Annotated in this window: 51 protein-coding genes and 3 tRNA genes (2 of these 54 running past the window's edge); 16 read left to right on the forward strand and 38 right to left on the reverse strand. The window is 33.7% G+C overall.

Translation table 11 applies throughout. From position 1 onward, the window contains the following. From V6246_RS09445 to V6246_RS09470, 6 genes are all read right to left on the reverse strand, one after another. A protein-coding gene (locus V6246_RS09445) for a site-specific integrase (protein WP_341560151.1) crosses the window boundary here: on the reverse strand, window positions 1–41 show its beginning. It extends 1,198 nt beyond the left edge of the window; only the first 41 of its 1,239 coding nucleotides appear in the window; its start codon is at window positions 39–41; the stop codon falls past the left edge of the window. Between the two features lie 271 nt (window positions 42–312). Further along, window positions 313–762, reverse strand: a complete 450-nt coding sequence (locus V6246_RS09450; RefSeq protein WP_341560153.1) for a DUF3157 family protein — start codon at window positions 760–762, stop codon at window positions 313–315. 72 nt (window positions 763–834) lie between these two features. Then, complete coding sequence (locus V6246_RS09455) at window positions 835–1,041, reverse strand: helix-turn-helix domain-containing protein (RefSeq protein WP_341560154.1); 207 nt, start codon at window positions 1,039–1,041, stop codon at window positions 835–837. A gap of 3 nt (window positions 1,042–1,044) precedes the next feature. Continuing rightward, a complete protein-coding gene (locus V6246_RS09460) occupies window positions 1,045–1,614 on the reverse strand; it encodes a DUF2975 domain-containing protein (RefSeq protein WP_341560155.1) in 570 nt (189 codons plus the stop codon). Window positions 1,615–1,868: 254 nt separating this feature from the next. Next, complete coding sequence (gene bioB, locus V6246_RS09465; protein ID WP_341560157.1) at window positions 1,869–2,963, reverse strand: biotin synthase BioB; 1,095 nt, start codon at window positions 2,961–2,963, stop codon at window positions 1,869–1,871. Window positions 2,964–3,002: 39 nt separating this feature from the next. Continuing rightward, window positions 3,003–4,823, reverse strand: coding sequence for a TonB-dependent receptor plug domain-containing protein (locus tag V6246_RS09470; protein ID WP_341560158.1), 1,821 nt, complete (start codon window positions 4,821–4,823; stop codon window positions 3,003–3,005). A gap of 70 nt (window positions 4,824–4,893) precedes the next feature. On the opposite strand from V6246_RS09470, the gene V6246_RS09475 reads away from it, so the two are divergent. Then, window positions 4,894–6,402: an aminotransferase-like domain-containing protein gene (locus V6246_RS09475; protein ID WP_341560160.1), complete on the forward strand. Its 1,509-nt coding sequence runs from the start codon at window positions 4,894–4,896 to the stop codon at window positions 6,400–6,402. Here V6246_RS09475 and V6246_RS09480 read toward each other — a convergent pair. The 3 genes from V6246_RS09480 to V6246_RS09490 form a co-directional block, all read right to left on the reverse strand. Then, window positions 6,366–6,839 (reverse strand): DUF2007 domain-containing protein, encoded by a 474-nt coding sequence (locus tag V6246_RS09480; RefSeq protein WP_341560162.1) that lies wholly within the window; start codon window positions 6,837–6,839, stop codon window positions 6,366–6,368. The two genes, V6246_RS09475 and V6246_RS09480, sit on opposite strands and share 37 nt — an antisense overlap. Window positions 6,840–7,074: 235 nt before the next feature. After that, entirely contained in the window at window positions 7,075–8,493 is a 1,419-nt protein-coding gene (locus V6246_RS09485) for a flotillin family protein (RefSeq protein WP_159018670.1), read from the reverse strand. A 3-nt stretch (window positions 8,494–8,496) separates the two neighbouring features. After that, window positions 8,497–9,066, reverse strand: coding sequence for a hypothetical protein (locus V6246_RS09490; protein ID WP_317164218.1), 570 nt, complete (start codon window positions 9,064–9,066; stop codon window positions 8,497–8,499). A 471-nt stretch (window positions 9,067–9,537) separates the two neighbouring features. Here V6246_RS09490 and V6246_RS09495 point away from each other — a divergent pair, with 471 nt between their 5' ends. Together V6246_RS09495 and pheS are read left to right on the forward strand one after the other, a co-directional pair. After that, window positions 9,538–9,942: a lipocalin-like domain-containing protein gene (locus tag V6246_RS09495; protein ID WP_341560163.1), complete on the forward strand. Its 405-nt coding sequence runs from the start codon at window positions 9,538–9,540 to the stop codon at window positions 9,940–9,942. Window positions 9,943–10,032: 90 nt separating this feature from the next. Next, entirely contained in the window at window positions 10,033–11,052 is a 1,020-nt protein-coding gene (gene pheS, locus V6246_RS09500; RefSeq protein WP_341560164.1) for a phenylalanine--tRNA ligase subunit alpha, read from the forward strand. Window positions 11,053–11,125: 73 nt separating this feature from the next. On the opposite strand, the gene V6246_RS09505 is transcribed toward pheS, so the two are convergent. From V6246_RS09505 to V6246_RS09535, 7 genes are all read right to left on the reverse strand, one after another. Continuing rightward, window positions 11,126–11,449: a DUF4286 family protein gene (locus V6246_RS09505; protein ID WP_074936715.1), complete on the reverse strand. Its 324-nt coding sequence runs from the start codon at window positions 11,447–11,449 to the stop codon at window positions 11,126–11,128. 95 nt (window positions 11,450–11,544) lie between these two features. Then, a complete protein-coding gene (locus V6246_RS09510; RefSeq protein ID WP_341560165.1) occupies window positions 11,545–13,320 on the reverse strand; it encodes a tetratricopeptide repeat protein in 1,776 nt (591 codons plus the stop codon). 85 nt (window positions 13,321–13,405) lie between these two features. After that, complete coding sequence (locus V6246_RS09515; RefSeq protein WP_341560166.1) at window positions 13,406–14,800, reverse strand: RtcB family protein; 1,395 nt, start codon at window positions 14,798–14,800, stop codon at window positions 13,406–13,408. A 163-nt stretch (window positions 14,801–14,963) separates the two neighbouring features. Continuing rightward, window positions 14,964–16,064: a slipin family protein gene (locus tag V6246_RS09520; RefSeq protein ID WP_341560167.1), complete on the reverse strand. Its 1,101-nt coding sequence runs from the start codon at window positions 16,062–16,064 to the stop codon at window positions 14,964–14,966. A gap of 677 nt (window positions 16,065–16,741) precedes the next feature. Continuing rightward, a tRNA-Tyr gene (locus V6246_RS09525) sits at window positions 16,742–16,826 on the reverse strand. 157 nt (window positions 16,827–16,983) lie between these two features. Continuing rightward, complete coding sequence (locus V6246_RS09530; RefSeq protein WP_341560168.1) at window positions 16,984–17,529, reverse strand: hypothetical protein; 546 nt, start codon at window positions 17,527–17,529, stop codon at window positions 16,984–16,986. A gap of 347 nt (window positions 17,530–17,876) precedes the next feature. Then, entirely contained in the window at window positions 17,877–18,458 is a 582-nt protein-coding gene (locus V6246_RS09535; RefSeq protein WP_341560169.1) for a hypothetical protein, read from the reverse strand. A 94-nt stretch (window positions 18,459–18,552) separates the two neighbouring features. Here V6246_RS09535 and V6246_RS09540 point away from each other — a divergent pair, with 94 nt between their 5' ends. After that, on the forward strand, window positions 18,553–20,274 hold the full coding sequence (locus tag V6246_RS09540; protein WP_341560170.1) for a phytanoyl-CoA dioxygenase family protein: 1,722 nt from the start codon (window positions 18,553–18,555) through the stop codon (window positions 20,272–20,274). 56 nt (window positions 20,275–20,330) lie between these two features. Here the strand turns inward: V6246_RS09540 and V6246_RS09545 are convergent, their stop codons facing one another. The 4 genes from V6246_RS09545 to V6246_RS09560 form a co-directional block, all read right to left on the reverse strand. Further along, window positions 20,331–20,762, reverse strand: coding sequence for a TerB family tellurite resistance protein (locus V6246_RS09545; protein ID WP_341560171.1), 432 nt, complete (start codon window positions 20,760–20,762; stop codon window positions 20,331–20,333). A gap of 221 nt (window positions 20,763–20,983) precedes the next feature. Further along, window positions 20,984–22,780 carry a YfiR/HmsC family protein gene (locus V6246_RS09550; protein WP_341560172.1) on the reverse strand — a complete coding sequence of 599 codons (1,797 nt, stop codon included), beginning with the start codon at window positions 22,778–22,780 and terminating at the stop codon, window positions 20,984–20,986. Window positions 22,781–22,784: 4 nt separating this feature from the next. Continuing rightward, complete coding sequence (locus tag V6246_RS09555) at window positions 22,785–25,481, reverse strand: TonB-dependent receptor (protein WP_341560174.1); 2,697 nt, start codon at window positions 25,479–25,481, stop codon at window positions 22,785–22,787. A gap of 5 nt (window positions 25,482–25,486) precedes the next feature. Then, window positions 25,487–25,888 (reverse strand): response regulator, encoded by a 402-nt coding sequence (locus tag V6246_RS09560; RefSeq protein WP_341560175.1) that lies wholly within the window; start codon window positions 25,886–25,888, stop codon window positions 25,487–25,489. 168 nt (window positions 25,889–26,056) lie between these two features. On the opposite strand from V6246_RS09560, the gene mfd reads away from it, so the two are divergent. Then, the gene (mfd, locus tag V6246_RS09565; protein ID WP_341560176.1) at window positions 26,057–29,407 is read left to right on the forward strand and encodes a transcription-repair coupling factor; all 3,351 of its coding nucleotides are present in this window, start codon (window positions 26,057–26,059) and stop codon (window positions 29,405–29,407) included. A gap of 67 nt (window positions 29,408–29,474) precedes the next feature. Then, a complete protein-coding gene (locus V6246_RS09570; RefSeq protein ID WP_341560177.1) occupies window positions 29,475–30,818 on the forward strand; it encodes a TlpA family protein disulfide reductase in 1,344 nt (447 codons plus the stop codon). Window positions 30,819–30,826: 8 nt separating this feature from the next. On the opposite strand, the gene V6246_RS09575 is transcribed toward V6246_RS09570, so the two are convergent. From V6246_RS09575 to V6246_RS09605, 7 genes are all read right to left on the reverse strand, one after another. Next, window positions 30,827–31,186 (reverse strand): YraN family protein, encoded by a 360-nt coding sequence (locus V6246_RS09575; RefSeq protein WP_074936693.1) that lies wholly within the window; start codon window positions 31,184–31,186, stop codon window positions 30,827–30,829. A gap of 15 nt (window positions 31,187–31,201) precedes the next feature. After that, entirely contained in the window at window positions 31,202–32,362 is a 1,161-nt protein-coding gene (locus tag V6246_RS09580) for a metal ABC transporter permease (protein ID WP_042502364.1), read from the reverse strand. After that, window positions 32,355–33,482 carry a metal ABC transporter permease gene (locus V6246_RS09585; protein WP_042502361.1) on the reverse strand — a complete coding sequence of 376 codons (1,128 nt, stop codon included), beginning with the start codon at window positions 33,480–33,482 and terminating at the stop codon, window positions 32,355–32,357. Before V6246_RS09585 ends, V6246_RS09580 begins: the two co-directional genes overlap by 8 nt. 54 nt (window positions 33,483–33,536) lie before the next feature. Beyond that, window positions 33,537–34,274: a metal ABC transporter ATP-binding protein gene (locus V6246_RS09590; RefSeq protein ID WP_159018682.1), complete on the reverse strand. Its 738-nt coding sequence runs from the start codon at window positions 34,272–34,274 to the stop codon at window positions 33,537–33,539. Then, the gene (locus V6246_RS09595; protein ID WP_341560180.1) at window positions 34,271–35,245 is read right to left on the reverse strand and encodes a phosphotransferase; all 975 of its coding nucleotides are present in this window, start codon (window positions 35,243–35,245) and stop codon (window positions 34,271–34,273) included. The genes V6246_RS09590 and V6246_RS09595 overlap by 4 nt, the downstream gene beginning before the upstream one ends. Window positions 35,246–35,481: 236 nt before the next feature. Further along, window positions 35,482–36,387 carry a metal ABC transporter solute-binding protein, Zn/Mn family gene (locus V6246_RS09600; RefSeq protein WP_341560181.1) on the reverse strand — a complete coding sequence of 302 codons (906 nt, stop codon included), beginning with the start codon at window positions 36,385–36,387 and terminating at the stop codon, window positions 35,482–35,484. A gap of 38 nt (window positions 36,388–36,425) precedes the next feature. Further along, window positions 36,426–38,675: a TonB-dependent receptor gene (locus tag V6246_RS09605; protein ID WP_341560183.1), complete on the reverse strand. Its 2,250-nt coding sequence runs from the start codon at window positions 38,673–38,675 to the stop codon at window positions 36,426–36,428. A gap of 102 nt (window positions 38,676–38,777) precedes the next feature. On the opposite strand from V6246_RS09605, the gene V6246_RS09610 reads away from it, so the two are divergent. Continuing rightward, the gene (locus V6246_RS09610) at window positions 38,778–39,434 is read left to right on the forward strand and encodes a metal-dependent transcriptional regulator (protein ID WP_341560184.1); all 657 of its coding nucleotides are present in this window, start codon (window positions 38,778–38,780) and stop codon (window positions 39,432–39,434) included. A gap of 81 nt (window positions 39,435–39,515) precedes the next feature. Beyond that, complete coding sequence (locus V6246_RS09615) at window positions 39,516–40,055, forward strand: hypothetical protein (RefSeq protein ID WP_341560186.1); 540 nt, start codon at window positions 39,516–39,518, stop codon at window positions 40,053–40,055. 1 nt (window position 40,056) lies between these two features. Here V6246_RS09615 and V6246_RS09620 read toward each other — a convergent pair whose 3' ends face one another. The 5 genes from V6246_RS09620 to V6246_RS09640 all read right to left on the reverse strand — a co-directional run bounded on the left by V6246_RS09620 (window position 40,057) and on the right by V6246_RS09640 (window position 44,300). Beyond that, complete coding sequence (locus V6246_RS09620; protein WP_341560187.1) at window positions 40,057–40,935, reverse strand: 3-keto-disaccharide hydrolase; 879 nt, start codon at window positions 40,933–40,935, stop codon at window positions 40,057–40,059. Between the two features lie 74 nt (window positions 40,936–41,009). Continuing rightward, entirely contained in the window at window positions 41,010–41,147 is a 138-nt protein-coding gene (locus tag V6246_RS09625) for a FeoB-associated Cys-rich membrane protein (protein WP_159018689.1), read from the reverse strand. Between the two features lie 11 nt (window positions 41,148–41,158). Then, the gene (feoB, locus tag V6246_RS09630) at window positions 41,159–43,258 is read right to left on the reverse strand and encodes a ferrous iron transport protein B (protein WP_341560188.1); all 2,100 of its coding nucleotides are present in this window, start codon (window positions 43,256–43,258) and stop codon (window positions 41,159–41,161) included. Beyond that, window positions 43,251–43,487, reverse strand: a complete 237-nt coding sequence (locus V6246_RS09635; RefSeq protein ID WP_341560189.1) for a FeoA family protein — start codon at window positions 43,485–43,487, stop codon at window positions 43,251–43,253. The genes feoB and V6246_RS09635 overlap by 8 nt, the downstream gene beginning before the upstream one ends. A gap of 144 nt (window positions 43,488–43,631) precedes the next feature. Then, the gene (locus tag V6246_RS09640; RefSeq protein ID WP_042496138.1) at window positions 43,632–44,300 is read right to left on the reverse strand and encodes an SCO family protein; all 669 of its coding nucleotides are present in this window, start codon (window positions 44,298–44,300) and stop codon (window positions 43,632–43,634) included. Window positions 44,301–44,461: 161 nt separating this feature from the next. Here V6246_RS09640 and rseP point away from each other — a divergent pair, with 161 nt between their 5' ends. Then, window positions 44,462–45,808 carry an RIP metalloprotease RseP gene (gene rseP, locus V6246_RS09645; RefSeq protein ID WP_074936678.1) on the forward strand — a complete coding sequence of 449 codons (1,347 nt, stop codon included), beginning with the start codon at window positions 44,462–44,464 and terminating at the stop codon, window positions 45,806–45,808. An 81-nt stretch (window positions 45,809–45,889) separates the two neighbouring features. Then, window positions 45,890–45,963: transfer RNA gene (locus V6246_RS09650), tRNA-Asn, on the forward strand. A gap of 488 nt (window positions 45,964–46,451) precedes the next feature. On the opposite strand, the gene V6246_RS09655 is transcribed toward V6246_RS09650, so the two are convergent. Continuing rightward, a tRNA-Ile gene (locus tag V6246_RS09655) sits at window positions 46,452–46,525 on the reverse strand. A 51-nt stretch (window positions 46,526–46,576) separates the two neighbouring features. After that, window positions 46,577–46,978, reverse strand: a complete 402-nt coding sequence (mce, locus tag V6246_RS09660) for a methylmalonyl-CoA epimerase (RefSeq protein WP_341560191.1) — start codon at window positions 46,976–46,978, stop codon at window positions 46,577–46,579. A gap of 259 nt (window positions 46,979–47,237) precedes the next feature. Here mce and rbfA point away from each other — a divergent pair, with 259 nt between their 5' ends. From rbfA to V6246_RS09685, 5 genes are all read left to right on the forward strand, one after another. Further along, entirely contained in the window at window positions 47,238–47,675 is a 438-nt protein-coding gene (rbfA, locus tag V6246_RS09665) for a 30S ribosome-binding factor RbfA (RefSeq protein WP_042502346.1), read from the forward strand. A gap of 1 nt (window position 47,676) precedes the next feature. Continuing rightward, window positions 47,677–48,882, forward strand: coding sequence for an ABC transporter permease (locus V6246_RS09670; RefSeq protein ID WP_341560193.1), 1,206 nt, complete (start codon window positions 47,677–47,679; stop codon window positions 48,880–48,882). A gap of 289 nt (window positions 48,883–49,171) precedes the next feature. Beyond that, the gene (locus V6246_RS09675; RefSeq protein ID WP_341560195.1) at window positions 49,172–49,774 is read left to right on the forward strand and encodes a TetR/AcrR family transcriptional regulator; all 603 of its coding nucleotides are present in this window, start codon (window positions 49,172–49,174) and stop codon (window positions 49,772–49,774) included. 56 nt (window positions 49,775–49,830) lie between these two features. Then, on the forward strand, window positions 49,831–50,628 hold the full coding sequence (locus tag V6246_RS09680; protein WP_341560197.1) for a haloacid dehalogenase type II: 798 nt from the start codon (window positions 49,831–49,833) through the stop codon (window positions 50,626–50,628). 8 nt (window positions 50,629–50,636) lie between these two features. Further along, entirely contained in the window at window positions 50,637–51,371 is a 735-nt protein-coding gene (locus tag V6246_RS09685; RefSeq protein ID WP_341560198.1) for an SDR family oxidoreductase, read from the forward strand. A gap of 597 nt (window positions 51,372–51,968) precedes the next feature. Here the strand turns inward: V6246_RS09685 and dusB are convergent. From dusB to V6246_RS09705, 4 genes are all read right to left on the reverse strand, one after another. After that, on the reverse strand, window positions 51,969–52,964 hold the full coding sequence (gene dusB, locus V6246_RS09690) for a tRNA dihydrouridine synthase DusB (RefSeq protein ID WP_341560199.1): 996 nt from the start codon (window positions 52,962–52,964) through the stop codon (window positions 51,969–51,971). A gap of 91 nt (window positions 52,965–53,055) precedes the next feature. Continuing rightward, on the reverse strand, window positions 53,056–53,709 hold the full coding sequence (locus V6246_RS09695; RefSeq protein ID WP_042496155.1) for a hypothetical protein: 654 nt from the start codon (window positions 53,707–53,709) through the stop codon (window positions 53,056–53,058). A gap of 36 nt (window positions 53,710–53,745) precedes the next feature. Further along, a complete protein-coding gene (locus V6246_RS09700; RefSeq protein WP_341560200.1) occupies window positions 53,746–54,861 on the reverse strand; it encodes a T9SS type A sorting domain-containing protein in 1,116 nt (371 codons plus the stop codon). A gap of 63 nt (window positions 54,862–54,924) precedes the next feature. Beyond that, window positions 54,925–57,390, reverse strand: coding sequence for a hypothetical protein (locus V6246_RS09705; RefSeq protein ID WP_341560202.1), 2,466 nt, complete (start codon window positions 57,388–57,390; stop codon window positions 54,925–54,927). 195 nt (window positions 57,391–57,585) lie between these two features. Here V6246_RS09705 and V6246_RS09710 point away from each other — a divergent pair, with 195 nt between their 5' ends. Further along, on the forward strand, window positions 57,586–57,671 hold the start of the coding sequence (locus tag V6246_RS09710; protein ID WP_341560204.1) for a prolipoprotein diacylglyceryl transferase. The gene runs 664 nt beyond the window's last position; only the first 86 of its 750 coding nucleotides appear in the window; its start codon is at window positions 57,586–57,588; the stop codon falls past the right edge of the window.

Below are 57,671 nucleotides of genomic sequence, written 5' to 3' on the forward strand. Positions count from 1 at the left end.
TTATTAACCTTATCCTTTCTTAAATGAAATGAAACTCTCATAAATATACAATTTGATACAAATATATAAAAGAGGGCAATTAAAAGGGCTACCTATTTAAATAAAATTTGATGAAAATTGATTTCATATAAATTAATTAAGCTCTACTATATATTATTTAAAGGGTTTAAAAGAGATTAAATACGTTTAAAAAATAAGGTACTCCCGCCTTGAGTACTTTTTAAGACCGTAAACAACTTAATTTTAGTTTTTTACGGTTTTTTTATGTCGATATTTTGCCGAAAAAACAAGAAAAATTTCAATTACCTAAAATTAAAAAAGTTTAGACGCCTTTATAATAGAATTCCCTAAGCGTTTATAAGTTACCTCAGCTCCATTTGCACAAAAATGATAAACCGCTTTCTTTTTTTGCTCAGAAAAAGACAATAAAAAAACATCGTCTACCGAGCAGTTTTGATCTTTAGCAACTTTCTTTTTTACATATCCCATAGAGGAACGACCGCGTTTTAATTGCGATTGAATTTTACCATCTAACCTAGGCTCTAAGTAACCTGTATCAAGATTACATGCGTTTTCATCTGCCGGTTTAAGCGATTCGATTAAAGCGGTTTGCGATTCTGAATCTACAGCATCAAGATACTCCCAAGTATAATCGTTTTTAAGAAACACACGGCGTCCGTCTTCGGTTTTTACAATTTGACCAGTTTGCGAGAAACTAAAAGATGATACAAGTAAAAATAAGAGGAGAGTAAAGGTTTTCATAATAGAATCTTTATGTTGCAATATTTATCAAAAATACATTTTTAAACTAGTAACATCAATTGGTAAACAATATTAATCTTCAACATATTCCAAAATATCTGCTGGTTGGCAATCTAGAGCTTTACAAATGGCCTCCAAAGTAGAGAAACGAACAGCTTTGGCTTTTCCAGATTTTAGTATCGATAAATTAGCTGTAGTGATCCCAATAATTTCGGCTAAGTCTTTACTCTTAATATTACGTTTGACAAGTACGACATCTAAGTTTACAATAATTGGCATCCGTTATATAGTTAAGTCGTTTTCTTGTTTTAAGGCATATCCTTCTTTAAAAATCTCACCCATAATAAATGCAAATAAAATTAAAAACAAAGGCGTTAATGAAATTCCAAAGCCATGAAAATACCCTTTATTAAAATTCATTACTTGGAAACTGGTTAGCAAAGTATAAATAAAAATAAATTTACCAATGCGTCTAAAAGATTTTATATTATCCTCTTCAAAAGACTTCACTTTTTTTACTGATTTCAAAATCTTTTGAAACTCTTTTATACTTAAAAATAAAACCAATAATATTCCTGATAGCTGAAAATAGCCTAAATATAAAGAAAAGGTCTTTATGTTATCTAAAGTATAAATATTAGTATTCGTAATTTCAGATTTCAATATAGAACGGGATGATATAAAAAAATCCTTACTATCAGAATTAATCGTCACCTCCTTGTCTTTATAATAATCTCTATCCATCTGTACATGAACAAAAACAAAAGTTAAACCTATAAAAAATACAATGTAACCAAGTTTTATAAATTTACAAAGCACAATCGAAATGTTTAAAAGTCTATTTTTAGTCATGATAAAATTATTGTTATTCGATAACAAATATATAAAAATTATCGATTAACAATAATATTTTTATTAAAAAATAAATTATCAATCTTTGGGCGTTACCCAAAAAGGGTCGGGCTTTCCGCTAAAAGTTTTGGCTCGATGCGCGCCTCGCCAAAAGCTACCGCTGCAATCCCTAACGCGAAAAAAGCCCGCTAACAACACCTTCAACATGCTATCAACAGACTTTATTTACAAAATTTATCCTTTAAAAAAGAACACTACTTAATCAATTTTCCTTTTTCTTTAGCCAATTCGTTACGTTCAATTTTATGCTCTGGGCGTGTCCATTTTGGTTTTTCACCTAAAGATTGAAATTCAGAATCGGTTGCTTCGACAGTTTGTGGTTGTACCTTTTTTGTAAAAGGTTTTTGCGGATTCAATCCTAAAAGTTCAAACATTTTTATGTCTTCATTAACATCAGGGTTTGGCGTAGTTAATAATTTATCGCCAGCAAAAATAGAGTTTGCACCAGCAAAAAAGCACATGGCTTGTCCTTCTCTACTCATTTGCGTTCTACCCGCACTTAAACGCACTTGAGTTTCTGGCATAACAATCCTAGTAGTTGCTACCATTCTAATCATTTCCCAAATAGAAACTGGTTTCTCATCCTCAAGCGGTGTGCCTTCCACAGCAACAAGTGCATTAATTGGTGTAGATTCTGGTTGCGGATTTAATGTAGAAAGCGCAACAAGCATACCTGCTCGATCTTCAATATTTTCGCCCATACCAATAATACCACCACTACAAACGGTAACATTAGTTTTGCGCACATTATCAATAGTATCCAATCGATCTTGATAACCACGCGTAGAAATGACTTCTTTATAATATTCTTCCGAAGAATCTAAATTATGGTTATACGCATACAAACCTGCTTCTGCCAAACGTTGCGCTTGGTTTTCGGTAATCATACCTAAAGTACAACAAACCTCCATGTCGAGTTTATTAATGGTACGCACCATTTCTAAAACAGCATCAAACTCTTCACCATCTTTTACATTTCGCCATGCCGCTCCCATACAAACCCGAGAACTTCCGCTTGCCTTAGCCCGTAGAGCTTGCGCTTTAACTTGTGGCACAGACATTAAATCGTTTCCTTCAACATTGGTATGATATCGTGCTGCTTGCGGACAATACCCACAATCTTCACTACAACCACCGGTTTTTATAGAAAGTAAAGTTGATACTTGCACCACATTAGGATCATGATTTACTCGATGTACTGTTGCTGCTTCGTAAAGCAACTCCATTAATGGCTTGTTGTAAATATCTAGAATTTCTTCTTTGGTCCAATTGTGTTTTGTATCGCTCATAGATTCCATTTTTTTTACTCTATCACAGAAAACGTTTAATTAATTTAAACTATATCGCATACCAAATAAGATGTTTTTTGGTGGCATAGGTACAAAACCAGCTTCAATATAATCGGCATTAAATATATTACTCGCTGTAACGGCAAACTCTAATTGCTTTACATTAACAACTAAAGATGCATCCCATACATTATAGCTATCACCAGTGGTACGTTGTGCATGTTTGTAAATAATATTATGACTTACATTTTTAAATAATTGCGTGCTTAAACGTGTTGTAAAATGATGCTTTAAGGTATTTAAAGAATAACGCGATAATTCTTTATTCTGATTTAAAATGTCATCTTCTAAAAAATTATAACCCACAGCCAATGTTTGATTAAACGTATTTAGTTTAAAATTATAAGCGGCATCAACCTCAAAACCTTTAGTGTTTACATCTGTAATATTGGTTGCTGTATAAACAGCTTCTGTAGTGTTTGGACGAATAAAATCAATTAGATTTTGTGCGTCTCTATTATAAATTGCCACAGAACCAGAAAACCTTGGTGAAAAATATTTAATTCCAATTTCTTGCGCAAAAGCTTCTTCAACCTCCAAATCTGGATTTCCAGCTGTACTTGGGTCATTGTAAAACAAATCGGTATACGTTGGTATTCTATAAGTATAACCAATGTTACCATAAGCTTTTACAGCATCACTTATTTTGTAGCCAACATCTAAACCAGGGAAGGCATAAAAATCGAAATCAGAAAAATAAGTAACAGCAACACCAGGCGTAATATCTAATTTATCATCAAGAACTTTGAATTTGTGTTCCAAAAACAAGGTCGTCATAAATCTATCGCGATCTCCTAAATTATTACTTGTAATAAAATCTTCAGACATATCGATTCCAAAACCTGTAATACCTGCTTTTGATCTATAAGATCCGTTAACCTCAGCTCCTATTTTATTGGAAATATGTAAATTTCTATAAACCGTTGGATCATTACGTAAATACACATATTCATCCTGGTTTCGTTTCCAGTAAATACGTGGTTTAATTGTTAAACTTTCAGTTTTAAACTGTGTAGAAAATGCAATTAAGCTGTTTTGAGTTTCTTCATATTGATCAGTTCCGCTTTCTCTTGCATAAAAACCATTGGCACCAAACTTTCTCTCTTGAAAAGTAGCGATCATTTCAATAGCTTTTTTGTCTTTGTTGAATACACTTTTTACAAAAAAGTTACTATTATCGTAATCAGTATTATATCGATAACCAGCCGAAGACATTTTGTCGACATGCACAATATGCGATGAATTCTCTAAATCTGTAGCAATAGTAACACCAGCGTTTAACTGGCCAAACGAACCTGTTTCCGCTTTAACAGAAACCGTATTGTTTAATTCTTTTTTAGTAACAATATTAATAGCACCGTTAAAAGCATTTTGCCCAAATATACGAGCAGCAGGACCTTTAATAATTTCAATACGCTCAATAACCTCTATTGGTAAAGCCGCATTCATGGTGTGATGCCCTGTTTGTACATCATTCATTTTAACACCATCTATAAGTAAAAGCGTTTGATCAAAACTTCCGCCTCTAATGTATAAATCGGCCTGACTTCCAGCAGTTCCTCGTCTTCTAATATCTACACCTGCAACTTGTTGTAATAAATCGGCTATATTATTGGCAGCACTATTTTTAATAGCTTCCGCAGAAATAATATTTATAGTTCTTGAGTTTTCCTTAAAAGGAAGATTTATTCTTGTCGACGCTACAACTATAGTATCTAAGTCTTGTTTTTGTTGCTCTTTTTGTGCATGCGACATAAATGTGCACATAATAAAAGCAGTTAAAGCGAATGTAGTTTTCATAAAAGTTTTGTTTATAACGCTGCAAAAGTCGTAACTTTCCGGACGAGTTAAGTAGTCCAGTTTTAAAACAATGAATAGTCCGGTTAGTAATCTCTTACAGCAATTAATACAATTTGAAAAAAACACGTCTCAACCCGTATACATTCAAATAGCTCAGCAAATTATAAATGCTATTCAACGCGGTTATTTATCCATAGGAACAGCATTACCGGGAACTCGTGTTTTAAGTCAGAAATTAAAAATACACAGAAACACCGCTGTTGCTGTTTATGATGAGTTAGCCTCGCAAGGTTGGGTAGAAATAATACCCAACAAAGGCACATTTATTTTGGTTCCGGAGCAAACAACAGCACCTATAAAAGCTACAGCACACCAAATAGACCAAGTATATCAATACCCAAAAACTACAGGTTTTCCTTTTCAAACATCATTTAATTTAGCATCTACATTACAAACTACAAAGGCAGAATATAGCATAAACGATGGCAACCCAGATTTAACGCTACATCCGGTTCACGAATTTTCTAGATGGTATAGTGCCGCCATGAAACGGAAATCTTTAATTTCAAAATGGAACCAAACCACAGCAGTATCCTATTCAAAATTTGAAACCCAACTCTGTAATTATTTAAACGCAACTCGAGGGTTTCATATAAAACCAAACAACCTTATAAGTACGCGAAGTACAGAAATGAGCTTGTATATTGTTTCTCAACTTTTAATTAAAACTAACGATGTTGTTTTGGTGGGCCACTTAAGTAACTATGCTTCAAATATGATTTTTCAGCAAGCTGGAGCAGACATAAAAACAATTCCGGTAGATGAACATGGGTTAGATGTTGATTACATAAGAACTCATTTTATAAAAGGGAGCATTCGCTTTATATACATCTGTGCACATAGGCATTACCCAACTACAGTAACGCTTAGTGCCGAGCGCCGATTAAAACTATTAGAACTAGCAAAAACCTACAAATTTGCTATTATTGAAGACGATTATGATTATGATTTTCAATACAACGGTTCTGCCATGTTACCTATGGCAAGTGCCGATGGTAATGGTGTGGTGGTTTATTTAGGAAAGCTTGGCCAATCACTATTCCCTAGTTTTCAAACGGGATTTGTAGTGGCTCCTGAAAGTTTAATTTCTGAAGCAAAAAACTATTTGCAATTATTAGATAAGCAAGGCGACATGATACAGGAGCAAATACTCGCCGAGTTAATTCATGAAGGTGAAATATACCGACTCCTCAAAAAGAATATTATAATTTACAAAGAAAGGCGCGATTGTTTATGCGAACACTTAGCCTTCTATTTTAAAAATATTATTACATGGGAAAAACCATCGGGAGGCTTAGCGATATGGTTACGATTTAATAATAAAATCTCTTTGGTAAAATTGGCTGAAGAATCAGAAAAACTCAACTTATTTCTTCCAAAAACAATACTTTATCAAGACAAAGATACTTGTGCTATCCGTTTTGGTTTTGGACAGCTCAATGAAGAAGAATTAGAGACTGCAATTAAAACTTTAAAAACTGCTTATGATATTGTGGGTCCTGCATCTGGCACAACATAAATAGGGGATACTTTCTCTATATCAAATTCCGTTTTACAAGCTTCACATCTGTATTTATGTTTTGTATAAATTGGTAAAGCAGATATGATAATATTAGTTATGAAAGCAAAAATAAAAGCAAAAAGCGCTTTAATATCCTTTATTGTGGAGTAAAGTTCAATTTTATCACTTTTACAATTCGGACATTTTATAGCATTACCTTGGTTATCTAAAGAGAATTTGTTTATCGATTTTAAAATATGTTCGGCTTCTTCAGCTTGATACGATAATACTTTCAGTTTTACACCACCAATAGCATTACTAACTAAAGGATCGGTATCTATAGTAAGGTTATCGAATAAAAACACCCGAATGCCATCGGCTTCCAAACGACCTTTTATAATTTGTGCTTCGGTAGAATATTGAAATCTCGCTATGGTTTTAAAAGTATCGTTCACATTAATAATTCATTCAAGTTAAAAAAAGCTTAAACACTAACAACATGTAAGATACAACTAAAAAAGTCAACTTTTACACCTTGAATAATTTCATCTAAAACATCGCTTCCATAATAAGTTTTAGAGGATAGTTTCTCTTTTAAAAACAGCTAAAACTATAAATAGTCTTAAAAAAAAAGCCCAAAAATCAAAATAGATTATTGGGCTTTTTAGTTTTATAAAGATTAATCGTTAATTACTTCTCTGAGGTATTATTTTTTTCAGAAACTACCTCAGCAGCTTCAACATCTTTCCCCTTTAAATACTCTGGCAATTGCATACCAGCCATATCGAACATTTCTTGTAAAGGTGGTACAGATTTGTACATACCAGAAAGGAAATTAGCTGTTGACGATTTCCCGTCTTTTCCGCCACCATTTTCCCAAACAGTAACCTTATCAATTTTAATATTTTTAATGGCTTCCGATTGCATTCTTACTAGTTCTGGTAACTTATCAGCAACTAAAAGTAATACAGCGTCTTTAGAGTTATTTCCGGCAGCCTTCACAATTTGATCTAAACCAGCTGCTTGTTTCGTTAATACTTCATATAAACCTTGTGCTTCTGCTTGTGCTTTAAAAAGAATACCATCAGCCTCACCTTTGGCGCGACGTCTTGTTCTTTCAGCTTCCGCTTCAGCGTCAATTTCAACTTTCTTTTTATCAATTTCCGCAGGTACAATAATATCTGCCATTTGAGAAGAACGCTCACGTTCAGCTCTCGCAGTTTCCGCTAATTGTTCCGCAGCATAAGATTCCTCTAAAGCTTTTGCACTTTGTACTTTTTCTGAAGCATTTGCTACACGTTCTGCTTCTGCTTCACGTTGACGACGTAAAGAATCGGAATTTGCAACAGCAATTTTCGCCTTATTTTCCCCCTCAACCGCTTGTGCATTTGCAGCAGCAACCTGAGTTCTTTCATCTTGTACCGCATTCGCTTCACCAATAGAACCATCTCTAGTTTTTTCGGCAACCGATTTACGTGCTGCATTTATTGCGTGTGCTGCAGCTTCCTTACCTAAAGCTTCAATATAACCAGACTCATCAACGATATCGGTGATATTTACGTTAATTAGTTTTAAACCCACTTTCTTTAATTCTGTTTCTACAGATTGAGAAATGTTGGTTAAAAACTTATCACGGTCATTATTAATTTCTTCAATATCCATAGAAGCCACTACTAAACGTAACTGACCGAATATAATTTCTTGTGCTAAATCTTGAATTTCATTTTGACCTAAACCTAAAAGACGTTCCGCAGCATTTTGCATAACTCCAGGCTCGGTAGAAACACCAATTGTAAAACGTGATGGCACGTTTACACGAATATTTTGTTTAGAAAGGGCGTTTACTAAATTCACCTCAATAGAAATAGGTGTTAAATCTAGAAACTCGTAATCTTGAATTACAGGTACAATAAAGGCTGCACCACCATGGATACATTTTGCCGATTGCCCACCGCCAACTTTACCATAAACTACTAAAATTCTATCTGAAGGACAGCGTTTATAGCGCCTAACTAATACGATAAAAAATAAAAATACGAATAAAATAGCTGCAATTACAGCGATTGGAAAACCCAATTGAAGGTTCTCCTGTACAAAAAGTGATAGCATGTGTTATTTATTTAGTTGTTCTACAATTAATATTCCGTTTGTGGTAACTTCTCTTACCGATATTACTGATCCAGATTTAAGGTCTGTTTCAGAATCTGTTAAAGCTTCTAGTTCTCTTAAAGCACCTTGCACTCTTACATGAGCCTTACCTATAGTTGAGCGTTTAGCACCAATGGTTAAATACACTTCGCCAACACTACCAATAGCATTTTTCATTTTTAAAGTCCCGCTATGGTTTAGTTTTTGCATAAAATAAAACATGGCAGCCATTACCGCCATCATGGCTAAACCACAAAGAATAGACACCATTACGGTTATTGGTTTAGAGAAGCCTGCATCAATACACGCAATACCACTCCAACCAAAAAGGGTAAAAAAGCCAACAAGGTTTTTAAAGGTTATAAACTGAAACCCAATACCAGTATCAGCTTCAATTTCGGCATCGGTATCTAAATCTCCCGAATCGCCACCAATAAAAGTGGTTACAATGGTGATTACAAAAATAAAAGAGCCAATTAATGCAATGCCCCAATAAATTTGTGTAAAAAGCGCCAAGCTGTAAAACCACTCCATAATTTTAGATTTAAAAAAATTAATAATTAAATGTAATACCTTTTTTACGATCGAACAATTTATTTTGAAAGTATAATAAAAACTGCATTCCCTCTAAACACTACAACGATAATAAGTCTGTTTTTCCATCCGTTTCGAGGTTTTTTATTTCAAAAAACAAACTATTGATCTTTAAAGAGCCTATTCGACATTTAGAATCTCACACATTCAAAAAGCAAGACCAAACTTCTCCATATAAGTAGCTCATATTGATGTTTTGTTACAACAACATTCTAAATAAAGTATTATTTTTAAAATACAACCACTTATAAAGCATTGGCTCTACTTTATTATTTGCACTAAAAAACACCTATCAAGATAAACTTGCTTTTTGATGAAAATTATTAAAAAACACATTTAAACAGAAAAAACAGACAGATTATCGGTCTTTTTTATATATTCGCTTCTTAAATTTAAAAACCCAAATCAAAAATGAAAAAATTAATTTTACTTTTAAGCGTTATTACATTAACCTTTAGCTCATGCAGTAGTGACGACGATTCTCAAGATTCAATTATTGGAATATGGAATTATTACCAAAGTTTTGAAAATGATGAAGAATATGAACTTGATACTTGTGAGAAACAAGATGAAATAATCTTTAATGCTGACGGAACCTTCTCTACAAAAGGTTATTACGAAAATGAAGATGGCGTTTGTTCTCTTGACTACGAATCGACTGGAACCTGGGTAAACCTAGGCGACAATATTTACGAGTTTACAGATGATGAAGATGACTACACTAGTACAGCAACCATTATTTTCTCTGGTAATACATTTTACTTTATTGATGAAGATGGAGAGGACACATACAAAGATGTATATATCAAAAATTAATTTTCTTATCGTTAAATAATACAAACGCCTTCAATTGAAGGCGTTTTTTATTTATAAAATCATTAAATTTGCGCACATTTTGAACAGGTCATGATAGATAAAATTAAAGAACTTATTAGCGAAGCCGAATCTTTTAAAGCACAATCGAAAGACGAGGTAGAAGCATTTAGAATAAAATATTTAGGTAAAAAAGGGTTATTAAACGACTTTTTTGCAGAGTTTAAAAATGTGGCAAACGACCAAAAAAAAGAATTTGGTCAAACCATAAATAAACTTAAAAAAACAGCTGAGGATAAAGTAAACGCTCTAAAAGCAGAACTTGAAAGTACCGAAGAAGTAAAAGGTATTTACGGCGATTTATCTAGACCGGGAGAACCAGTTCAAATAGGTGCACGACACCCTATTCCTATCGTAAAAAATCAAATTATAGATATCTTTTCTCGTATTGGATTTAATGTAAGTGAAGGTCCAGAAATAGAAGACGATTGGCACAACTTTACAGCATTAAACTTGCCAGAATACCATCCGGCTCGCGATATGCAGGATACATTTTTTATCCAAACCGATCCGGATATTTTATTACGCACGCACACCAGTTCGGTACAAGTACGTTATATGGAAAACAATACACCACCAATTAGAACTATTTCTCCTGGTCGTGTATACAGAAACGAAGCTATTTCTGCGCGTTCTCACTGTTTTTTCCACCAATTAGAAGGTTTATATATTGATAAAGATGTAAGCTTTGCCGATTTAAAACAAACACTACAACATTTTACAAGTGAAATGTTTGGGAAAAGCGAAATTCGTTTACGTCCATCATACTTTCCGTTTACAGAACCAAGTGCAGAAATTGACGTGTACTGGGGTTTAGAAACAGAAACAGATTATAAAATAACAAAAGGAACAGGTTGGTTAGAAATTGGAGGTTGCGGTATGGTAGATCCAAACGTTTTAGAAAACTGTAAAATTGATTCTACTGAATATTCTGGTTTTGCTTTTGGTGTTGGAATAGACCGAATTGCAATGCTACTGCACCAAATTGGCGATATTCGTTTATTAAGTGAAAATGATGTACGTTTCTTAGAGCAATTTAAGAGCGCATTATAATAAATAAGATATTTTAAAACATAAAAAAGCCTATAAATTTAAATTTATAGGCTTTTTTTATGTTCGGTTTTTATTACTTAAAATTAACCGTATACTCATCTACTATTTCTAGTTCAGTACGAAATGAAAGCACTTTATCGGCAAATTTCTTAAGCCCTTCCATTCTAAATTTATCGGCATCGTCTCGGTAATAAGCATCTAAAGCTTCACGAGAATACGATCGGTATTGCACAGAGTAAGTCACACCCTCAATATCTTCTTCTACCAAAACCTTACTAAGCGTTGCCTTTTCAAACTTACCTGTTCCTAAAACTTGCGGAATATGCTCTTTTATCCAAATTAACCATTCAGCTTCTATAGACTCGTCGATGTTTGAAGTTACGTTATATATTATCATAGTTTCTATTTAAAGCCGCAAAATTAAAGCTCCTAATTACAATACCCAAATTACTCTCGGTTTATTGTTAAAATCGCGTAGATTTAGCTTTGAGATTAGTTTATAGCATCGCCACGTAAAGCTCTAAATTTCTTTCGTGCTTCAACAAAATAAATACTATCAGGATGGCTAAAAATAATCTCTTCGTAAAGCGGTTTGGCTTTATCTGGCTGCTCTAAGTAATTCATGTACAATTCAGCCAATTTAAATAAGGCATTATCAATTAAAATACCTTCTCCATAATTTTCAATTATAGATTTATAGTTACTCTCAGCTTTTTCAAATTGTTGTTTTCCTTCAAATAATTCTGCTTGCTTGTACAAAGCCTGAGCAATAATAGGCTCCGTTTTATGCGCAGCCAAAACCTCACTTAACAAACTAATGGCTTCATCATTTCTATTCTGAAAAGCCAATAAATCGGCTTTAGCATATAGTTTTAAAGCGGTTTGTAGAGAATCTTCATATTTATTGTCTGTTATTAACAACTTCAAGTATAATGCATCATTAGCGATTAATTGCGATGTTGATGCTTTTAAAATTTTTAATTGAGATTCGGCCCACTTAAAATCACCTTTATAATAACTTGTTTTTGCAACTTTGTACCTGGCTTCTTGAGATATTTCACTGTTTTTTAAGCTTCGCTGAATTTGCGTATAATAAATTAAAGCTTGATTAAATTTTTCTTGAAGCACCAATATATCACCCAGTTCCAACTTCACCTCAGCCTTCTGAAATTCTGTTAAAGATAGTTTTAAAGACTTTTCTAAAAAGGAAGTCGCCTTAGCTGTTTCATTCTTATAAAACGCTAAAAAATGTGCGTAAGCAATTTGAAGTTTTAAGGTTTGAGAAACCGAACCAAACTCTTCAAACAACTCTAAATACTTAGCCTCAATAGCTTCGTAATTTTCTTTAGAACTTACTTTCTCTTCTAGTTGTAATAAATGGTAATTTGCCAGCACCTGTGTGCCAGCATCTTGAGCTTTTTCTATAAGGTATGTGTAAATTTCTTTAGCCGTTTCGTATGCTTTTTCATTGGTTGCAATTACCGCCAAATCGGCTATTCTGTTTAAACTTTCTGGCTGACGATTAAAAATGGCCTTTTCTTGAACAAATGCTTTTTTAATATCTTTTTGCTGCACAAACAACCAACTTAATAGCTCGTTCCATAGCAAATCTGGAGTTTGCTGTGCTTTTTTTAATAAAATTTTTCGGAATAATATATTGTTCTCATTATCACTATTTTCACTTATAAAATCGCTGATAGACCGTTTGATATTATTTACAGTAAACGGATTAGCCTCAACATAATCTATATAACTGGTAAACATTTTTTCAACTTTACCTTGCTCTCCATACAACTGAGCCAATTGTAAATCGAAATTATATTTAGGGTTTGAAGCCGTACCTTTTTCATAAGCCAAAATAGCTTCATCCAGCAAACTATGATTTTGAAATACCTTTGCTACAGAAAACACATTACTAGCCCGTAAATCGATACTTTCTAAAGCTTTATTATACTGAAGCCTTGCATTTACGGTATCTTTTTGCAACTGAAAATTATAGCCTAAATCGACTAAAAACCCAGAATACGCAATATCTTTCATCACCTCTAACAAAAAAGCTTCTGCTTCTGCATATTGCTCTAATTGCTGATGCGTTTCTACAATAGCATTTATATTTGTTAAGCTTGTTGACGGCCCTTCGTAGATTTTTTTATACTCAGCTAAAGCCTTTTTAAAGTCACCGTTTTTAAAATACTCCCTCGCTAAAATATCAGATTGCGAAAAAATATTCGTGCTTATAAACAAACAAAATATTAAAAAAATTCTCATGTTGTAAATATAACAAATGTGCTTTTGTGTTATTGTTATCCTGGGTGTTTTTTATGTTAGGTTTAAAATTTATTAAATGATAAACCTAACGTTTGTTTTTATTGCGCTTATTTCTTTTAATTTTCCAAGGTGCATTTTTCTGCCAATCTCCAGCCATAATACAACCATAAGGTAAAACCTCATCAATGACTTTACCTAAGCCATATTCGTCCATTTGTGCTCTTACCGTATTTGCATTTTTGTAAGCAGAAGGTAACTCGGTAATATCGATTTCCTTTGAAAAAAATCGAACATCTAAACCTCTAGTTTCTTCTTTAAAAATTTGCATAGTGGTTCCTGTTTTGCTTTTTCTATGTTGCGTTCTACTTACGTTTCGACCAGCACCATGAGGTGCAAATCCTAAATTGTTTGCTGTTGTATCTCCTTCAACAATTAAAACCGGTTCGCTCATGTTTAAAGGGATTAACCTTGGGCCTGTAATATCTGGCATAAACTTAGCATCTAGAGGTGTTGCACCTTTAGCATGGTAAAACAAATCACCATCTTTAAAAACGAAGTTATGCTCGTTCCAGTATCTGTTCTCAATAGTTATCTCTAGTGTTTCTGCTACAGCATTATGTAACACCTCATGGTTTAATTTTGTCCAATCTCTTATGGTTTGTAAGGCATTCCAATAATCTTGACCTTCTTCTGTTTTAAACGGAATCCACGCATTTTGTTTCATTGTTTCTGGCGATAATTCTTTTCTAAAACGTTCGGCAACCTTCATGCCTTTATCATATAATCTCGCTCCTAGACCTCTTGATCCGTGGTGCGTAATCATCATTGTATTTCCTGTTTTTTTAGATTTCCCTACAAACAAAAAATGGTTACCATCACCTTGCGTACCTAAATGAGTTCTTGCTATTTGAATCATTTGCTTATCTTTTAAGAACACGTTAGACTCAAAAGCATCCAATAATTCCTTTGGAAATCTAAATTGAGAATCTCTATCACGTCCTCCAGGACCAAAGTGTGTGTTTGCATGAGCTGCATCCAAAATAACTTTTGGATCTGCTTTACCAAAATCGGTTAGCATTACAGAACAGCAAATATCTGCACTATGCATTCCGGGGTGAATTGCATTTTTAGCAACTGCAACACCGCCAACTGGAATTATTCCATCTGGTCCCGTCGGGCAAGCATCTGGCATAATAGCGCCTCCAACTAAAGTAGGTGTTTTCATTAAGGTTTGCATAGAGTTAACCACTTTAAAAACGTTCTCTTTTTCTAATTCGTTTTCGGCTTTAATATTGATTGCAAAATCAACTGGTTTTGCATGTAACCCGATTGGATCGGGAGATTTGAATTGCTCTAAATAATTAGATAGTTCAACCTCAGATAATGTATTGGTGTTAATATATTGAATAGCGTCTTTCATCCATTTTCCTTGTCTGAATCCTAAGGCTATTAAATCGTTTCCTGTTATTTGTGTTTTCATTGTTTCTTTAATTTTATGATTCTAAAACCAGTTTAGAATTAAATAAATACTTAGCAAGTACACCCGCGTAAGCGATTGATGCGATATCCTTTTGCTTTTTCTGCAAAAGATTTAGCGGAAAGCGCGACCCAAACTTTTTTCTGGTTTGGGTTACGCCATAATTTTACTTATTTACAGAGAAAATATCTTTTAATTGTTCGATTACGTTACCGTTTCCAGCCACTGTAATTTCGCCAATTTTATCAGCAATTTTCTCTACATATTCCATCTCTTTTAATTTAAACAACATGCTGTTGTCTTCCATTAATTTTGCAGTGTTCAACAAGCTGCGTGTAGATGCGGTTTCTTCCCGTCTTGTTACTACATTGGCTTGCGCTTTTTTCTGAGCAATTAATACTTGATTCATGATTTCTTTCATGTCTCCTGGCAAAATCACATCTCTTAAGCCTGCATGTAAAACGGTTACACCTAACTTTTGTGCTTGTGTTTGCACATCCTCTACTACTGCTTTTGCAATGTTGTCTTTTTGATCTAACAACTCGTCTAAAGTGTAAGCTCCAATAAAAGACCTTAATGCTAATTGCAAGTTGGTGTACAATTGTTTTTCGTAATCTTTGTTGCGCAATAAAGCAGTTTCGATATCTGTAACTTTGTACTGTGCGTAAAAATTAATGCGCACAGTGGCTTTGTCTTTGGTTAACAATTCTTGACCTCCAACTTCTAATTGTAATTGACGTAAATCTGCTTTCGCAATTTTAATAGTTTGATTATTTCTCCAGTAGTGGTATGTACCATGATCTAAAATTTTATCAAACGTATCATCAATAATTAGAACTGCTTTTTCATGTGCTGCAACTTCAAACGTGCGAATATGTAGACGCAAAGCATTGTTGGTATACAAAGCTTTATTTATTGTTTCTGGAATAGTAATATCGCTTAAATCTACGGTGATAAATCTATAGCTTACTAGGTCTCTCCAAAAAGTGTGTCGTCCTGCTGTTAATACGTTTTTAAAGTTATTATTGCTATACACTAATACCATTTGATTGTCTTCTACATTAATAACGTGCAACATATCTGCCAACGTTTGATCTTTAAGTAAAATCTCCAATGCTGTTGGTGTATTAAAGGCTAGGTCTAAGCTATAAACTATTACATGTTCATTAAACTTTAACCAATGCGACCCTTGGGTAATAACACATTTGTAATTACCATTTTTAAATACTAACCCTACTTTTCCTGCATGAATTCTTACTCTTTTCATCTTATTTTGTTTTTAATGTTCTGTTATTTTTGTTTTTTGTTCAGAACTATTAATTATTTATAATAGAATTTCAGTCAAGCTGAAATGACTATTCTTTATTAAAACAAAGCAAAAGCAAACCATCTTTTTAAATACGGAAAGACAATTGATTTGAAGCGATTTAGGTAGCGTTTTATTGAAGATTAATTAATTGCAATTTGAATAATTTTCAAACTGAATTTTAACTAATAATTCTTTAAAAGAATACCTAAGGCATCTAAAAATACATTTGTATTTCAAGGTATTTTCCGGACTGCTGCAACAACAAGTTGTTTTAGCGAGTTTACCTTTACTTTGTTTTTTGCCTTTTTAAGTGAGACACACTTGGTGGTCGATTTTTATAAGTGACCTTCTTCGTGAAATAATGGATTTTGAGTCCATTGTCTTTGACCGCTCGACCACAAGATCATTTCGATCTTGGCAGGATTCGAACCTGCGATTGTTTCTATTGCTTAACCGGACTTAGCTACTTCAAATTAATGAAGGCAGGATTCGAACCTGCGTACATAGAGGAGATTATTTATTTGGCTAAATAACCGAAAGCCTTCAAGTCAAGTTGAATATAAAAACCTGATGCGAAACCGCAAGGATTTATACAATAGTGCTATACTGAAACACAGAACAAGACTTGCTTGATGTGGAAGTAGTAGGACTCGAACCTACATGTTCATTTAAGAAACGAGAGTTACAGTCTCGCGAGCCAACCAATTGCTCAATACTTCCAATTTTAATATTTTAAAGAACTTTTAATAAACTCCACCAGCGTCCTTGTCTGGTGGAGCAACTTCTTTTTAAAGTCTGATTCCAAAAGACTTCCTTTTAATTACCCTGCAAATATTACAGGTTGTTGCGCAATCTTTTTGCGTAGTAATAATTAATTTCATTTATTTTTCTTCTTTTTACACTTTTTCTTCTTCGCTTTGCTTTTAGACGGTTTTTTTTTAGGCTTTATTTTGCTTTTGTTTCTAGATATTTCTAAATCTATATAGCTTATAAAATCGTTATTAAATCCAAATTGCTTCGCTGTTTTAAGCGCTTTAATTGCCTTTTTGTTCTCTTGCTTTATTTCAAAAAGCCGACCTTGTTTCTCCCAAATACAACCTTTATCAACACCTTTTATGGTTAAGGCAAAATCGATTAGTTTTTGGGCTTCTTCTAAATCTTCATTATCTAGTAACACTTGAATGTACCTTGGATATACTTTTTGAAAATCCATATTGTTAGCTAAAGCTTCGGCATAATATTGCTTTGCTTTGTCGTAGTCGCCTAATTGCTCTGCCTGTAAACGTGCCATTAAGTATAAAGCATAAGCATTATCACTTTGGTAAGACAAGGCGTAATTTAGATTTTCTACAGTTTCTTCTAACTCATACGGATACGCATCTATAGCTTTAAGCACGTAGTTGTTTAACAAATTCGTGTCCATTGTTTTATTTTTGTTTTTTGATTTTAGACAATTATTAGAGCCACTCAAGATTGTGTCTTGAGCAACAAATAATATCTACTTATAACTGTTTTTGGAAATATGTTTAGCAGGCTTGCTAATGATTGGAAATAAAAAATCCGAAACAGTTTTTAACTTGCTTCGGATCTTTCATTTATAAAATTGAAAAGTTTATCTAACGATAATCACGAAGCATCACAAAAAGCATAATGCCTTTAGGATCGATTTGATATGTTATAAATAAACTCATAGTTTCTAATTTTTAATTCAACTTGATTTTGGTTGAAATGCGTTGCAAATATCTAAATTTATTTTCGACTTCTCCAAATTTATTTTTCTAAGCAGCTAAAATTTAGCTTCATAATACGAAGTATTATATTTTTTTGTTCCGTACTGTTCTCTTCAATTTGTTTCAACAGCTCTATGCTTTCTTCTATGCTTTTTGCAGATTCAAACGTAGTAATCACAGAAATAGCAATCCCTTTTAGCTTAATATCAATATCTTTTCTGCTAGTATATTCATCTTCAAAATATTCATATGAGTTATAAGAACAATAGACATCATAAAATTCCCAAAAAGGATTTAAGTCAGTGCAATAATCAAAATCGGAAATAATACCTACAACAGATTTTTTAATATTCTTAGAAGCTTCAGCGTTTTTTATTTTTATACAATTTTGTAGTAACTTAACAACTAACAGCTCTTCATCTGTGAAAATACTAGCCGTTATTTCTTTTAGCTCCTTTATCGATTTCGCTTCTCTATAATTGATATTGATTATGTTAAAAAATAAAGAATCTGCTTTTATTTTTTGATTTATATATTCAGAAGAATACAACCAATTTTCAAATTCAGAAACAGATATTTTCTCAGTTAACACATCAAATATTTTTAGTTTTAAAGCTTCCATAATTTTAATATTTGATACAAATTACTCACATGTATACGCAATCTTTTTGCGCACTAGATATTTTCTCATAAATTAGAAGAAATTTTTTTAGAAAATGGCTGTAAACAAAAATGCATTAATTCGATACAAAACAATAGATAAATGCCTTCAAAACAACTTTAAGCAATGGACGCTTAATGATTTAATTGAAGCTGTTTCTGATGCTTTGTACGACTATGAAGGTAAAAATATTGATGTCAGCAAACGTACAGTACAACTAGATCTACAAATGATGCGTAGTGACAAACTAGGCTACAATGCACCAATTGTAGTTTATAATAGAAAGTTTTATAAGTACGATGCCGACGATTATAGTATTACTAACAGCCCAATTTCTAATCAAGATTTAACCAAACTATCTGAGGCGGTTTCTTTCTTAAAACAGTTTCAGGGTTTCTCTCATTTTGATGAATTAGGCAGTATGGTTCAAAAACTAGAAAATCACGTTTATACACAGAAAACGCATGAAAAATCACTGATAGATTTTGAGAAAAATGAAAACTTAAAAGGCTTAAAACATTTAGATAAACTCTATCAGTATATTTTAAAGAAAGCAGCGATAGACATTACTTACCAATCCTTTAAAGCTAGACAAGAAAGCACATTTACATTTCATCCATATTTACTAAAAGAGTTCAGAAACCGCTGGTTTATTATTGGAAAAAGAAACAAGAATGAAGGCTTAATGAATTTAGCTTTAGATAGAATTATTGCTTTAAATAAAAGTGAAAATAGTTTTTTACCTGACGTAACATTTGACTCAGAAACCTATTATAAAGATGTTATTGGGGTTTCTGTAAGTCCGCATTTAGAACCAGACCCTGTATTGCTTTACGTGAATCACAAACATGCACCTTACGCTTTAACTAAGCCATTCCATCATTCGCAAAGAGAAGTAAGTCGCGATAATTATGGTGTAACAATCGCTTTAGACGTACAGCTTAATTTTGAACTTGAAAAAGAAATTTTAGGTCTAGGGGAAGGCGTAAAAGTAATTGCTCCCGAACGCTTAAAGCGAAATATAAAAGAGCGCTTGTATGATGCTGTAAATGCTTACGAAACTGAAATTAATGACAAAAACCTACAAACAATTGCAAAACGATTAGAACATAAAGGTTTTGGAATTCTAAACCATATCTACACCAAAAGAGACATTAGAAAACTAAAAACCAATCTTGATAGTTATATAAAAGAACATAACGAGCAAGCTTTTGGCATGCGTGAAGTATTAAAAAAAATCCCAAAATTAAAAGATGTTTTATTTAACAAAAATTTTAAAAAGCTAATTAAATCGATTGATAAAGATGTGTTTTTAACTAAAGCTATTTATTTTGATAAATCTCCAAAAGACAATTGGTATGTAACCTGGCATCAAGATGTCCCCATAAATGTCTTGGAAAAAATAGAGGTTGACGGTTTTAAATCATGGACTAATAAAAAAGGAGTCATAAGTGTTTGTCCTCCTGAAAATATTTCTAAAAACACTTTTGCGATGCGTATTCATTTGGATGATACTACAAATAAAAACGGGGCTTTAAAAGTGATTCCGGGATCACACAATAAACGTTTAAATGATGAAGAAATAAAGCTTATTCCTAATAATTCCATCCCTTTTATAAGCGAAATTGCTGCAGGCGGTGTTCAATTAATAAAACCGTTATTATTGCATGCTTCTTCTCCAACAACTGTTCAAAAACGTCGTCGAGTATTACATTTGGAGTTTTCTTCAATCGACTTACCTAATGGTTTAAAATATGCAGAACACCAAACCCTATAACACAAAAAAAGCACCCTAAAAAAGGGTGCTTACATTATATAACATAGATAAAATAATTATTGATTCATCTTTTTCATGGCATCAATAAAATCATCTAAATCCGTACCGCTACTAACTAAAGTTAATGCTTTATCCACAATATACTTTACATTATCAGCATGAAAACCAAGCCCTAAAGCTATTTTTCTAAGTAAAATCTCTTCGTGATCACCTTTAATATGATCCACATAAACCATACGTGCTAAATCATACAAACGCTCTAAACGACGATCGTAAGATGTTGGAGGGTTAATTGGGTGCGATTTATAATCCTCTAATATCAAGTTAAAGTCACCTTCACCAATATCCAAATTACGAGCTAATCGCTCTAAAAACGCTTGTTCCTCAACTGTAATCACGCCGTCATCCATTGCAATTCTTACAATTGCAGCAAAATGATCCTCATTACGCTTTTTAAAACCACTATCAAATAAATCTGAAAACGACATATCTTTTTTCTTTTTTTAGTGATGCAAACCTACATATTTTTTTTAATATTATAAACCGAAATTTTAAATATTTGGGCGTTACCACAAGGGTCGGGATTTCGGCAGTCGCTCTCTTCGAGGAGCTTCAACAAATGCCTCAATCCCTAACGCAGCAATCGCTACTTAAAAAACAATGTGAATTTACTGTAAACAACAGGCTTACTTTTTATAAAACCTTCGACCTACTTAGGTATTGTAAAGAAAAACGTGGTGCCTTTATGCACTTCAGATTCAAACCAAATTTGACCGCCTAAAGACTCAACTATTTTTTTACAAAAAGACAAACCAATACCTGTGCCCTCATATTCTTCACGAGAATGTAGCCTCTGGAAAATAGAGAAAACTTTACTTTTATGCTTTTGAGAAATACCAATACCATTATCTGCTACCTCAAATTGCCAAAAATTTTTATTCTGTGGACCGTATATTACGGTTTTAAAACTAATAACCACCTCAGGATCTACATCTGCTTTTTTAAATTTAATAGCATTATTTATTAAATTCTGAAAAACTCCTCTAAGCTCAACCTTACTACCCAAAACAGTCGGTAAATTTCCGTAGGTTACTTTGGCATTAAAGCGCGCAATAGCATTCGCAATATCCAACGTTATTTCACCTAACAGATCATTACAATCAATCTCGGTTTTCTCTTTAGATTTCCCCAATTTAGAATACTCCAGCAAATCGTCTATTTGGGTTCTCATACGCTCGCTAGATTTATCTATAAACTCCATGCTCATCATCGCATCATCATCGAGTTTTTCTTTATAATCATCTTTTAGTAAAGCAATAAGTCCAGAAATTGTTGCCAAAGGCTCTTTTAAATCATGACTTGTAATATACGCGAACTCTTCTAATTCTTTATTCTTAGAAGCTAAAGTAAAAGACTGGCTATATATTGTGTTGTTCTTCTCCTTTAAAACAGTATTTAATCGCTTTGTAGCATGGTAATTTCTCAATATCACCCAAACCAATATTACAGCAAAAAGCACCAATGCTAATAATAGATAATTAATTGTGCGCTGTGTACTCAGCTTTTCATTAATTTCTTTAGCTATCACTTCCTTATCAAGTATATCTTCTCTTTGTTTAACAAGAATAACGTGTTGTTTTTCTATTTCGCTATTACTTAGCGCTATTTGTTCCTGCTTAGTTTTTAGTGAATCTACTTGCTTTAAAATGCGTTGTTCTAGCTCGCTTTCAATAATTAATTTATCGGAGTATTTTTTATTTTGAAGTTCAGAAAGAGAGATGAGCTCCTTAATTTCATTTTTTTGATTAGCTAAAGATTTGTTTTTATTTTTTAGCAGATTTTCTTTATCACCTATGGTTTGTTTTTGACCTTTAATTTCCTCATCCTTAAGTTTAACACTCCCCTCTACTTCAGATAGTTTATCTTTGGTTTCAGCCAGAGTATTTTCAGCATTTTGGAACAACTGTTTCCATTTTTCTATAGACGAAATAGCATTTTCACGAAGATTATAGTGTGCAGCAATATTACTGCGTCGCATAAGTTTCTCGTTAATTTCATATTGAAAATCATTACCTACATTAACGATATTAATCATAGAAGAATTAAACGGATAATTCTCTGTAATAAGCAAAGTATTACTGCTCGCTATTTTATTTAAAACATACAAAATATCAAAATTCTTATCATAATTAGTGTAAACAACATCTACGTTTTCAATATCTTTTACACTACCAAAACTAACCACTTTAACTGGCTTATTTTTAATTTGTCTTTTTTGCGCTAAGCTTTTTAAATCTATAATAGTGCGGTCTTTACCCAAAACCCCAATAACAAAATTTGGGTCTGCATGCGTATCACCATAAAGTGTTTGTTCTGCAACATTAAATATAACAATAGCGCGCTTAACTCGTTTTACCTGCTCGTTATCTGTGTTTTGAGCATATGCTTGCATAGCCATTAGGCACAACAGCATTAAAGCATATTTTATTAAAACATTAGATTTCATAACATTATAAACGTAACAATATTTTGGCAAATACGTTGGCGCCGTTTACACCAAATTGCTGCACACGCCTACTGTAAACCAAACTTCCATTCACCATATTAGCCGAGTGTGTATGCTTGTTTGGGTATACATCAAAAATATTATTACACCCAACTGTTGCTTGTAGCCAATTCTCGTAATTATAAGTTACATACAAATCGGTTACAAACTTTGGATCGAATTTTTGATCGCGAGTTTCAACATTACCCGTAAACTCATTAAACTCCCAATTACTTGAATCACCATCATCTGGGTGAATATACATTACGCTTCCAAAATAAGTACCCACTAAATTGAATTTAAAATCATTAATTTCATAATTCAAATACGAGTTTATCTTCACTTTTGGTTGAGCAGACTCTATTCTAGAACGCTCTTCTCTGTTAAATAAAGATTCAATATCACTATCTACAATATTACTTCTATTTACTTTAGTCACTTTGGTTTCAGTAAAATTAGCCGAAACCTTTCCGCTTAATTTACCTGCTCCTATTTGATTTTTGTAATGGAAAGACATTTCTACACCATTAGTTCTTGAATCTATTGCATTGGCAAAAAACTGAGCAGCCGTAACATTAAACGGCGCCAATAAATCTTCGTAACCCTCATCAAACTGTCCTGATAGCACAATTCGATCTTCAATATTGATATTATAATAATCAAAAGAAAGCGTGTATTTATTTTCTATTTTAGTACTTAAACCAAGGCTAAAATGTTTTGATAATTCTGGTTTAAGCTTGCTTACCTCAAAAGCATCGGTTACCAAAGTACTTTCATGGTTAAACGTACCAACCTGACTAATATCCCCATCAAAAAACTGTGTGCTAATTTTTTGAAAAAACACTTGATGCATAGATGGTGCTCTAAAACCTGTAGAATAACTAGACCTCAACGAAGTCTTTTTACCAAACTTATATCGAGCAGAAAGTTTCCAAAGCGAGTTTTCTCCAAAATCGTTGTTAGACTCATATCGAAATGCTCCTTTTATAAGCATCGGCTCAATAGGCTTCAATTCAACATCTACATACCCAGAAGCATTAGAGCGGTAACGAATAAGCTCATCTTGTGGTTGTATACCAGGAAATACTTGAGCCCCAATAATTTTAGGTCTTAACTCTCCATTTTCATCTTCATACATTACATCTCCATTAATATACGAATCTTCTTCGCCAGAAATAATCTCGTAACGCTCCACACGTAGTTCTCCCCCAAAGGCCAAGTTAAGGCCATACATAACATCAAAAGGTCTGCTAAAATCTAAATTAGTGGTGTTAAGTTCGTATTGATAACCACCAGATTTAAACGTTCTAGGCGAAATAACACCAAGCGATGCATTGTTAGAATTATTAACCGTAAAGTCGACACTATTAGACCCCATGGAATGACTAAAATCTATATCCCAACCATTTTTTTCACCTCGAATCCCAAAGGTAACAGCGTCATCTTGAATGTTTGTTAATATTTCTGGTGAAAATCCATTTGGATGAAGTTCTTCTACAACACGATCGATTTCTCCAGGAAAACGATAAAACCCTTTTGAAGTTCCTTCTCTAGAATTACGACCACCAAAAAAGTAAAGATTAGCTTTATCAAAAAGTGATAATTCGCCATTAAAAGCCAAAGCCGAGTTTCTAGTTGCAGCACTACCAACTTCCATCACTTGTTGATTTTTATAACCTGTTTGAGAGAAAAAATCGTTGTCTTCTATCAATTGTCTATCCAAAACATCATCATTATCAACATAAACATTTCCGGTATAGTTGCCTGCTCTATTTGTAGCTCCTCTATCTCTAAACTCTCCCGTAATATTTATAAAACCTGTATTACCTATTTTTAAACCAAAATTCCCACTAAAATAATGGTTCACACCATCTTTTTCTGTATTGATTTTAGTTCCTGTATCAATATCGATAACATCGGTTTGTTTCTTTAAAACAATATTAATAACTCCTGCAATAGCATCAGATCCGTACTGAGAAGTCGCGCCATCTCTCAAAATTTCAATATGATCGATAGAAGATACCGGTATCGCATTAAAATCCGTACCCACACTACCTCTACCAATAGTATTATTTACATTTAACATAGACGATGTATGGCGACGCTTTCCGTTTATTAAAACCAAAAGTTGATCTGGTCCTAAACCTCGTAAAGTTGCCGGATCGATATGGTCTGTTCCATCAGAAACCGTTTGTTGCGTAGAATGAAATGATGGCACTAAAAACTGCAGCAATTCACCTAACTCAAAATGAGATGAATTACTTATTTCTTCGGGTGTTATAATCTCAATAGGCACTGTAGTTTCTAAAGCAGATTGTGGTTTAGAACGCGTTCCTAAAGACACCGGTTCATCTGCAGAAAACCCCGTTTCTAAACGAAAATCAGTAGTAAAACTATCTCCAACCTTTAACGAAACGGACTTACTGTTACTATTATACATGATGAAAGATGCTGTTATAACATAATCTCCTTCTTCAAGTTCTAGTTTAAAATTACCATTTATGTTGGTGGTTGTTTGTACCTCGTAACCTTCAACACTAATTAAAGCTCCTGGCAAAGCACCAAAAGCATCTGAAACATTTCCTTGTACAGACGCTCTATTTTGCGCACAAATAGTAATGCTAGCAAATAAGCATATTAATAGAATTATTCTTTTTTCCATGTGGACTACTTCTCAAAATTCAAAGCTTCATCTAAAAGAGTTACAGACAATGGTTTGTTAATATAACCATTTATAAAGCAAGAAGCCTTTGCTTTTTCTTGATCATTTGGGTTGGATGATGTGGTTAACATAATAATCTTAATGCTAGAAGTAAATTCTTTATCTAATTTACTATATTCTTCTATAAACTCCCAACCATTCATTGCAGGCATATTAATATCAAGAAAAATAACCTCTGGTTTTTCAACTAAACCATCCATCGCTTTTTGTAGATAAGCCAACGCATCAGCTCCACTATTAACAGACTTTATAGAATTAAATGTGTTATGTTTTTTTACTATTTTTTCGTTATAAAAATTAGTAAACTTATCATCATCGATAAGCAGCGTAGATTGGTAAGGGACCATTGAGAGTTTTTTGCTATTTTTTTTTGAAAATTCTCATCTTATTCAGATAAAAAATGCAAATTACTCAATATGTCCTTAACTTTCTAAAGATTTCATTAAAAAATACAAAAGAGTCTAATTTTAAAAACATATTAAAACCTATCTTTGCTCTCGTAAAACCCTAATTACGTGAGTAAATCTATCCTCTCGCAAACATATTTACAGACTTTGCAAAAGCAGAATCTGCAAAATGCTGTTGCCAAAAGTGAAAACAAAATACATCTTACAGGCTTAGTAGGCTCTTCGTTATCCTTTATAATATCAAGTATTTTCAAGGAATCGGATAAACCTTTTCTTATTGTTTTTGATGATAAAGAAGAAGCCGCCTTTTACCTAAACGATTTAGAGCAGCTTTGCAATGATAAAGATGTGCTGTTCTATCCAGGAAGTTATCGCAGACCCTACGAAATAGAAGAAACCGATAACGCTAACGTACTTTTACGCGCCGAAGTTTTAAACCGTATAAACTCACAAAAAAAACCGGCTATAATTGTTACTTATCCTGATGCCCTTTTTGAGCAGGTAGTTACCAGAAAAGAACTGGAACGCAACACTTTAAAAGTAGCAGTAAACGATAATTTATCAATTACTTTTGTAAACGAAGTTCTTTTTGAATATCAATTTAAACGAGTAGACTTTGTTACCGAACCTGGTGAATTCTCTGTACGTGGTGGTATTATTGATGTGTTTTCATTTTCTAATGACGAGCCTTATCGTATTGAGTTTTTTGGAGATGAAGTTGATAGCATTAGAACTTTTGATGTAGAAACACAGCTTTCCATAAATCAAATAAAAAAGATAAACGTTATTCCAAACGTTGCCAATAAACTTTTAGAAGAAAAAAGACAAAGTTTTCTAAAATACGTTGCACAGAAAACAGTAGTTTGCTTAAAAAATGCGGACTTACTTTTTTCTAGAATCGATGATTTTTACAACAAAGCAGAAATCGCTTATAGAAATTTATCTTCAGAAATAAAACAAGCCAAACCAAACGAGCTTTTTTGTAATTCAACCTTATTAAAAAAGCAATTACTCGATTTTTCAATTATTGAATTTGGTAGCACGTCTATAATGACGAAAATTGGTAGCGTTGTACAAAAAGTAGAATTCAAAACCACACCGCAACCATCTTTTAATAAGAAATTCGATTTATTAATTGAAGACTTAAACAGCAACCACAACAAGGGTTACACCAATTATATTGCATGTGTAAGCGAACAGCAGGCCAAACGTTTTCATGATATTTTTGACGATGTTGAAGGCGAGGTATCTTACCAAACTATTGTGCTTTCACTACACCAAGGTTTTATAGACCATGACACCAAAATAGTTTGCTATACAGACCATCAAATTTTTGAACGTTACCATAAGTTTAATGTTAAAAACGGTTACGCAAAAAAGCAAGCCATTACTTTAAAAGAGCTTACAAATCTAGATATTGGCGATTATGTAACACATATAGACCATGGTATTGGACGTTTTGGTGGACTTCAAAAAATTGATGTTGAAGGCAAAAAACAAGAAGCCATTAAATTGGTTTATGGAGAACGCGATGTCCTTTATTTAAGCATCCATTCCCTACATAAAATCACCAAATTTAATGGTAAAGACGGAAAACCGCCTAAAATTTACAAGCTAGGCAGCACAGCCTGGAAAACCTTAAAACAAAAAACTAAAGCACGTGTTAAGCACGTTGCTTTCAACTTAATAAAACTTTACGCTAAGCGGAAAACAGAAAAAGGCTATCAATACAATCCTGATAGCTACATGCAACACGAACTGGAAGCTTCTTTTATTTATGAAGATACCCCAGACCAAAGTAGTGCCACCGCAGATATAAAAGTCGATATGGAAAGCGAACGCCCAATGGATCGTTTAGTATGTGGCGATGTTGGTTTTGGTAAAACGGAAGTAGCTATTCGTGCCGCTTTTAAAGCCGTAGACAACGGCAAACAAGTCGCTGTTTTAGTACCAACAACCATTTTAGCTTATCAGCATGCAAAAACATTCCGCGAGCGTTTAAAAGACTTCCCTGTAACAGTAGATTATGTTAACCGTTTTAGAACAGCTAAAGAAAAACGCACCACTCTAGAAGGTTTAGAAAAAGGTAGTGTAGATATTATTATCGGCACACACCAACTTGTAAATAAAAACGTGAAATTTAAAGACCTTGGTTTATTAATTGTAGATGAAGAACAAAAATTTGGCGTTGCTGTAAAAGAAAAACTAAAAACATTAAAAGACAATGTTGATGTATTAACATTAACCGCTACACCTATACCGCGTACTTTACAATTTAGCTTAATGGCTGCCCGAGATTTATCGGTTATTACAACACCACCACCAAACCGATATCCTATTGAAAGTAATGTTATTCGTTTTAATGAAGAAGATATTCGTGATGCGGTGAGTTATGAAATTGAACGCGGCGGACAAATTTTCTTCATTCATAATAGAATAGAAAACATAAAAGAAGTTGCTGGCCTTATTCAGCGTTTAGTTCCCGATGCTAAAATCGGTATTGGTCATGGGCAATTAGACGGCAAAAAGCTGGAACAACTTATGCTTTCTTTTATGGATGGCGAGTTTGATGTTCTGGTAAGCACAACCATTATTGAAAGTGGTTTAGATGTTCCAAATGCCAACACCATTTTTATAAACAATGCCAATAATTTTGGTTTAAGTGATTTACACCAAATGCGTGGTCGTGTAGGTCGAAGCAATAAAAAAGCTTTTTGCTATTTTATTACACCAGAATATTCTGCAATGACGGACGATGCCAGAAAACGTATTACCGCATTAGAGCAATTTACAGAGCTTGGTAGCGGATTTAATATAGCCATGAAAGATTTAGAAATTCGTGGTGCTGGAGATTTATTAGGCGGCGAACAAAGTGGTTTTATAAATGAAATAGGGTTTGATACCTATCAAAAAATATTAAGCGAAGCCATAGAAGAACTTAAAGAAAACGAATTTAAGGATTTATATGATGAACCTGAGGAAGATCGCGTTTACGTTAAAGATGTTACTATCGACACCGATTTCGAACTACTTTTCCCAGACGATTATGTAAATAACATCGCAGAAAGATTAAGCTTATATACACAGCTAAATAATTTGAAAACCGAAGCTGAATTGCATACTTTTGAAACAGAATTAGTCGATCGTTTTGGAGAATTACCAATACAAGTGACCGATTTATTAAATAGTGTCCAAATAAAGTGGTTAGCAACCAAAATTGGTTTCGAAAAAGTAGTTATGAAACAAGGTAAACTTATTGGTTATTTTATTAACGACCAACAAAGTAACTTTTATCAAAGCTCTGGTTTTACTAAAGTTTTACAATTTGTTCAAAAAAATCCAGGAGCAGGTAAAATAAAAGAAAAACAAACTCGAAACGGATTAAGGTTAATGCTAACTTTCGAAAAAATAAAAACCGTAAAACAAGCACTAAGCGCTTTACAACCTATTGTGGCTTAATTCTTGTTTCATTTAAATTAAAATATATCATATCTTCAATAAGAAGAAAACAAATACATCCAAAACCGTGAAACGCTTATTATTTCTTATTACCCTCATACCAAGTATTTTATTAGCACAACACAGCATTAAAGGCACGTTCTCACCTGCCAAAGAATACAATTTTGCTCTACTTTACAAGGTAACTCCAACATTATCGGAATATATTTCGAACACCGAAATAGATAAAGAAACTGGTGGTTTTGAGTTTCAACTCGATTCTACAAGAACAAAAGGTATGTATCGTGTAGTTTACGCTATACCTCAAGAAGATTATAATTTCGATATTATTTACAACGGAAAAGAAGATATTGAATTAACCTTTAATTCTGAAACTGGCGTTACTTTCAAAAAATCTTCCGAGAACAAATTACTGGCATCTTACACCAATAGCATGTCTATGGTTACGCAAAGTATTGGGAATTATTTTAGAGAAGAAAGCAAAAACACCAAAGCTTTAAAGTCGATATTTAAAACACAACAAGAAACACAAGAAAACTTTGAGAAAGCAGCAGAAGGCATGATGGCTTTAGATTTTATAAAAGCCAACCAACCTTATGTTCCAACCGAATTTGAAGACTTAAAAACCTATATAAACAACTTAAGAGTACATTATTTCGACCATATAAACTTCAACAGTAAAGCACTACAGAGCTCTAATTTTTTAGAAGAAAAAATGCTAAATTATGTTTTCGGAATGTCTTCTGAAATTGAAGATGAAGCTACAGTTTACAAAAATAACATTGATGTTTTTCATGACGTTTTAAAAACAACACCACAAGGTGTAAAACGTATTTTATTAGTCGATTTATGGCAACAAATGGCAGACTTGGGTTTTGAGTCGGTTGCTAACTATATTTCAGATAAATATTTAATGCCGGTTGCAAAATCGCTAAATGATAAAGATTTAATCGATGGATTAACTCTATTTAAAAACACATCAATAGGTAGAAAAGCACCAGATTTCACATTAGAAATAAAGAAAGATAAAGCCTTAGTTAAAACACAATTAAGCGCACTAAACGTAGCACAAAAATACATTGTAGTTTTCTGGAGTAGCACATGCTCACATTGTTTAGATGAAATTCCTCAATTACACAGTTTCGTGAATACTTTAGAAAAAGGTGACGTAAAAGTAATTGCTGTAGGCTTAGAAGACGATCCATACAAATGGAAAGACCTAACCTATACTTACACTAGCTTTATTCATGTTTATGGTGAAGGCCGTTGGGAAAATAAAATTGGAAACGACTACGGCGTAACATCAACACCAACATATTTCATTTTAGATAAAGACAAAAAATTCATTTCAAAACCAGAAGATTTTAAAGCTTTAAAAGCCTTTTTTGGAGAAGAAGCTGAGGAAGAATAAATCAGCTTTTAAAAGTGGTAAAAAGCACCTTCTAAGTGCTCAATACTGAAATCTTTTCCTTGCTTTACAATAGCAACAACATCAAAACGAACTTCTACATCGAGATCGTTTGCAATCACGTATGCATCAATAGCTTTTACTAAACGTTGAATCTGTTTTGGTTTTACAAAATCTTGAGGATTTCCGAAGTTATTAGTAGACCTTGTTTTAACTTCTACAACCGCCAGAACATCTTCTTTTTTCGCAATAATATCAACTTCCGCCTTTTGGTATCGGTAATTACGCGCCACAATAGCATATCCGTTTTTCAACAGAAAATCGACAGCTAACTGCTCTCCTTTTTTACCGAGTTCATTGTGTTTTGCCATGGCATCAAAGTTTATTTATCCTCTAAACAAGAAGAAATCATCTTTCATATCTTCAATTTGAGCATCTTCATTAGTGATAATATAATCAATTGCTTTAGATGTAAAAGCATCGCCTTTTTCCGTTAAGGACACAATGTTTTTTTCAAACTGAATCATATTGTTTTTAAGTGCCAAATCTAATACCGTTTTAGAACGCACTTTTTGCCAATTAATATGTTCGTTAAGGTGATTTACATGGCGTTCGCGCTCTTCTGTATGGTTTTTTAAATGAAGAAGAAACGTTAATAACGATACTTCTGTACGCTGTTGCTTTTCTCTATAAATTACAGCAATAACACCTTTACTTGGCGCAAACAAATAAACAGCCAAAAACAACAAACCGAGCATGGTTGTTATAGATCCTGCAATGGAAGCATCAAGAAAATGCGCTAACCAATATCCAGAAATCGCACTAAATACACCAAAGCAAATGGCTAAAACAAGCATGCGTTTTAAATTATTAGTCAGTAAATAAGCCGTAGCCGCAGGAGAAATCATGAGAGCAACCACCAAAATAGCTCCAACAGCATCGAAAGCACCAACGGTAGTTATAGACGATACCGTCATTAATCCATAATGTATAACTGCCGGAGAAAACCCTAACGAAGCCGCTAAACCAGCATCAAAGGTGCTTACTTTTAATTCTTTAAAAAAAGCAACTAACAAAGCAATGGTTATTAATAAAATAACACCAATAACCCATAAAGATTTTGGTCCAACATCAACACCCGAAACTATAAATCTATCAAAAGGCGTAAAGGCAAGTTCGCCAAGTAAAACGGCATCGATATCTAAATGGACATCGTTAGCGTTTTTAGCAATCATGATAACACCAATACTAAATAAAATAGGGAACACTAAACCAATAGCGGTATCTTCTTTTACTAACCCAGTTTTTTGAATATACTCTACCAAAACAACTGTAATAATTCCTGTTAAAGCAGCCAATAATATAAGTAATGGTGAATTTAAATCTTGCGTAATAAAGAAGCCAACAACAATTCCTGGTAAAATAGAATGACTAATAGCATCACTAATCATGGCCATTTTTCTAAGTACCAAAAACGTTCCAGGAATGGCACATGCAATGGCTACCAAACTAGCAATAAGCTGTATTTCAATTTGTGCGTTACTCATCATTATCGTTTTGTTGATTATACAAATTAGATGCTGTTTTATATCCTTCTTCCGTTAAGCTCCATTTTTTTCCTTTAAGGGTAACGTAATGTTTATCGACTAATTTCTGGAGCGTTCCTTTTGTATAACCTTGAAAATTATTTAAAATTTTAATGGTATGCGGATGAGAGATATTATCATGTGTTTCCGCAATATGAAACATGAAAGCTAAAGTTTTATGCAGCTCTAAATCTCGACGGTTTTTAATAAATCGAATTTGTTTAAAAAGTAATCCACGACTTGGCGAAAATATAAACGACACCAAAACAAAAACACCAGCAACAATAACAATGACTGGGCCTGTAGATAAATTGTTTTGACTAGAACTAATAGCTGTTCCAAAAACTCCTGAAAAAGCACCAAAAATAGCGGCTAAAAACACCATAAGCCCTAAGCTATTTGTCCATTGGCGTGCAGCAGCAGCAGGTGCTAAAAGCATAGCACTCATAAGTACAACACCAACCGTTTGCAAGCCTAAAACAATTGCTAAAACAATAAAAGTTGTAATTAATATATCGATAAACTTAGTGTTAAAACCAAGTGTTTTAGTGTAATCGGCATCGAAAAGCAGTATTTTAAACTCTTTCCAAAAAAGTAATAAAACAAATAAACACACACCGGTTACAATAGCCATTAACCAAACATCGCTCTCCACTAAAGTTGCTGCCTGACCAAATAGATACTTATCTAAACCAGCCTGATTAGCATTAGGTTGTTTTTGAATAAAAGTTAAAAGCAACATACCGAAACCAAAAAACAAAGATAAAATTAAGCCTAAAGCCGTATCGGATTTTAAATGTGTTTTCTTGATAATACTTCTAATCCAAAAAGTTCCTAAAAGTCCACTAACCAAAGCTCCTAAAAGTAATACATTGCTATCTTTTGCGCCTGTAATTAAAAAAGCAATCGCAATACCTGGCAAGGCTGCATGCGAAATAGCATCGCCCAAAAGACTCTGTTTTCTTAAAACTGCAAAGCTACCAAGCATACCGGTAACAGCGCCAAGAATAGCCGTACCAAGAGTTATGGTTCTAAGTGTATAATCTGTAAAGACTAGATTAAAATATTCTGTTATGTCCATTTCTATTATATTGAACGCGTTGTTTTTTGTTGCAACAAGCCTTATAAACTATAATTATTCCTGAATACTCACTTTATAATTTATACCATAGGTTTTCGTTAAATTATCGTCGTTAAAAATATCCTTAACGGGACCTGTGGCAATTTTTTTCACGTTTAAAAAGGTAACCCAATCGAAATACTCAGGAACAGTTTGTAAATCGTGGTGCACTACAACCACCGTTTTACCAGCTTTTCGAAGTTCTTTCAAAATATTGATTATCGCAATTTCGGTAGTAGCATCTACACCTTGAAACGGCTCGTCCATAAAATAGATGGATGCATTTTGTACCAAAGCCCGTGCTAAAAATATACGTTGTTGCTGCCCGCCGGAAAGTTGACTAATTTGCCTGTTTTTAAAAGCAAGCATACCAACTTTTTCCAATGCTTCTAAAGATTCTTTTTTTTCTTTTAGACCAGGACGTTTAATCCAACCTAAACTCCCATAAGTCCCCATGGTTACAACATCTAAAGCCGTAGTCGGAAAATCCCAATCTACACTTCCTTTTTGTGGCACATAGGCTACTAAATGACGTTGTTTTTCGTAGCTCTTGCCAAAAATAGACACACTACCTGCAATAGGTTTCAAAATCCCTAAAATAGATTTTATAAGCGTGGATTTCCCTGCACCATTTGGACCAACAATAGCCATAAGCACACCTTCGGGGATTTCTAAATCAATATCCCAAAGTACGGGTTTGTAGTTATACGCTACCGTTAAATCGTCAACCTGAACTGCTATATTTTTTTTCATGTGTTTTCAATTTTATAATAATCACTCCATGATCTAAATCTACCTACAAACATTTTTAGGTAATTTTCTGTGAGGAAAATATTAGACCAATCGAATCGTTGAGCCTGAACGCCAAGATAGAACACAAAAACCGCAAGTCCAGCTTTTGGCAATAGTTGTAATTCTTTTTCTGGTATTGTATTTACGCTCTGATAGCCTTTTAAAAAGCTTTCCTTTTTTATTTCGTATTCTTTTTTATCTATTTCTATATGAAACAGTTGCTTACAAAAATAACCAATATCCAAAATTTGTGATCCGTTGCCACAAAAATCAAAATCGAAAATGGTTATCTCTGTTTGGTTTGCAATACTCATATTATCATACCAAATATCTAAATGCACCACACCTTTTCGAGTGTTTTCAAACTCGGAATCTTCGAAAAACCCTTCTATAGATTTCACAAATTCCATCTCTGGTAAAGCCTCTGAAAAGTATGATTTTAATTTTTGATATGGTAATTCTAAAAGTGATTTTTTGTTATAAGTAATCCGCTCGATAATTTGGTCTTGGCTGGCATGGTGTATTTTACTCATTAATTCGCCAATAGCGTAACACATATCTGTATTTAAAAACCGAATTTTATCGCCTTCTGCAAACGAAAACAGTACAGCATACCGAATACCTTCGGGTGCCTTTACTGTTTGTATATACGTTTTGTTTTTATCTAAAACCGGCACAGAAATACCTAAACCGTTACTTTTTAGTTTGTTTAAAAGTGTTAGCTCTTCGGTTATTTCGGTTTTAGAACGCCAATTGTAACAGTAAACCCGAAGCACATATTTTGTTTTTCCGTTGGAAATAAAATAGGTGTGATTCATTCCTGTTCTAAACAACGTGCACACGTAGCTCATATCTAGCCCGTATTGTTCTTTTGTAAATTCCCCAAGAGCTTCCGCAGATAGGGTTGATGTTGTAACAGGAAATGTATTCATGTTTTTTTTTACGGTTTTGAGCCTATGCCTAAACTTTACTGATTCCTTTTTTGAATTACGTTTTACACTTGCTTTTGCGGATGATTTAGCCCTGATAGCAGCGGTATCCTTTTTTTTGAAAACTCACTTTACTGTATGCACCAACTCTAATTTAATAACTTTATCAAAGCTGTAAAAACTAGCTTTCACTAAAAAAAAGATATAGCGAATAGCAGGATTGGCTTCTAATAAAAAACTTATTTCAAAGCGTTAACTATAGTGTTTACATTATACTTAAACATACCGATATACGTGCCTTCGGGAGTTCCTGGAGTACCAAGCGCATCGGAATAAAGAGACCCACCAATATCGACGTTGTGATCTTTAGAATTTACAGCAGCTTGCAGCGCCTCAATGGTGCGTTTAGGCACCGAACTTTCTATAAAAATGGCTTTAATTTTGTTTTCTATAATGAAGGCAGACAGGTTTTGAACATCTTGCACACCGGCTTCGGTTGCTGTTGAAATACCTTGCAGTCCGCGTACTTGAAAACCATAGGCTTTACCAAAATAATTAAAGGCATCGTGTGCGGTTACTAAAATACGTTTGTTTTTTGGAAGCGTTTCGATAGTACTTTTTAAAGTAGTTTGTAACGCTTTTAACTCCACGATATACTTGGCGCTATTGGCTTGAAATATATCTTTTTTCTCAGGAAGTGCTTCGGATAATTTATCGGCTACAAATTGGGTGATTTGAATCCAATATTCGGTATTAAACCAAATGTGTGGATCGTAATTTGATGCAAAATACTCTGAACCAATTAGTGTTTTTTCGTCGATAGCATCGGAAAGCGCTACCGTTTTAATGTTTCGCATTTTTTCGAAAATCTCTACGAGCTTACCTTCTAAGTGCAGACCATTGTAAAAAATAATATCGGCACCAGACAACTTACTTACATCGCCTTCACTGGCTTTATAAAGGTGCGGATCTACACCGCTCCCCATTAACCCTTGTACATTTACCTCATCGCCAGCTACGTTTTTAACCAAATCGGTTATCATGGATGTGGTGGTAACAATATTTAGTTTTTGGTTGGCTTTTTTATCTGTTTTGCAGCTAAAAACAATTAAGCTAACAAAAAGTATGTAGATGTATTTTTTCATGAATTTTAATTTTTGTGAAATTACTAAAAAGCAATTAATTATTTCAATGAATATCTTAAACCTAAAAAGGCTCTAATTCCTTGGTTTGGTGCGTAAACATAAGTTGGATCGAAAGTTAGTCCGTAAGGGTTATCTGGAGTAACTTGTGCGTTGCCATTGTTATCGAAAGTGACGTCTTTATCAAACGGATCATTTGAGCGAGCAATAATAAATGGATTACCTTTATTTGGCGTCCAGTTTAATAGGTTTTTAACACCGCCATAAATTTCTAAATTTTCGAGACCATCGAAAGTTAATTGTATATTTTGAATACTCCAAACGGGTGAGTTTTGGCTTCTAGGATCTAAATCGCTCAATAAAGGCAAGCGCATAGGGCCATAAATATTACCGGTATAATCTACCGACAGATTATATTTATAATTTTTATAGGTTGCCGCCCAGGTTCCGGTAAAACGCTCAGTAAGTATTTGGCGTTCTTTTATACCATTTTCTGTTTGCGACACATCTTGAAATGTACCACCAACAAGAAGTTTAACACCGCTTGTTATTATAGCGTCTAAGTTAATGCTTACTCCTTTTGTTACTGCTTTACCATCTAAATTATCGTATATAATTTGATTTGGGTTAGTATCATAATCTGGTAAAATTAAGTTTGAAAAATGCGTATACCATGTCGATACATCTAAACCTATGATAGACCCAGATTTTGTGTAGAATTTTTTAAGATAATTCAGGTTTATATTAACAGAGCGTTCTGGTTTTAATGCTTCGGCAATTACAACATCTCTGGCTCCGGTAAGTGCCGCATGCTCTTCAGTAAAAATATTAACAACTCTAAAACCTGTTCCGGCATTTACCCTAAAAACATCATCTGGTGTTGGCTTAAATTTATACGCAATTCGTGGCGTGAATATATTGCCGTGTCTTTTATCGTAATCGTAACGCGCACCTAATAGTAAGGTGTTTTTTTCGCTTATTTTTATTTCATCTTGCGCAAAAATAGAAGGTATAACCACCTCGTCGGCACCTAATGTAGCGGGTGTACTATCGTTATAATAATTATATCTAGCCGCAGCTCCAAAAAGCAAATCGTGATTTTTAAGAGATTTATCCCAAGTAAATTGACCGAAACCTATTTTTTGTTGCGCTAGAAACGCTGTATCACCATAAACTGAATTTTGGTCGTGATCTGTATATGAAAATTGAAACATCACCTTTTCTTTAATTGGTAATTGATATTTACCTAAAAGCTCCCCGCGCTTGGTATAAATACTTTCTCCGTAGATTTCATTTCCGCCTCTATAATCGGAATTCCATTGCATTTCCCCACCCCATCGATCTTCGTAAAAAACACGACCAGCTAAAGATAAAACTCTGTTTTCTTTACGTTTAAAATTCCATTTTTGGAAAACTGATATTCTATTCTGAAGCGTTAAATCTGTAAAATTATCACCATTATTATCTATAGGATTATTGTAGTTAAAGTAGTTAACACCAAAAAGTAAGTTGGCTTTTTTTCCAACTCTAGTATTAAAACCTAAATCTAAATTAACCTCTCCCCAACCTGTTGCGTAGCTATCCGCAAAGAAACGCGGTGCATTTTCGGGTAACTTAGTAATAATATTAATTAAACCTCCAACAGCCTCACTTCCATAAAGAGATGATGCAGGACCTTTAACAATTTCAATTTGTTCTATTAAAGAATTTGGAATTCCAGATAAACCATAAACCGTAGAAAGCCCACTTACAATTGGCATACCATCTATTAAAACTAAAGTATACGGACCTTCTAAACCATTAATATGAATATCTCCCGTATTACAAACATTGCAATTTATTTGAGGGCGTACACCATTTACGTTCTGTAGCGCTTCGAAAATATTTGGCGTCGGATTCTTCTTTAAAAAAGTAGTAGAATACACTTCTACAGGCACTGGGCTATCTAATCTAGAAACAGCTTTTAGAGTTCCTGTTACTACGATCTCATCTAATAATTCAGATTCCGGCAAGTTAAAATTGATAGTTACATCTTTTGATTCGGACACCGTTATGCTTCTTCTTTGTGTTTGATAACCTGTAAACGAGGCGATGATAGTATATTTTCCTGGTGAAACATTTTTAAAGCTAAACACACCGTTATCATTAGAAACCGCACCTTTCTGAGTTCCTTTTAAATACACATTTACATACGGTAACGCATCTCCATTTGTAGATGTTTTGCCTGTTACGGTTTGTGCGCTTACCACATAACTTAACAGACATAAAATTACAAATATTAGATTCCTCATGTTTTTAATTTTTGACAAATATAAAAATATTTTTAGATAAGTCTAAAAATATTTTTAAAGTTTTAATTATTATATATTTGTGACATCTCTAAAAAAAGCATCATGGTTACCCTTACGGAAGAAAATTACATCAAAGCTATTTACCATTTAGGCAAGCAAGGCGAAAACAACGTTAGCACAAATGCCATTGCTAAAGAAATGGAGACTAAAGCCTCTTCCGTCTCTGATATGGTGAAAAAACTTTCTGAAAAAGGCTATGCTGATTATAAAAAATACCAAGGTGTTACTTTAACGAAAGAAGGAAAACTTATCGCCGTTAACATTGTTAGGAAACACAGGCTATGGGAGGTCTTTTTATCTGAAAAATTAAACTTCTCCTGGGATGAAATACATGATGTTGCAGAACAACTAGAGCATATAAAATCAGAGAAACTTATTAAGCAATTAGATGCATTCTTAGATTACCCATCTCACGATCCGCATGGTGACCCGATTCCGGATGAGAATGGAAGAATACAAAGCATCGATAAAATATTATTATCTCAAGCTCAAGTTAGCAATATTTGTATTTGTGTTGGGGTTAAAGACTCTTCTTCCGAATTTTTAAAATACCTAGACAAGCACGGCATAGCTTTAGGCACAGAGCTAAAAGTAACCAACAAAGAGCCTTTTGACAACTCGATAACGATTACCATAAATCATTCAGAATTTATAATTTCTAATATTATAGCTAATAATTTATTTGTGAAATTAGCCTAACTCCTGTTTTATAAAAAAAGTATTACAAAATTAGCGTAAGGCACGAATTTTGATTCAATTTACATATTTTAAATTCAAAATATGAAGTCGTTTTTACTCGTTTTTGTAGTTGCATTCTGTTTTTCTTGCATTCCGGTACGCATTGCCCCAACCATTAAAACCGACAAAGTTATGGTTGCGAAAAAATTTAAACGCAAGCTACCCAAGCGTCAAGCTTTTATTTTTGAAGACCCAAAAAACGCCAACGAGTTTTATAATTATGTGAATACGAAGCATGAATTACAGTTTCAAGACGTAGAATTTAATGTCCCTTTTGAAGTTGATGGTACACTGTTTTATTTTTCGTTTCACGAAGTAGAGATCCCAGACAAAACTATCAATCTTATCCCTATTATAATTGACGCTAAATTAGACAACGGTGGTAGCAGCCCTCTATTCGAAGATAGTTACACATCAAGACAAGGCAATTGGTATATTGCCATTACCGTAAACGATGAAGCTATGAATGATTGCTTAAAACCTAATAGCGTATATAAAGCATCCGTTTTAAAATATTTAAAACAGATGCGATTAGAATACTTAAATACGAGCAATTATCTAGAAGCCTTACTAAGACGATAAATTAACTCTTTTTAAAACGTACTTGCTTTCTTATTTTCTTCGGAAACTTCTTTATTGAAGTTAATGTTAAATCTTTATAATAACACTCAGCAGCTTCCGATTGGATTTGGATTTGCCCTTTGTTTAAAATTTCACCTTTATCATTCTTTGCATTTTCAACAACCATAACCACATGGCCATTTACTACGTGCACTGCATTATTCCCTAACACATAAATCTCTAAAAGATTCCACTTGCCATGAGGCGCATCGTGCTCTGATCCTGCATTAATATATCCGTTTGCCTCAAAATACGCATCGGAATTTGGGTTGTATTTTTTAGACTCACCTCTAACTACAGCTGTAGGCTTACCCCTTTTAGGACTCGCTGTTCCGCCACCTAAAGGAATAAAATCCCCTAAATCTGTTTCTTGTACTTGATATTCTAGAGATGTTTTCCAGGTCTTCCAAAAAGCCCCTTGTTCGCCATAACAATGGTAAAGAATACCACTATCGCGTTTTGCATCTAATCTTGGTTCCCATTTTTTATCACCCCATTTAAACAAGGTACTTAAATGATAATTTTCGTAGTCTTTTTTAGTGTTTATTCCACCTAAAATTTCACCACTAATATGTAATATCAATTCACCGTTTTCTTCATTCACAGTAAAAACATCTTTAATATCGTTGTTTAAACCTAAAGCGGTACCGTTATGCACATTATCAGATTGATATGTACCTTCTGGCAAATCGGTAACAGTGGCATGTGGAACTCCTATCCATTTTTCAAACTGACTTAAATCCTTATCCAGTAAATGAATGGTTTTAGAGCTTTTTTGAGCTGCTACAGTTAAACTTGTTAAAATGAAAAACAGGGAAATGTACTTGAATTTAGAATGCATGGTTGGCTTATTTAGTTTAGCCAAATATAGATATATTCTTAAAAAGTAAGTAATATTTGCTCTATGAATATGTTTTAATGACAGCCGCAACCATCATCTCCACCGCAGGCCTTTTTAGCACTTGGTTTCTTTACGAAGTATTTTTTAACCAAAGACCAAACTGCAAAAGCTACGGCTGCAAAAACGAGTATATTTTGAATTATAGTGTTCATTTTTTTTAGTTTTATTTCAATAATTGAAAAGCAATTAAAGCTGTAATATAAGCAATTGCCGTCATAATTACTAATTGCCAAACCGGCCATTTCCAGCTATTGGTTTCTCTTTTCACTACAGCCAACGTACTCATACATTGCATAGCGAACGCGTAGAACAGCAATAATGAAATCCCTGATGCCAAAGTAAATAACGGACCACCTAAAATAGGGTTGGTTTCTTTAGCCATTCGGTTTTTAATAGTATCTACATCATCATTTCCAACACTATAAATAGTAGCCAATGTTCCAACAAAAACTTCACGAGCAGCAAAACTACTCACAATAGCAATTCCAATTTTCCAATCGTATCCCAAAGGTCTAATAGCAGGTTCAATAGCATGCCCGGCAATACCAATAAAGGAATGCTCTAACTTATGCGATGCTATTTTTTGCTGCAATTCATCGTCAGATAAATTATTAGCAACATTATTAGTTTTAACAATTTCTTCAGCATTATTAAAATTATCGCCTGGCCCGTAAGATGCCAAGAACCAAAGCACAATAGAAATAGCTAAAATAATTTTACCAGCTCCAAACACAAACGACTTCGTTTTTTCGATAACCGTAAGCGCAACATTTTTAAAAAGCGGCAACTTATAGTTAGGCATTTCTACCACAAAAAAGGTTTTACTTTTTATTTTAAGAATCTTATTTAAAATATATGCTGAAACTACTGCAGAAACAAAACCGAGTAAATACAACAACATTAACGTTAATGCTTGATAGCCTAAACCTAAAAACCGACCTTCTGGAATAACCAACGAAATAATAATTAAATACACTGGTAATCGAGCCGAACAGGTTGTAAACGGCGTAACCAAAATGGTAATCAATCGTTCTTTCCAACTTTCTATATTTCGGGTGGCCATAATAGCTGGAATAGCACAGGCTGTACCAGAAATAAGTGGCACAACACTTTTTCCGCTAAGACCAAAACGCTTCATAATGTTATCCATCAAGAATACCACACGGCTCATATACCCACTTTCTTCCAAAACCGAAATAAAGAGGAACAAAAACGCAATTTGCGGTATAAAAATTACAATTCCGCCCAGACCAGAAATAATACCTTCGGCTAATAAATTAGTAAAAGCACCAGATGGCAATGTGGTTTTTACCCACTCGCTTAACGATGCAAAAGCCCCGTCTATTAAGTCCATTGGCACACTAGACCAATCGTAAATTGCTTGAAAAATAGTAAGAAGAATAAAAAAGAAAATAACATACCCCCAAACTTTGTGAGTTAGAATTCTATCGAGCTTAGACCGTAAATCTTTAGCTTGAGTAACATCTATAGTTTTTCCTTTTTTAAGAACATTGTTTATAAACTGATACCTTTTTATGGTTTCACGCTGTTGTAAACGCTTTAAATCTCCACTGGTTTTAGTTTTAAAACTTGCTATGGCATCAATTTCATTTCTATCGGTTTTCCCGAAATTAACATCTTGCGTAATTACTAACCAAAGCTTATATATTAATTGATTAGGAAACGCCTTTTTTAACGCATCGAAATAAGGTTTATCAATTTCCGAAGGATCTAAACAAGGTGTTACCGAAAGATCACGATAATTAGTAATAAGTTCTTTTAACCTATCTATCCCTATATTTTTACGTGTACTTATTAATGCAATTTTAGTTTGAAGTTGTTTTTCTAAATAATCAATATCCAACGAAATACCTTTATATTTCATCCTGTCGGACATGTTTATCACTAGAATAGTTGGAATTTCTAAATCTTTAATTTGAGTAAAAATTAAAAGATTTCGTTTTAAATTCTCTACATCACTAACAACAACGGCAACATCTGGATAATCTTTATCATTTTTATTTAAAAGCAATTCGATAACCACACTTTCATCTAGCGACGACGCATTTAAACTATAAGTTCCGGGCAAATCAATAATATGCGCCTTTACACCACGTGGCAACTTACAAACCCCCTCTTTCTTCTCAACCGTAATACCTGGGTAGTTTCCAACTTTTTGGTTTAATCCTGTTAAAGCATTAAAAACCGAAGTTTTACCCGTATTTGGATTTCCTATTAAGGCGACGTTTATTTGCTTACTCATGCGTTATTTTTTCAATTAAAATATGCGAAGCCGTTTCTTTTCTAATCGCAACATGCGACCCATTTATATTTAAATACATAGGATCTTGAAAAGGAGCAAGCTGAATTAACTCGACAAAATTCCCTGGCAAACATCCCATTTCTAATAATTTTAGTGGAATATTTTTAGATGAAACATCGGTAATAACACCGCGTTCGCCTCGTTTTAGATGTGCTATAGTATATTGCAAGCTTATTTAGATTGATTTTAAAGAAGCAAAAGTAATGTAAATGTTTAGAAGTTAAAAAGTTTATCGAAAATAGTTTGAGGATTTTAAGTCGTAGTTACAACGCCCAGCTTTCAGTTTAGCAACCATTTAGTTTGCCGGCAACTCTTATTTTTCTTCTTTTAAAATTGAAATATCTTTTAACAGTCTATCAATCTCTTCCTCGTTGGTACCATCATAAAAACCTCTAATTTGTCGCTTTTTATCAATAAGCATAAAGTTCTCTGTATGCACCATATCATAAGGCCCGCCATATTCAGCATCTTTTACAGCGAGATAACTTTTTCTGGCCAACGTGTAAATTTCTTTTTTATCACCTGTTACTAAATTCCACTTTTTATCGTTTACACCTTTTTTTTCAGCATAACGTTTTAATTGTGCTACGGTATCAATTTCTGGCGTTACGGAGTGAGATAGTAACATCACCTCATCATCATTTATAATTTCCTTTTGAATTTTCACCATATGATCCGTCATAATCGGGCAAATAGTTTGGCAGGTAGTAAAGAAAAAATCGGCAACGTATATTTTATTTTTGTAATCGTTTTGCGTGATGGTTTTACCATTTTGATTCAACAAAGCAAAATCGCCTATTTTATGATATTTTTTTTGATATTGAAGTGTGCTATCCACCAATTCGGCACTTACCGATGCGGGCTGATAAATTGGTAATGGCTGATATACATTTAAAGTATTGTAAATTAACGATACAATAACCACGGAAATAACACCAAAAACGATGAAGAAAATCTTGTATTCTTTAAAAATAGAACCCATTATCTATAAATTTTAGACAAAAATACGAGATAATTTAGATAAGCCCCTTGTGATTGAACCCTAAATTCCTGTTAAAACCAATGCCTTTGTTTGATTGTCTTTTTTAAAGTTGGTTTAAAAGCTTACTTTTGTGCGGTTATAAAAATTTGACTGAAAAATATATGGAGTTTGTTATTAAAATATCGCAGTTTTTGCTAAGTCTTTCGCTGTTAATTGTTTTACACGAATTAGGGCATTTTATCCCTGCAAAACTTTTTAAAACGCGAGTAGAAAAATTTTACTTATTTTTTGATGTAAAGTTTTCTTTATTCAAGAAGAAAATTGGCGATACTGTTTACGGAATTGGCTGGTTACCACTTGGTGGCTATGTTAAAATTTCGGGTATGATAGACGAAAGTATGGATACCGAACAAATGGCTAAAGAACCACAACCATGGGAATTTCGCTCTAAACCGGCTTGGCAACGTTTAATTATTATGCTAGGTGGTGTTACAGTAAACTTTGTTTTAGCTGTAGTAATCTACATTGGTATGAGTTATTTTTATGGTGATAAAATTTTACCAGTTCAAAATATTCAAGATGGTTTATTAGTACAAAGTAGTGTTGCTAACAATGCTGGACTTTTAACAGGAGATAATGTTATTGCCGTAGATGGTACCAAGATCGACGATTATTCTCAAATTTCTGAAAAAGTACTTTTTGGAAAAGAAATTACTATTGAGCGTAACGGACAAGAAAAAACGATAACTTTTCCAGAAGATTTTTTAGCACAACTTATAGATTCTAAAGAAAAAGGATTCATTAATTTAAGAATGCCTTTTGTTGTTGTTGAAGTGCCAGACACATCGGCTAATAAAAGTAGCGGACTTAAAAAAGGAGATATTATTGTTGGTTTAAATGATTACAAAACCAAATATGTTGATCAAGTTACTACTGGTTTAGATAAATTTAAAGGACAACAAGTTTCGGCAACTATACTTAGAGATAATAAAGAAACAACCTTACCATTAAATATTAGTAGCGATGGTAAACTAGGCTTAGTTTACGCGCCACAATCTACCTATGCAACATTAGAGGCATTAGATTATTATAAATTTCAAACTAAAGAATATAGCTTTTTAGAAGCGATTCCTGTTGGTTTAGAAAAAACTGGAGATAAAATATCCTCTTACATTACACAATTTAAAGCTATTTTTACACCAAGCACGGGCGCATACAAAGGTGTAGGTGGCTTTAAAGCTATTTATGATATATTTCCTAGCTTTTGGAGCTGGCAAGTATTCTGGGGCATTACAGCATTTTTATCTATTATGCTAGGTGTTTTAAACTTATTACCTATTCCTGCACTAGATGGTGGACACGTTATGTTTTTACTATATGAAATGATCTCTGGAAGAAAGCCTGGAGACAAATTTATGGAGTATGCACAAATGGTTGGATTCTTTCTTTTAATAGCATTAGTGCTGTTTGCAAATGGGAATGATATCTACAAAGCGATATTTGATTAAATTTTTTAAAAAAAATTTAAAAAATGTTTGCGGCATTTAAATAAAGTTCTATCTTTGCAACCGCTAAGCAAAATAGCACAGTCCTTCTTAGCTCAGTTGGTTAGAGCATCTGACTGTTAATCAGAGGGTCCTTGGTTCGAGCCCAAGAGAAGGAGCAAAATTAAGTCTAACAGAAATGTTAGACTTTTTTGTTTTTAATAGGTTTTGGTTTTTCTGAGATTTTAATACTTCCTAATGATATTACAACTCTACAAATAGAAAACGCGAACCAACACCCCATACTTTTAAACGGAGCACGAATACAAATTCTTGATGTATAATTAGAATACATAGAGCGCTTTTAAGCCCATTTAAAAGAATACCGAAACTTATTCAGCAAACAAAGCAAATAAAACCAAAGAAAGCTTATAAAAACGCTTAGCCAAAACCATACTCTACTTCAAATCGAAACTGTTTATTCATTTTTTTCACAAGGAACAAATTAAGATCTTCCAAGAAAACCTCTTTTATTTCTAAAAGTAATCAGAATAACAACACGCTTACTCTATCAATATCTAATCAATAAAGCGCCAAAACATCTCTTTATTTAACTTTAAAGCACAAAAAAAGCCTCACATTGCTGTGAAGCTTTACAATCTCTATGTGGTCCCACTTGGGCTCGAACCAAGGACCACCTGATTATGAGTCAGGTGCTCTAACCAACTGAGCTATGGGACCGAAATTGGAGTGCAATATTACTATTTATTTTAGATGTAACCAAAAAAAATATCACTTTATCTCTTGGCAAAGTTCAATTAGTACACCATTTGTAGATTTCGGATGTAAAAAAACCACTAATTTATTGTCGGCTCCACGCTTTGGAACCTCGTTTATAATTCTAAAACCTTCATTTTTTAAACGGATAATTTCAGCTTCAATATCTTCAACATCAAAGGCAATGTGATGGATACCTTCTCCATTTTTATCAATAAAACGGGCTATTGCGCTATCTTCCGAGGTTGCTTCTAACAATTCAATTTTATTATCACCAACCTTAAAAAACGATGTATTTACATGTTCACTTTCTACTGCTTCGGTTTTATAAGGTAGCTCTCCAAAAAGTTTTGAATATAAATTACTAGAAGCTTCTAAATTTTTTACTGCAATGCCAATATGTTCTATTTTTTTCATCTAAAAACCTGTTTTTTCATTTCTGTAAATGCGAAAAGCTTAATTTTATTCTAACAATACATGCAAAAGAAAATATCAAATCTGTTTCTACGCAGTTCTTTTACATCCTCTTGGCAAGAATATCACTAAATAATCCCTCCCAGACGAAAAGAATAAACGAGCCTGTATTCCTTCCGCGAAAGCGTTAATTTGTTAATTATTATCTAAATTAATCTGAAAATATTAAAATACACCTCGAAAAACAAGATAATCTTTAAATATGCTTTATTTTTGCAATCTAAAAGCATTTTATAAAGTGGAAGAAGCAGAAAGTCAAAGACAAAAAAAAATAGGTGGGGTTTTACAGCAAGATTTAGTAGAAGTTCTACAAGGAGCTGCCACACAGGGCGGAATGCGCGGTGTTTTAATATCGGTATCTAAAGTAAAGGTTACTGTAGATTTATCGGTTGCGAAGGTCTATTTAAGCATTTTCCCTAACGATAAAGCGCCTGCACTTATGGAGGGCATAAAATCGAATACACCATTAATTCGCCACGAATTAGCACAACGTACCAAACACCAGTTGCGCCGTATGCCTAATTTAGAGTTTTTTATAGACGATTCTTTAGAGTACATCGACCAGATTGAAAAATCTTTAAAAGGCGAAGAAAACCCTATCAAAGATCCTAATATTTTAGACAAAAGAAAAAAATCGTAGATTGAGTTTTCCACTATATATAGCAAAACGTTATTTGCGCTCCAAAAGCAGCAATAACGCTATTAATTTTATAACCAACATTGCTATTATTGGTGTTATTCTCGGGGCTGCATCTTTATTTATTGTGCTCTCTGGTTTTGCCGGATTAAAAGATTTTACACTACAGTTTTCTACAGAAATAGATCCAGATTTAAAGGCCGAAACCACCGTTGGCAAAACCTTTATGCTTACTAAAGATATCGCAGAACAACTCGATAATTTAGAAGCCGTTGCCGAGTATTCTAAAATTATTGAAGAGCGCATTTTTATAACTAGCAATAACAAAACTACTATTGCTAAAATAAAAGGTGTAGATGGCAATTTTCAAAACATTGTAAACATAGATTCTGCCATGGATACAGGCAGTTGGTTAGACCAAAACACAAACGAAATTGTTGTGGGTTGGGGCATTTCTAAAAACTTATCTTTAGGTATTTTAGATTTTACAAAATCTATAAACATTTATGTTCCCAAGCCTGGAAAAGGACAAATAACATCTACAAAAGATGCCTTTAATACCGTTCGCGCAGTAAATGTTGGTATATTTTACATAAACGAAACCTTAAACGATGGTTATATTTATGCACCCATAGATTTAGCAAAAAGGTTACTTAATTACCAAGACAACCAAATATCGTCTATAGAGTTTAAGCTTAACCCAAACGCAGACGAAACCCAAGCTAAACAAAGCATACAAGCCATTTTAGGTGATAACGTTACCGTAAAAAATCGCGCACAATTAAACGATGCACTTTACAAAATGTTAAACACCGAAAACTTGGCCGTTTACCTCATTTTTACCCTAGTACTCATCATTGCATTTTTCAACGTTATCGGCTCATTAATTATGATGATGCTCGATAAAAAGAAAAGTTTAAGCACCCTTTTTAATATAGGAGCCACGGTAAAAGATATTCGTAAAATATTTTTCTATCAAGGTAGCTTAATGAGTATTATTGGTGGCCTTATCGGGCTCGTTACCGCACTTATTATTACCTTTTTACAACAACAATTCAGCCTCGTCATGATCACGCCATCGCTACCATACCCTGTTGCCATACGTATAGAAAACATATTTATCGTTTTTATTACCATCTCGGTTTTAGGCATTATTGCATCAAAAATTGCATCGGCACGTATTACAAAAAACATGGTAAAAACCGTATAAATAATTTTGGCGAGTTGCCAAGAAAAATGGCAAACAGGCTTTCCGCTATATCTTTTTTGTAAGCACTTTTGGTTAACGTTCTACAACAGTTATTTTAACACAAACTCAGCATAGCCTAAAGTATAAGCTATTTTAAGCTTTCAAAAAAGGATGCCGCATCAATCCTTCTCGCGGGTTTATCTTCCAACAAATAGCGGAACCCACAAATAATTTTTATCCGCACAGCATACAAATTAACAGAAAAAGTTAAAAAACATACCTACTAGTATTTTTTATATACATTTGTAATATGTTACAGGAGCAAAAATCGGAATTCACAAAACAAACCATTCTTAACGAGTCGTTTAAACTGTTTTATAAAAACGGATTTAAAACCACAAGTGTAGATACTATAATGAAAACCACCAAACTCACAAAAGGGGCGTTCTATCATCATTATAAAAACAAAAAAGAATTGGGTCTTGCCGTAATAAGCTTAAAACTACAAGAACGTGTTTTTAAAGGTATGATAGAACCTTTACAGCAACCCGGAAATGTTGTAGACATATTAGAAAGTACATTTTCTGAAAGGTTAAAATCTTTCTCACTACACGATAAAAAACACGGTTGCCCAACAAACAATTTTATAAATGAAATTGGCGATTTTGAAACCGCGTACCAAATGGCGCTAAAACAAATAATAGATAATTGGCGTGATGCCTTAATCTTGTTATTAGAGCGTGGTAAAACAGAAGGTAGCATTAAACAAAATATCTCGAGCGCATCGGTTGCTGTATATTTAATAAGTGCTTTTGAAGGCGTGCGTGGTATTCGAAAACTCTATGATACCGATGTTATTTTAGATGAGTACATGAGCGGCTTAACTATTTATTTACAGCAAATTAAAAACTAATATTTTTTTACACTAAAAACATACCTATTGGTATGTTTTATAAAACAACAATTGCAATGAAAAACGAAACAAACAAAAGAAGAGACTTTCTAAAAAAATCGGCCATGGTTGGTTTGGCTGCACCGCATTTAGCATTTGCCTCAACAAATACAGAAACTGCAAACACAACATCTAGCAAACGACCAAAAGTTTTATTTTTTGATGTAAACGAAACACTACTCGATTTAACAGCCATGAAGGAAAGTGTTGGTAAAGTATTAGGCAATCGCCCAGATTTATTACCACTTTGGTTTACTACCATGTTACAATATTCTTTGGTAACTACCGTTGGTAGACAGTATAATGATTTTGGAATTATAGGCTCTGCAGCACTTCAAATGGTTGCTGCTAACCATAATATTTCGATAACCGAAGAGGAAGGAAGAGAAGCTATTTTAGGACCGTTACGTTCTATTCCTGCACACCCAGAAGTAAAACAAGCATTACAAAGTTTAAAAGATGCTGGCTACAAATTAGTATCTTTCACAAACTCATCTAATAAAGGTGTGGAAACTCAATTTAAAAACGCAGGATTAACCGAGTATTTTGAACAACGCTTAAGTATTGAAGATATGGGTAAATTTAAACCACATGCCGATGCTTACGATTGGGCCGCAAGAAAAATGGGCGTACAACCAAACGAATGCATGCTAGTAGCCGCACATGGCTGGGATATTGCCGGAGCACTTTGGGCTAATTGGAGAGGCGCTTTTATTAGTCGTCCGGGAGCTCAATTATATCCGTTAGCAGCATTACCAGAACTATCGGAATCTAATTTAAAAAACATAGCAGATAAACTCATTGCACTAAAATAATATACATTATGAATCTAGAAAACAAAGTTATACTAGTAACCGGATCGTCTAAAGGTATAGGAAAAGAAATTGCTATACAGTTAGCTAAAAATGGCGCAAAAGTAATTGTTAACCATTCTAATAGTGCAGCAGAAGCTCAAGAAACTGTAGACACGATTGTTAAAAATGGTGGCGCAGCTATTTCTGTGAAAGCGGATGTTAGCAAAAAAACGGATGTTGTAAATCTCTTTGATAAAGCTATTGAGGCTTATGGCAAAATTGATGTTTTAGTAAACAATGCAGGTATTATGACTTCTAAATTACTAAAAGATTGCACTGAAGATGATTTTAATAATCAATTTGATGTAAACGTAAAAGGTGTTTTTAATACACTACAAGAGGCCGATAGCAAACTGGCTGATAACGGAAATATTATTAACATTTCTTCGAGTACAGCAAAATTAATGTTTCCTACTTACGGTATATATTCATCTACAAAAGCGGCTGTTGAGCAAATGACTCGTGTGTTTTCTAAAGAAATCGGACGTGGTATTTCGGTTAACGCGCTTGCGCCTGGTGCTACAGAAACAGAGTTATTTTTAAAAGGAAAATCGCAGGAGTTTATTGATAAACTTAGCGGTATGAATGCCTTTAATAGATTAGCACAACCTATTGACATTGCTAACGTTGTTGTGTTTTTAGCGAGCGATGAATCTAAATGGATTTCAGGGCAAGTTATTGGTGCTAACGGTGCGTTGATTTAAATAATACATCCTACGTCATGTCAACGTAGCAAATGTTTGACTCGCAAAGATTATGTGATTTCTCCTAACGTCGAAATGACTATGGATAATGTAGAAATACTGATATGCAAAAAACGCGCTACGTCATGTCGACAGCAGGAGACATCGCACTCCCTTGGTACACAAAGATTATGTGATTTCTCCTAACGCCGAAATGACTATGGATAATGTAGAAATACTGATATGCAAAAAACGCGCTACGTTATGTCGACAGCAGAAGACATCGCACTCGCTTGGTGCGCAAAGATTATGTGATTTCTCCTAGCGTCAAATGACTACAAATGATTTGGAAATACTGATGTATAAAAAACACGTCATGTCGACGGCAGGAGACATCGCACTCGCTTAACGCACAAAGATTATGTAACTTCTCCTAGCGTCGAAATGACTTTAGAAAGTATACAAAAACCATTTAGCACGCAACAACCTTAGCAGGTTACTGCAAAAGCGATAGTAATGGTTAGCTTTTGGCGAGGCGCGCATCGAGCCAAAACTAGTAATGGATAGCGCGGTGACTTGCCATTTGCCCAAATTTTTATATTTGAAACGTTTTAAGGTTTATTCTGTAAACTGATATCCTGCAAATTTCTGCAAAACCTCATCGAAAGCTGCAAAAACATCTTCGGAATGATCGGATGTTACCATTTTCATGCGGTGCTCCTTAAAGTGAGGAATACCTTTAAAATAGTTGGTATAATGACGGCGAGTTTCGAAAACACCTAACGTTTCTCCTTTCCAGTCTATAGACATCTGTAAATGACGACGAGCGGCCTCCACACGCTCTTCTAAACTTATTGGCGCCAAATGTTCGCCGGTGTTAAAAAAGTGCTTTACCTGTTTAAAAAACCAAGGGTTCCCGATAGTAGCACGACCAATCATGCAGCCATCTAAGCCGTAATCGTCTCGCATTTCCATAGCGCGTTCTGGTGTGGTAACATCGCCGTTTCCAAACACAGGAATATGCATACGTGGATTGTTTTTTACTTGCGCAATGGGTTTCCAATCGGCATCGCCTTTATACATTTGAGCTCGCGTACGGCCGTGTATTGCAATGGCTTTACAGCCGACATCTTGCAAGCGCTCGGCTACTTCCACAATTCTAATAGAATCATGATCCCAGCCTAAACGGGTTTTTACGGTTATTGGAATATTGGTGCGTTTTACCATTTCGGCGGTAAGTTGCTCCATTAAACATACATCTTTTAGAATGCCTGCTCCTGCGCCTTTACTTACCACTTTTTTTACTGGGCAACCAAAATTAATATCGATAATATCGGGTTTAGATTCGGCTACAATATCTATAGTTTGTAGCATGCTATCTAAGTTTGCTCCAAAAATTTGAATGCCTACGGGGCGTTCTTTTTCGTAAATATCGAGTTTCATAACGCTTTTTGCAGCGTTACGAATTAAACCTTCGCTCGATACAAACTCGGTGTAAACCACATCGGCGCCTTGTTCTTTGCAAAGTGCGCGAAATGGCGGGTCGCTAACATCTTCCATTGGTGCTAAAAGCAATGGGAAATCGGGCAATTCTATGTGATCTATTTTTACCAATGGGTTCTGTTTTTGGGCAAAATTAAGGTTTTTTACTTAAATGTATTGGGTTTTATAAAACCGGATAACTTTTAAAGTTTTTATACCTAAATTAATTCTCGCCTAGTTCGGTTATTTTCTTTTCGTACAGTTTTTTACTTTCTACTACGGCAACGTTTAGTTCTTGCATAATGCCGTCTACACGGTCTTCAATACTTTTCATTTGTCCGTTAATAGAATCGAAAGAATTTAATGCGGCAGCAACTTCCAAAGCTTTAACAACCTCAACGGCATCGTTGTGTAAAAGTTTTAATTTATCTATGGCTTTAGAGGTATTCGCTAGTGTGCCATTATATTTTGTTTTGGCTTTATTAATAGCCGATAACAATGTGTTTTTACTCTTTTGATCGCTTAAACTATTGGTTTGAGTTTCCATGGCCGTGAATAAATTAGCCGCTTTAGTTTTTAAATCTTCGTATTCTTTATTCAGGTTTTTTACGCGTTTATCCACTTTTTCCCAGTCGCCATAAACTTTAGCAAATTCTTTATCTTCATTTTTAGCATCTTCTAAAGCTAATTTTAAAGCGCCCAAAGACTCTAAACCTTTGTTTACGTTTTTGTTTGCAACTTCTTTTTTACTTTCGAACGTAGCAACTTGAGATTTGAATTTATCTTTTAATCGAATTAAATCTTCTGGGCTTTTATCCTTCCAACAAGAAGTTAAAATAAAGAACAAAGAAAGAACAGCAATAGATTTTTTAAACATTGATTTATGTATTGATAATTTGGGCAAAATTAATGTTTATTTCTTAATTATCTTTTTGATGCTAGATGTGTTGTTGTTTTGTGTGATTTTCACAAAATAAATACCAGAATTAAAAGTTTGCATATTTAGTGTTTTACTATTACCCGAGTGAAGTAAAGCTCCTTTAGTATTGAATATTTCTACCTTTTGAAAGTTGTTTGTTTTAATAGATAAAGTCGTGTTTACTGGGTTTGGGAATAATTGAAATTCCGTAACAACAGTATTATTTATTGATAGTGTATTTTCTTCTGAAAAGGAAATAAGCTTGCCGTAATCGGAAATTCCGGAATTATTGAAAGTCTCTGATGTTATAAAATACTTACCGTTACCATTACCCGTAATACCTTCTATTTGCTCGAAACCAAAATTAGTAGATAGTGATGTTTGCGTGTTAGTTCCCGAAAAAACATCGGTGCCTGTAAAGTTTTCACTTTCCCAAACAAAGGGTTGCAAAAACTGAGTGTAGCCAATTAAAAACAACTTTTTGCTTTCACTATTGTACGTTGCCCCCGAGGTTAATCCGCCACTATTTAGTGTTGATGGCAACGGATTCAGCGCATAATTACCCGCCGTTTTTGGAATTAAATAGGCTTTGGTATTGCCATTAATCCAGTTTCTGCTAAAGAGCATTAAATTTTCTGTATTGAAGGAAATTAAAGATTCGGCATCCCACTCGGTATTATTTTCACTGTTAGTAAAACTCGTTTGAGCAGCATAATTAAAAGAGATAATTTCTGCTGTAACATTTGTGGAGTTTAAATAATCCGTTTTACTAATTTTATAAATTTTTAAATCTGTTCTATCTCCTGCATAATTTCCAAAATCTCCAATATAAATATAAGAGTCGTCTTGAGTAAGATCTTCCCAATCTACATTTGTAGTATTTAAAACAGTAACTGTTCTTGTAACCAAACCAGAATTAACATCTAATTCGTAAAGCTTGTTTTCGCCACCAGAATCGTTATGCGTGAGTAGTTTATTATTGAAAAATATTATCCCTGAAGATTCGTTTAACTCATCCGGCAGTGCAAACTCTTCTATAGCATCACTAATTTGTGCAAAAACAGTGCTTACACTAAAAACAAAAACAGTTACGAGAGCAATAAACTTCATGTTATCAAGGTAATAAGAAAACGGATGGTATAATTAAAAAATCGACCATCTCCATAAAACAACCTATTTTTCAATAGAATACGTTGTTTTTACCACAACAGGAATACCACTTGCCGTAATACCTTCTAAACTTAATTTCACTTCGGTTTCAACTTGAGTATTGTAATAATGAAGTTCTAAAACGCCAGTTTTATTTGGATGAACATACGGATTCCAATACAAGGTGTTACGAATAGACGCGTTCTTATCTTTACTATCGGCTATAATCTCCAAATTTGGCGAATAAAAAACACGACCTTCATCATACCCCTTTATCTGTTTATTTATGGTTTGTAAGGCTTCTTTAGGGTTACCGTTACCAAAATTAGAATTCGAATTGTTTGTTGTATAAATCTTAATAGAACCATTTGCTCCTTGGTTTCCATACATCATTGTGGACACGGCGCTATTATCATATTCTATTTTAAGGACATCTTCGGGTTGAATATCCGTTAACATTGCAATAATCATATCCGATCCCTCTTGTTGTGGATCTAGTAAGCGGTTTTGATCTATTAGTATTAATGCGGCTCCTGGGTTTCTAGTAAACTTTATGCTTTCGCGATTACCAACTTCGAGCGTTGGAATGGCGTATTCTAACAATTCAAAAACACTTGCAAATTTTGGAGTACTGTCGTCTACAACATATCCATTAGCCATTTTGCTGTGTATATTAATGTCTTCTCCCGCTACTTGTTTTTTTCCAGTAACTTCAATTTCATTTAAAACATTCTCTGGCATCACGTTAAATTCAATATATTTTTTATAAATATTTTGTTTTACACTCTTTATTTCTGGAGAAAATTTAACGCTAGGAACTTTAGGTATAGCACCAACATACATTGGAGATTTAAAGATAGAGTCTAAAACAAACATGCCGTTTTTCTTTCCTCTTTTATTTTTAGTGGTTAATATAATTCGCGCTTTCCCTGTAATATCTAAATTATCAAAATTAAACATACCTAATGAATCTGTAATCTCATTTAAAGTCCCTATACTTTTATTAAACAACGTTAAAGAAATGGTATTCCCAACAATTGGTTTTGGTAAGAAAAGATGTTTAACGTGCCCTGAAATATTAATTCCTTTTTCTACTTTAAAATCTGGATTCTCAACAACTTTCCGGTCTTGTTTCCATAAAAAATCGCGCCAACCTTGGGTTAATAGTAACACATCTAAATGCTGTAGTCTAGCAGGATTATTAGTATCGAAATAATAACCCGCGTTATGCACTTTACCTTTAATATCAGATTCCATTAAAAAATAAGAACTGATATTACTTTCGTTATTATTTAAATTTTTTGAGCCATTTAAATCGGTTACCGCTAGTGAGTAACTTGCAGGAACTGCCACGCCAGAATTATCTGTAGATGTTATATTAAGCGTAACTTTCTCCTGTGTTTTATAAGATGTTTTATCCGTAGTTAAACCAACTTTTACATTTTTACTTTTTTCTACATAAACCAAACGTTCACTTTGTGGTTTTAAATCGCCATCGAATAACGTAATTTGACTTATGCCTTCCGGAAGTTCGGCTTGAGGCAATTCTAACAATAATTTAGTGCTCGATAATTCTAGTTTTTCTTCAAAATATAAAAGTCCTCTAGATTTATAACGCAACATAATTGGCTTCTCGGCATGCGCTAAACGCGTAGCTTCGTTTGTTTTTATGGTGATAATACTTCTGCCCTTGATGTCACTATAACTTAACAAAACCCCTTTTGAATCTGCTGCAGGAAGCGGCACTTCTATATCAGGATGGTTGGTAGCTGTAATTTTAGCATAATAGGTTTTACCCGACTCTGGTTGTAATTGAAACACGCCCATGCCGTCGTGAATACTCATAAAAAAAGTTACAAGTTCGTTGTTAGAATCATACACTTTACCTTGTACTTTTATAGGCTTTCCGTAAACATCTACTGCTTTAAAAGCGACAACACTTGGTACATCTTGAATAAGCGATCCGCCTTCTGGGAAAAACTGAACTTTTAAAGTTTCTTTTTCGCTTGCTGTAGAATCGATATTATTTGTTTCTGAATTTGTAACTGTTGCCTCACTACTAGTTTCTGTAACCTCATTAAAAACATCTAGAACTTCTATATCTTTTTTGAAAATAAAATCTTTTCCAAAATTTCGAGTCCAATTGGTATACGCTCGTATTTGATATTTACCAGGCTTTACACCTGCAGCATCGGTTAACTTAAAATCGCCATGCCCTAAACCGCCTATCAATTTGGTGGTGTTTCGAAGAATTATTTTAGAATCGGACGAAATTAATTCTACATAAAGAATACCACTATGGCTAAACAAAAAGTTATTGTAAGCATAAACAGTGTATACCTTATACCAAAGCGATTCGCCGGCAACATATTTAGATCTATCGGTGTGAATATATGTTTTTTCAATGTCTGGAATAGTTTTTTCTTCTTGAGAAAACAGCGTTGATGTTGTTAGGATTACTGTGAAAAAACAGATTAATATTTTTTTCATGTTAGTTGGTGTGGCTTAGTTTAGTTTAAAAAAATTAATATAAGGCTTTTCCTCTAATTAACTCTTTAACCATTAAATAAATAAGACTTAAAAAGGCCGTAAAGGTTTAATTACTGAACCAACATAAACAGTTAGAAACTGAATTATGAAAACCTAGATTGAAAAAATCGGCTATATTTATAAAAAAATCACTCTTTGCAAATTCCATTTACACCCGAAATTTTCGGTTATACTATTAATATTCACTTGGTTTTAGAATATTTAGCATTCTTTATTGGTTT

The organism is Algibacter sp. TI.3.09, assembly GCF_038154905.1.
Classification (GTDB): Bacteria; Bacteroidota; Bacteroidia; order Flavobacteriales; family Flavobacteriaceae; genus Algibacter.

Excerpts from the sequence above, each read along its gene's own strand:
- V6246_RS09450 (WP_341560153.1), bottom strand. The coding sequence starts at position 762 with ATGAAAACCTTTACTCTCCTCTTATTTTTACTTGTATCATCTTTTAGT.
- V6246_RS09455 (WP_341560154.1), bottom strand. The coding sequence starts at position 1,041 with ATGCCAATTATTGTAAACTTAGATGTCGTACTTGTCAAACGTAATATT.
- V6246_RS09460 (WP_341560155.1), bottom strand. The coding sequence starts at position 1,614 with ATGACTAAAAATAGACTTTTAAACATTTCGATTGTGCTTTGTAAATTT.
- bioB (WP_341560157.1), bottom strand. The coding sequence starts at position 2,963 with ATGAGCGATACAAAACACAATTGGACCAAAGAAGAAATTCTAGATATT.
- V6246_RS09470 (WP_341560158.1), bottom strand. The coding sequence starts at position 4,823 with ATGAAAACTACATTCGCTTTAACTGCTTTTATTATGTGCACATTTATG.
- V6246_RS09475 (WP_341560160.1), top strand. The coding sequence starts at position 4,894 with ATGAATAGTCCGGTTAGTAATCTCTTACAGCAATTAATACAATTTGAA.
- V6246_RS09485 (WP_159018670.1), bottom strand. The coding sequence starts at position 8,493 with ATGCTATCACTTTTTGTACAGGAGAACCTTCAATTGGGTTTTCCAATC.
- V6246_RS09490 (WP_317164218.1), bottom strand. The coding sequence starts at position 9,066 with ATGGAGTGGTTTTACAGCTTGGCGCTTTTTACACAAATTTATTGGGGC.
- V6246_RS09495 (WP_341560163.1), top strand. The coding sequence starts at position 9,538 with ATGAAAAAATTAATTTTACTTTTAAGCGTTATTACATTAACCTTTAGC.
- pheS (WP_341560164.1), top strand. The coding sequence starts at position 10,033 with ATGATAGATAAAATTAAAGAACTTATTAGCGAAGCCGAATCTTTTAAA.
- V6246_RS09505 (WP_074936715.1), bottom strand. The coding sequence starts at position 11,449 with ATGATAATATATAACGTAACTTCAAACATCGACGAGTCTATAGAAGCT.
- V6246_RS09510 (WP_341560165.1), bottom strand. The coding sequence starts at position 13,320 with ATGAGAATTTTTTTAATATTTTGTTTGTTTATAAGCACGAATATTTTT.
- V6246_RS09515 (WP_341560166.1), bottom strand. The coding sequence starts at position 14,800 with ATGAAAACACAAATAACAGGAAACGATTTAATAGCCTTAGGATTCAGA.
- V6246_RS09520 (WP_341560167.1), bottom strand. The coding sequence starts at position 16,064 with ATGAAAAGAGTAAGAATTCATGCAGGAAAAGTAGGGTTAGTATTTAAA.
- V6246_RS09530 (WP_341560168.1), bottom strand. The coding sequence starts at position 17,529 with ATGGACACGAATTTGTTAAACAACTACGTGCTTAAAGCTATAGATGCG.
- V6246_RS09535 (WP_341560169.1), bottom strand. The coding sequence starts at position 18,458 with ATGGAAGCTTTAAAACTAAAAATATTTGATGTGTTAACTGAGAAAATA.
- V6246_RS09540 (WP_341560170.1), top strand. The coding sequence starts at position 18,553 with ATGGCTGTAAACAAAAATGCATTAATTCGATACAAAACAATAGATAAA.
- V6246_RS09545 (WP_341560171.1), bottom strand. The coding sequence starts at position 20,762 with ATGTCGTTTTCAGATTTATTTGATAGTGGTTTTAAAAAGCGTAATGAG.
- V6246_RS09550 (WP_341560172.1), bottom strand. The coding sequence starts at position 22,780 with ATGAAATCTAATGTTTTAATAAAATATGCTTTAATGCTGTTGTGCCTA.
- V6246_RS09555 (WP_341560174.1), bottom strand. The coding sequence starts at position 25,481 with ATGGAAAAAAGAATAATTCTATTAATATGCTTATTTGCTAGCATTACT.
- V6246_RS09560 (WP_341560175.1), bottom strand. The coding sequence starts at position 25,888 with ATGGTCCCTTACCAATCTACGCTGCTTATCGATGATGATAAGTTTACT.
- V6246_RS09575 (WP_074936693.1), bottom strand. The coding sequence starts at position 31,186 with ATGGCAAAACACAATGAACTCGGTAAAAAAGGAGAGCAGTTAGCTGTC.
- V6246_RS09580 (WP_042502364.1), bottom strand. The coding sequence starts at position 32,362 with ATGAGTAACGCACAAATTGAAATACAGCTTATTGCTAGTTTGGTAGCC.
- V6246_RS09585 (WP_042502361.1), bottom strand. The coding sequence starts at position 33,482 with ATGGACATAACAGAATATTTTAATCTAGTCTTTACAGATTATACACTT.
- V6246_RS09590 (WP_159018682.1), bottom strand. The coding sequence starts at position 34,274 with ATGAAAAAAAATATAGCAGTTCAGGTTGACGATTTAACGGTAGCGTAT.
- V6246_RS09595 (WP_341560180.1), bottom strand. The coding sequence starts at position 35,245 with ATGAATACATTTCCTGTTACAACATCAACCCTATCTGCGGAAGCTCTT.
- V6246_RS09600 (WP_341560181.1), bottom strand. The coding sequence starts at position 36,387 with ATGAAAAAATACATCTACATACTTTTTGTTAGCTTAATTGTTTTTAGC.
- V6246_RS09605 (WP_341560183.1), bottom strand. The coding sequence starts at position 38,675 with ATGAGGAATCTAATATTTGTAATTTTATGTCTGTTAAGTTATGTGGTA.
- V6246_RS09610 (WP_341560184.1), top strand. The coding sequence starts at position 38,778 with ATGGTTACCCTTACGGAAGAAAATTACATCAAAGCTATTTACCATTTA.
- V6246_RS09615 (WP_341560186.1), top strand. The coding sequence starts at position 39,516 with ATGAAGTCGTTTTTACTCGTTTTTGTAGTTGCATTCTGTTTTTCTTGC.
- V6246_RS09620 (WP_341560187.1), bottom strand. The coding sequence starts at position 40,935 with ATGCATTCTAAATTCAAGTACATTTCCCTGTTTTTCATTTTAACAAGT.
- V6246_RS09625 (WP_159018689.1), bottom strand. The coding sequence starts at position 41,147 with ATGAACACTATAATTCAAAATATACTCGTTTTTGCAGCCGTAGCTTTT.
- feoB (WP_341560188.1), bottom strand. The coding sequence starts at position 43,258 with ATGAGTAAGCAAATAAACGTCGCCTTAATAGGAAATCCAAATACGGGT.
- V6246_RS09640 (WP_042496138.1), bottom strand. The coding sequence starts at position 44,300 with ATGGGTTCTATTTTTAAAGAATACAAGATTTTCTTCATCGTTTTTGGT.
- rseP (WP_074936678.1), top strand. The coding sequence starts at position 44,462 with ATGGAGTTTGTTATTAAAATATCGCAGTTTTTGCTAAGTCTTTCGCTG.
- mce (WP_341560191.1), bottom strand. The coding sequence starts at position 46,978 with ATGAAAAAAATAGAACATATTGGCATTGCAGTAAAAAATTTAGAAGCT.
- rbfA (WP_042502346.1), top strand. The coding sequence starts at position 47,238 with ATGCTTTATTTTTGCAATCTAAAAGCATTTTATAAAGTGGAAGAAGCA.
- V6246_RS09675 (WP_341560195.1), top strand. The coding sequence starts at position 49,172 with ATGTTACAGGAGCAAAAATCGGAATTCACAAAACAAACCATTCTTAAC.
- V6246_RS09680 (WP_341560197.1), top strand. The coding sequence starts at position 49,831 with ATGAAAAACGAAACAAACAAAAGAAGAGACTTTCTAAAAAAATCGGCC.
- V6246_RS09685 (WP_341560198.1), top strand. The coding sequence starts at position 50,637 with ATGAATCTAGAAAACAAAGTTATACTAGTAACCGGATCGTCTAAAGGT.
- V6246_RS09695 (WP_042496155.1), bottom strand. The coding sequence starts at position 53,709 with ATGTTTAAAAAATCTATTGCTGTTCTTTCTTTGTTCTTTATTTTAACT.
- V6246_RS09700 (WP_341560200.1), bottom strand. The coding sequence starts at position 54,861 with ATGAAGTTTATTGCTCTCGTAACTGTTTTTGTTTTTAGTGTAAGCACT.
- V6246_RS09705 (WP_341560202.1), bottom strand. The coding sequence starts at position 57,390 with ATGAAAAAAATATTAATCTGTTTTTTCACAGTAATCCTAACAACATCA.